The organism is Cytobacillus oceanisediminis (genome assembly GCF_004366035.1).
GTDB classification, from domain to species: Bacteria; Bacillota; Bacilli; order Bacillales; family Cytobacillaceae; genus Cytobacillus; species Cytobacillus oceanisediminis_C.
In genome coordinates this window covers 1-57,095 of the sequence record NZ_SOEE01000006.1, presented here as the reverse complement: position 1 = coordinate 57,095, position 57,095 = coordinate 1, and the positions used below count along the sequence as shown (strand labels likewise).

Annotated in this window: 61 protein-coding genes and 3 pseudogenes (1 of these 64 running past the window's edge); 21 read left to right on the top strand and 43 right to left on the bottom strand. The window is 41.1% G+C overall.

Annotation, left to right across the window (positions count from 1 at the left end):
• A protein-coding gene (locus tag DFO72_RS15840) for a response regulator transcription factor (RefSeq protein WP_113882922.1) crosses the window boundary here: on the bottom strand, positions 1-358 show its 5' portion. Its footprint begins 332 nt before the window's first position; the window shows 358 of its 690 coding nt (coding positions 1-358); the start codon lies at positions 356-358; the stop codon falls past the left edge of the window.
• Positions 359-431: 73 nt separating this feature from the next.
• Positions 432-899 (bottom strand): hypothetical protein, encoded by a 468-nt coding sequence (locus tag DFO72_RS15835; protein WP_113882921.1) that lies wholly within the window; start codon positions 897-899, stop codon positions 432-434.
• A 188-nt stretch (positions 900-1,087) separates the two neighbouring features.
• Between DFO72_RS15835 and DFO72_RS30415 the strand changes: the two genes are divergently transcribed.
• The 4 genes from DFO72_RS30415 to DFO72_RS15815 all read left to right on the top strand — a co-directional run bounded on the left by DFO72_RS30415 (position 1,088) and on the right by DFO72_RS15815 (position 5,014).
• The gene (locus DFO72_RS30415) at positions 1,088-1,246 is read left to right on the top strand and encodes a Spo0E family sporulation regulatory protein-aspartic acid phosphatase (protein ID WP_113882920.1); all 159 of its coding nucleotides are present in this window, start codon (positions 1,088-1,090) and stop codon (positions 1,244-1,246) included.
• Positions 1,247-1,367: 121 nt separating this feature from the next.
• On the top strand, positions 1,368-1,820 hold the full coding sequence (locus DFO72_RS15825) for a hypothetical protein (protein WP_113882919.1): 453 nt from the start codon (positions 1,368-1,370) through the stop codon (positions 1,818-1,820).
• Positions 1,821-2,315: 495 nt separating this feature from the next.
• Positions 2,316-3,062, top strand: a complete 747-nt coding sequence (locus DFO72_RS15820) for an ABC transporter ATP-binding protein (RefSeq protein WP_113882918.1) — start codon at positions 2,316-2,318, stop codon at positions 3,060-3,062.
• Positions 3,059-5,014, top strand: a complete 1,956-nt coding sequence (locus tag DFO72_RS15815; protein WP_208326892.1) for an ABC transporter permease — start codon at positions 3,059-3,061, stop codon at positions 5,012-5,014. The genes DFO72_RS15820 and DFO72_RS15815 overlap by 4 nt, the downstream gene beginning before the upstream one ends.
• Positions 5,015-5,020: 6 nt before the next feature.
• On the opposite strand, the gene DFO72_RS15810 is transcribed toward DFO72_RS15815, so the two are convergent.
• The 12 genes from DFO72_RS15810 to DFO72_RS15755 all read right to left on the bottom strand — a co-directional run bounded on the left by DFO72_RS15810 (position 5,021) and on the right by DFO72_RS15755 (position 14,046).
• Positions 5,021-6,016, bottom strand: a complete 996-nt coding sequence (locus tag DFO72_RS15810; RefSeq protein ID WP_113882917.1) for a sensor histidine kinase — start codon at positions 6,014-6,016, stop codon at positions 5,021-5,023.
• Positions 6,013-6,687, bottom strand: coding sequence for a response regulator transcription factor (locus DFO72_RS15805; RefSeq protein ID WP_113882916.1), 675 nt, complete (start codon positions 6,685-6,687; stop codon positions 6,013-6,015). Before DFO72_RS15805 ends, DFO72_RS15810 begins: the two co-directional genes overlap by 4 nt.
• Before the next feature lie 129 nt (positions 6,688-6,816).
• Positions 6,817-7,344 carry a hypothetical protein gene (locus DFO72_RS15800; protein WP_113882915.1) on the bottom strand — a complete coding sequence of 176 codons (528 nt, stop codon included), beginning with the start codon at positions 7,342-7,344 and terminating at the stop codon, positions 6,817-6,819.
• 24 nt (positions 7,345-7,368) lie between these two features.
• Positions 7,369-7,701, bottom strand: coding sequence for a hypothetical protein (locus DFO72_RS15795; protein ID WP_113882914.1), 333 nt, complete (start codon positions 7,699-7,701; stop codon positions 7,369-7,371).
• Positions 7,702-7,776: 75 nt separating this feature from the next.
• The gene (locus tag DFO72_RS15790; RefSeq protein ID WP_113882913.1) at positions 7,777-8,262 is read right to left on the bottom strand and encodes a nitroreductase family protein; all 486 of its coding nucleotides are present in this window, start codon (positions 8,260-8,262) and stop codon (positions 7,777-7,779) included.
• Between the two features lie 51 nt (positions 8,263-8,313).
• Positions 8,314-9,567, bottom strand: a complete 1,254-nt coding sequence (locus DFO72_RS15785; protein ID WP_113882912.1) for a multidrug effflux MFS transporter — start codon at positions 9,565-9,567, stop codon at positions 8,314-8,316.
• A gap of 39 nt (positions 9,568-9,606) precedes the next feature.
• Positions 9,607-9,996, bottom strand: a complete 390-nt coding sequence (locus DFO72_RS15780; protein WP_113882911.1) for a hypothetical protein — start codon at positions 9,994-9,996, stop codon at positions 9,607-9,609.
• 129 nt (positions 9,997-10,125) lie between these two features.
• The gene (locus DFO72_RS15775; RefSeq protein WP_113882910.1) at positions 10,126-11,025 is read right to left on the bottom strand and encodes an EamA family transporter; all 900 of its coding nucleotides are present in this window, start codon (positions 11,023-11,025) and stop codon (positions 10,126-10,128) included.
• Positions 11,026-11,117: 92 nt separating this feature from the next.
• On the bottom strand, positions 11,118-11,810 hold the full coding sequence (locus DFO72_RS15770; protein WP_113882909.1) for a helix-turn-helix transcriptional regulator: 693 nt from the start codon (positions 11,808-11,810) through the stop codon (positions 11,118-11,120).
• Between the two features lie 434 nt (positions 11,811-12,244).
• Positions 12,245-12,673 carry a DUF4181 domain-containing protein gene (locus DFO72_RS15765; RefSeq protein ID WP_113882908.1) on the bottom strand — a complete coding sequence of 143 codons (429 nt, stop codon included), beginning with the start codon at positions 12,671-12,673 and terminating at the stop codon, positions 12,245-12,247.
• Between the two features lie 310 nt (positions 12,674-12,983).
• Positions 12,984-13,481 (bottom strand): methylated-DNA--[protein]-cysteine S-methyltransferase, encoded by a 498-nt coding sequence (locus tag DFO72_RS15760; RefSeq protein WP_113882907.1) that lies wholly within the window; start codon positions 13,479-13,481, stop codon positions 12,984-12,986.
• Positions 13,471-14,046: a bifunctional transcriptional activator/DNA repair enzyme AdaA gene (locus DFO72_RS15755; RefSeq protein WP_113882906.1), complete on the bottom strand. Its 576-nt coding sequence runs from the start codon at positions 14,044-14,046 to the stop codon at positions 13,471-13,473. The genes DFO72_RS15760 and DFO72_RS15755 overlap by 11 nt, the downstream gene beginning before the upstream one ends.
• A gap of 119 nt (positions 14,047-14,165) precedes the next feature.
• Between DFO72_RS15755 and DFO72_RS15750 the strand changes: the two genes are divergently transcribed.
• Positions 14,166-15,086: a DNA-3-methyladenine glycosylase 2 gene (locus DFO72_RS15750; RefSeq protein ID WP_113882905.1), complete on the top strand. Its 921-nt coding sequence runs from the start codon at positions 14,166-14,168 to the stop codon at positions 15,084-15,086.
• A gap of 499 nt (positions 15,087-15,585) precedes the next feature.
• Here the strand turns inward: DFO72_RS15750 and DFO72_RS15740 are convergent, their stop codons facing one another.
• Complete coding sequence (locus tag DFO72_RS15740; RefSeq protein ID WP_113882904.1) at positions 15,586-16,194, bottom strand: YitT family protein; 609 nt, start codon at positions 16,192-16,194, stop codon at positions 15,586-15,588.
• Positions 16,195-16,272: 78 nt separating this feature from the next.
• Between DFO72_RS15740 and DFO72_RS15735 the strand changes: the two genes are divergently transcribed.
• A complete protein-coding gene (locus DFO72_RS15735) occupies positions 16,273-16,782 on the top strand; it encodes a GNAT family N-acetyltransferase (RefSeq protein WP_113882903.1) in 510 nt (169 codons plus the stop codon).
• Positions 16,783-16,874: 92 nt separating this feature from the next.
• Here DFO72_RS15735 and DFO72_RS15730 read toward each other — a convergent pair whose 3' ends face one another.
• Positions 16,875-18,758 carry a Xaa-Pro dipeptidyl-peptidase gene (locus DFO72_RS15730; RefSeq protein WP_113882902.1) on the bottom strand — a complete coding sequence of 628 codons (1,884 nt, stop codon included), beginning with the start codon at positions 18,756-18,758 and terminating at the stop codon, positions 16,875-16,877.
• A gap of 270 nt (positions 18,759-19,028) precedes the next feature.
• On the bottom strand, positions 19,029-20,291 hold the full coding sequence (locus DFO72_RS15725; protein WP_181782318.1) for a YeeE/YedE family protein: 1,263 nt from the start codon (positions 20,289-20,291) through the stop codon (positions 19,029-19,031).
• 169 nt (positions 20,292-20,460) lie between these two features.
• Between DFO72_RS15725 and DFO72_RS15720 the strand changes: the two genes are divergently transcribed.
• Complete coding sequence (locus DFO72_RS15720; RefSeq protein WP_113882900.1) at positions 20,461-21,891, top strand: polysaccharide deacetylase family protein; 1,431 nt, start codon at positions 20,461-20,463, stop codon at positions 21,889-21,891.
• Here DFO72_RS15720 and DFO72_RS15715 read toward each other — a convergent pair whose 3' ends face one another.
• On the bottom strand, positions 21,892-22,410 hold the full coding sequence (locus DFO72_RS15715) for a GNAT family N-acetyltransferase (RefSeq protein WP_113883223.1): 519 nt from the start codon (positions 22,408-22,410) through the stop codon (positions 21,892-21,894). It abuts the gene before it with no gap.
• 441 nt (positions 22,411-22,851) lie between these two features.
• On the opposite strand from DFO72_RS15715, the gene DFO72_RS15710 reads away from it, so the two are divergent.
• Genes DFO72_RS15710 through DFO72_RS15700 form a run of 3 tightly spaced genes read left to right on the top strand, consistent with a single transcriptional unit; the run spans position 22,852 to position 26,324 of the window.
• Entirely contained in the window at positions 22,852-24,186 is a 1,335-nt protein-coding gene (locus DFO72_RS15710) for a spore germination protein (protein ID WP_113882899.1), read from the top strand.
• On the top strand, positions 24,176-25,255 hold the full coding sequence (locus tag DFO72_RS15705) for a GerAB/ArcD/ProY family transporter (protein ID WP_113882898.1): 1,080 nt from the start codon (positions 24,176-24,178) through the stop codon (positions 25,253-25,255). Before DFO72_RS15710 ends, DFO72_RS15705 begins: the two co-directional genes overlap by 11 nt.
• Positions 25,242-26,324: a Ger(x)C family spore germination protein gene (locus tag DFO72_RS15700; protein ID WP_113882897.1), complete on the top strand. Its 1,083-nt coding sequence runs from the start codon at positions 25,242-25,244 to the stop codon at positions 26,322-26,324. The genes DFO72_RS15705 and DFO72_RS15700 overlap by 14 nt, the downstream gene beginning before the upstream one ends.
• Before the next feature lie 399 nt (positions 26,325-26,723).
• Here the strand turns inward: DFO72_RS15700 and DFO72_RS15695 are convergent, their stop codons facing one another.
• Positions 26,724-27,164, bottom strand: a complete 441-nt coding sequence (locus DFO72_RS15695; RefSeq protein WP_113882896.1) for a GNAT family N-acetyltransferase — start codon at positions 27,162-27,164, stop codon at positions 26,724-26,726.
• Positions 27,165-27,460: 296 nt separating this feature from the next.
• Here DFO72_RS15695 and DFO72_RS15690 point away from each other — a divergent pair, with 296 nt between their 5' ends.
• Positions 27,461-29,428: a M6 family metalloprotease domain-containing protein gene (locus DFO72_RS15690; RefSeq protein ID WP_113882895.1), complete on the top strand. Its 1,968-nt coding sequence runs from the start codon at positions 27,461-27,463 to the stop codon at positions 29,426-29,428.
• Between the two features lie 75 nt (positions 29,429-29,503).
• Here DFO72_RS15690 and DFO72_RS15685 read toward each other — a convergent pair whose 3' ends face one another.
• The 8 genes from DFO72_RS15685 to DFO72_RS15650 all read right to left on the bottom strand — a co-directional run bounded on the left by DFO72_RS15685 (position 29,504) and on the right by DFO72_RS15650 (position 34,314).
• Positions 29,504-30,004, bottom strand: a complete 501-nt coding sequence (locus DFO72_RS15685) for a hypothetical protein (RefSeq protein ID WP_113882894.1) — start codon at positions 30,002-30,004, stop codon at positions 29,504-29,506.
• On the bottom strand, positions 30,001-30,627 hold the full coding sequence (locus DFO72_RS15680) for a DUF5957 family protein (RefSeq protein ID WP_113882893.1): 627 nt from the start codon (positions 30,625-30,627) through the stop codon (positions 30,001-30,003). The genes DFO72_RS15685 and DFO72_RS15680 overlap by 4 nt, the downstream gene beginning before the upstream one ends.
• Positions 30,628-31,002: 375 nt before the next feature.
• Positions 31,003-31,692, bottom strand: coding sequence for a response regulator transcription factor (locus DFO72_RS15675; protein WP_113882892.1), 690 nt, complete (start codon positions 31,690-31,692; stop codon positions 31,003-31,005).
• The gene (locus DFO72_RS15670) at positions 31,677-32,783 is read right to left on the bottom strand and encodes a sensor histidine kinase (RefSeq protein WP_113882891.1); all 1,107 of its coding nucleotides are present in this window, start codon (positions 32,781-32,783) and stop codon (positions 31,677-31,679) included. The genes DFO72_RS15675 and DFO72_RS15670 overlap by 16 nt, the downstream gene beginning before the upstream one ends.
• A 373-nt stretch (positions 32,784-33,156) precedes the next feature.
• A complete protein-coding gene (locus tag DFO72_RS15665; protein WP_113882890.1) occupies positions 33,157-33,357 on the bottom strand; it encodes a hypothetical protein in 201 nt (66 codons plus the stop codon).
• On the bottom strand, positions 33,354-33,554 hold the full coding sequence (locus DFO72_RS15660) for a hypothetical protein (protein WP_113882889.1): 201 nt from the start codon (positions 33,552-33,554) through the stop codon (positions 33,354-33,356). Before DFO72_RS15660 ends, DFO72_RS15665 begins: the two co-directional genes overlap by 4 nt.
• A gap of 297 nt (positions 33,555-33,851) precedes the next feature.
• Complete coding sequence (locus tag DFO72_RS15655; RefSeq protein ID WP_243856181.1) at positions 33,852-34,010, bottom strand: hypothetical protein; 159 nt, start codon at positions 34,008-34,010, stop codon at positions 33,852-33,854.
• An 82-nt stretch (positions 34,011-34,092) separates the two neighbouring features.
• Positions 34,093-34,314 carry a hypothetical protein gene (locus DFO72_RS15650; RefSeq protein ID WP_113882888.1) on the bottom strand — a complete coding sequence of 74 codons (222 nt, stop codon included), beginning with the start codon at positions 34,312-34,314 and terminating at the stop codon, positions 34,093-34,095.
• Positions 34,315-34,595: 281 nt separating this feature from the next.
• Between DFO72_RS15650 and DFO72_RS15645 the strand changes: the two genes are divergently transcribed.
• The 5 genes from DFO72_RS15645 to DFO72_RS15625 all read left to right on the top strand — a co-directional run bounded on the left by DFO72_RS15645 (position 34,596) and on the right by DFO72_RS15625 (position 40,851).
• Positions 34,596-34,781: a hypothetical protein gene (locus DFO72_RS15645; RefSeq protein ID WP_113883222.1), complete on the top strand. Its 186-nt coding sequence runs from the start codon at positions 34,596-34,598 to the stop codon at positions 34,779-34,781.
• A 24-nt stretch (positions 34,782-34,805) separates the two neighbouring features.
• Positions 34,806-35,456: a pyridoxamine 5'-phosphate oxidase family protein gene (locus tag DFO72_RS15640; protein WP_395858182.1), complete on the top strand. Its 651-nt coding sequence runs from the start codon at positions 34,806-34,808 to the stop codon at positions 35,454-35,456.
• Positions 35,457-35,618: 162 nt separating this feature from the next.
• Entirely contained in the window at positions 35,619-37,181 is a 1,563-nt protein-coding gene (locus DFO72_RS15635) for a histidine kinase N-terminal 7TM domain-containing diguanylate cyclase (protein WP_113882886.1), read from the top strand.
• Positions 37,178-38,035 (top strand): MBL fold metallo-hydrolase, encoded by an 858-nt coding sequence (locus DFO72_RS15630; RefSeq protein ID WP_113882885.1) that lies wholly within the window; start codon positions 37,178-37,180, stop codon positions 38,033-38,035. Before DFO72_RS15635 ends, DFO72_RS15630 begins: the two co-directional genes overlap by 4 nt.
• A gap of 311 nt (positions 38,036-38,346) precedes the next feature.
• A complete protein-coding gene (locus tag DFO72_RS15625) occupies positions 38,347-40,851 on the top strand; it encodes a cyanophycinase (RefSeq protein ID WP_113883221.1) in 2,505 nt (834 codons plus the stop codon).
• Between the two features lie 162 nt (positions 40,852-41,013).
• Here the strand turns inward: DFO72_RS15625 and DFO72_RS15620 are convergent, their stop codons facing one another.
• The 4 genes from DFO72_RS15620 to DFO72_RS15610 form a co-directional block, all read right to left on the bottom strand.
• Positions 41,014-41,364, bottom strand: a complete 351-nt coding sequence (locus DFO72_RS15620) for a YciI family protein (protein ID WP_113882884.1) — start codon at positions 41,362-41,364, stop codon at positions 41,014-41,016.
• 521 nt (positions 41,365-41,885) lie between these two features.
• Positions 41,886-42,050 carry a hypothetical protein gene (locus DFO72_RS29515; RefSeq protein WP_166672499.1) on the bottom strand — a complete coding sequence of 55 codons (165 nt, stop codon included), beginning with the start codon at positions 42,048-42,050 and terminating at the stop codon, positions 41,886-41,888.
• Between the two features lie 159 nt (positions 42,051-42,209).
• Positions 42,210-42,869 carry an NAD(P)H-binding protein gene (locus tag DFO72_RS15615; protein WP_113882883.1) on the bottom strand — a complete coding sequence of 220 codons (660 nt, stop codon included), beginning with the start codon at positions 42,867-42,869 and terminating at the stop codon, positions 42,210-42,212.
• 55 nt (positions 42,870-42,924) lie between these two features.
• Positions 42,925-43,116: a hypothetical protein gene (locus tag DFO72_RS15610; protein WP_113882882.1), complete on the bottom strand. Its 192-nt coding sequence runs from the start codon at positions 43,114-43,116 to the stop codon at positions 42,925-42,927.
• A gap of 207 nt (positions 43,117-43,323) precedes the next feature.
• Between DFO72_RS15610 and DFO72_RS15605 the strand changes: the two genes are divergently transcribed.
• A complete protein-coding gene (locus DFO72_RS15605; RefSeq protein ID WP_113882881.1) occupies positions 43,324-43,812 on the top strand; it encodes a pyridoxamine 5'-phosphate oxidase family protein in 489 nt (162 codons plus the stop codon).
• Between the two features lie 156 nt (positions 43,813-43,968).
• On the opposite strand, the pseudogene DFO72_RS30725 reads toward DFO72_RS15605, so the two are convergent.
• The 3 genes and pseudogenes from DFO72_RS30725 to plsY all read right to left on the bottom strand — a co-directional run.
• Positions 43,969-44,189: pseudogene (locus DFO72_RS30725) on the bottom strand (VOC family protein); the annotation flags it as partial.
• A gap of 183 nt (positions 44,190-44,372) precedes the next feature.
• Complete coding sequence (locus DFO72_RS15595) at positions 44,373-44,852, bottom strand: DinB family protein (RefSeq protein ID WP_113882880.1); 480 nt, start codon at positions 44,850-44,852, stop codon at positions 44,373-44,375.
• 106 nt (positions 44,853-44,958) lie between these two features.
• Positions 44,959-45,534, bottom strand: coding sequence for a glycerol-3-phosphate 1-O-acyltransferase PlsY (gene plsY / locus DFO72_RS15590; protein WP_113882879.1), 576 nt, complete (start codon positions 45,532-45,534; stop codon positions 44,959-44,961).
• 329 nt (positions 45,535-45,863) lie between these two features.
• Here plsY and DFO72_RS15585 point away from each other — a divergent pair, with 329 nt between their 5' ends.
• Positions 45,864-46,922: a Ger(x)C family spore germination protein gene (locus DFO72_RS15585; protein ID WP_113882878.1), complete on the top strand. Its 1,059-nt coding sequence runs from the start codon at positions 45,864-45,866 to the stop codon at positions 46,920-46,922.
• A 189-nt stretch (positions 46,923-47,111) separates the two neighbouring features.
• On the opposite strand, the gene DFO72_RS29510 is transcribed toward DFO72_RS15585, so the two are convergent.
• The 3 genes and pseudogenes from DFO72_RS29510 to DFO72_RS15575 form a co-directional block, all read right to left on the bottom strand.
• A complete protein-coding gene (locus DFO72_RS29510; RefSeq protein WP_166672500.1) occupies positions 47,112-47,258 on the bottom strand; it encodes a hypothetical protein in 147 nt (48 codons plus the stop codon).
• Between the two features lie 284 nt (positions 47,259-47,542).
• The gene (locus DFO72_RS15580) at positions 47,543-47,977 is read right to left on the bottom strand and encodes an NUDIX hydrolase (protein ID WP_113882877.1); all 435 of its coding nucleotides are present in this window, start codon (positions 47,975-47,977) and stop codon (positions 47,543-47,545) included.
• A 347-nt stretch (positions 47,978-48,324) separates the two neighbouring features.
• Positions 48,325-48,702: pseudogene (locus DFO72_RS15575) on the bottom strand (DinB family protein); the annotation flags it as partial.
• A 47-nt stretch (positions 48,703-48,749) separates the two neighbouring features.
• On the opposite strand from DFO72_RS15575, the gene DFO72_RS15570 reads away from it, so the two are divergent.
• Positions 48,750-48,947, top strand: a complete 198-nt coding sequence (locus DFO72_RS15570) for an isochorismatase family protein (protein ID WP_243856180.1) — start codon at positions 48,750-48,752, stop codon at positions 48,945-48,947.
• Between the two features lie 108 nt (positions 48,948-49,055).
• Here DFO72_RS15570 and DFO72_RS15565 read toward each other — a convergent pair whose 3' ends face one another.
• The 5 genes and pseudogenes from DFO72_RS15565 to DFO72_RS15540 form a co-directional block, all read right to left on the bottom strand.
• Positions 49,056-49,583: an AAA family ATPase gene (locus DFO72_RS15565; RefSeq protein ID WP_113883220.1), complete on the bottom strand. Its 528-nt coding sequence runs from the start codon at positions 49,581-49,583 to the stop codon at positions 49,056-49,058.
• A gap of 353 nt (positions 49,584-49,936) precedes the next feature.
• On the bottom strand, positions 49,937-50,452 hold the full coding sequence (locus tag DFO72_RS15560) for a DinB family protein (RefSeq protein ID WP_113882876.1): 516 nt from the start codon (positions 50,450-50,452) through the stop codon (positions 49,937-49,939).
• 1,110 nt (positions 50,453-51,562) lie between these two features.
• A pseudogene (locus DFO72_RS15550) lies at positions 51,563-52,071 on the bottom strand (HAD-IIIA family hydrolase).
• Positions 52,072-52,256: 185 nt separating this feature from the next.
• Complete coding sequence (locus tag DFO72_RS15545; protein WP_113882875.1) at positions 52,257-52,988, bottom strand: class I SAM-dependent methyltransferase; 732 nt, start codon at positions 52,986-52,988, stop codon at positions 52,257-52,259.
• A 404-nt stretch (positions 52,989-53,392) separates the two neighbouring features.
• Positions 53,393-54,268: an RCC1 domain-containing protein gene (locus DFO72_RS15540; RefSeq protein ID WP_113882874.1), complete on the bottom strand. Its 876-nt coding sequence runs from the start codon at positions 54,266-54,268 to the stop codon at positions 53,393-53,395.
• 215 nt (positions 54,269-54,483) lie between these two features.
• On the opposite strand from DFO72_RS15540, the gene DFO72_RS15535 reads away from it, so the two are divergent.
• Together DFO72_RS15535 and DFO72_RS15530 are read left to right on the top strand one after the other, a co-directional pair.
• Positions 54,484-54,888 carry an RrF2 family transcriptional regulator gene (locus DFO72_RS15535; protein ID WP_113882873.1) on the top strand — a complete coding sequence of 135 codons (405 nt, stop codon included), beginning with the start codon at positions 54,484-54,486 and terminating at the stop codon, positions 54,886-54,888.
• Positions 54,889-54,964: 76 nt separating this feature from the next.
• Positions 54,965-55,870: an NAD(P)/FAD-dependent oxidoreductase gene (locus DFO72_RS15530; RefSeq protein ID WP_113883219.1), complete on the top strand. Its 906-nt coding sequence runs from the start codon at positions 54,965-54,967 to the stop codon at positions 55,868-55,870.
• 201 nt (positions 55,871-56,071) lie between these two features.
• Here DFO72_RS15530 and DFO72_RS15525 read toward each other — a convergent pair whose 3' ends face one another.
• Positions 56,072-56,845, bottom strand: a complete 774-nt coding sequence (locus tag DFO72_RS15525; RefSeq protein ID WP_113882872.1) for a PAS domain S-box protein — start codon at positions 56,843-56,845, stop codon at positions 56,072-56,074.
• Positions 56,846-57,095 lie beyond the last annotated feature (250 nt).

The following is a 57,095-nucleotide window of genomic DNA, read 5'->3' as shown; positions in this document are numbered from 1 at the left end:
AGGCCCTGCGAAGCTGGCTGCGGATTTTCGCCATCACAATTTCCGGATGAAACGGCTTGGTGATGAAATCATCGCCGCCATTCTCAAGCGCCATCACCTGGTCCATCTCCCCTACCCGTGCGGAAATGAAAATAACCGGACAAATCGACTCCTTCCGGATTTGCCTGCACCAGTAATAGCCATCAAAGCTCGGAAGATTAATATCCAGGAGCACAAGATCCGGTTTATGCTTATGAAACTCCCCCATCACATCATCGAACTGTTCCGCAGCCGCAGCATCATAGCCATACTTCACTAAGTGTGACTGCAGGTGCTCCGCGATTTTCGGATCATCCTCAATAATGAATATTTTCTGCATCCTCTCACTCCTTGTCTTAGAAAATTATGCCATAAGGAGAACGGGAAAAAAAGAGCTGCTTCTGCAGCCCTTTTTAGATACAAGCTTTCTTTTCTAATACACTAATCCATTTGTAATACCCTATTAGTATGGTTAATAAAATCGGATTAACAATGGCAGAGTGCCATATACTCCACCATCCATAATGAAAGAAACCAAAGGGATGAGGCAGCATGGCAGCAGCTTCATAGCTGAGCAGGAAGAGCTCCCAAATAATAAAGTAACGTACCTTTTTCTTGAAAGAGCTATTAAAAGGATACCAATTGATAAACATCAAATTTACTGGCGGGATTAAGATTGTGTAAGCAGGAAATGCTATCCAATCTATTCCTTGTGTAAAGTACCAGTATCCTTTGTATTTCAAATCGATAAAAATATCAAAAAATAATTGGAATGCTATAGTAAAAACCCAAATATGGACAATTTTATTGGCTGAGATCCCCTTAATGGTCTTATATAATATTAAATTAAACACAACAACTGAGGAAATTTGTAAGATCATTTTCTACTCCGGAAAGCTTTTTAGATATTATTTGCATTGAGCAGGGGTTCAATCCTTCGAAAACACTCTTTGCCTATTATTCATAATTTTTTTGTCAGTTAGAGACAAGTTTTGTCGAAATTATTCAATACGTTTCCTTTATTTGCAATAATAGTTCCTGGACTTTTATTATTTAAAGGAGCAAACTAATGTGTCATTTCTGCCGTGAACTTAGAAAAAAAATCCACTTTACTAGAAAAACACTTATTGAAACTGGAATAAAGAAAGGATTAGAGCATCCTGAGACCATAAAAAATAGTCAGATATTGGATGGACTTATCTTTATGTTCCAGTCCAAGTGTAAATAGGAACAATATCATAGAGACATACTTTTAATAGAATCTAACTTCACCGCCAAATAAGCAGATAAATTTCTAAAAGAGGGCAAGATAGATAAGAAATAAATCTATAAAAACCCGGAGAATATGAATGGTCTATATCTTTACAATTACAACGCTTGCTATCAACTCCATATTGCTTTTCATTATTCCGTTAAAATTAACCCGGCAGGAGCTTTACACAACCTGGCTGGCTGTCACTTTAAATGTGCTTCTTGCAGATTTAATTGTTGGCCATGTTTTAGACCTATACGACTTAATGGATCCAGGTCCCCAGCCATTTGATTTGTTTATTGAAATCACCTTGCCGGCAACATTCGGAATCCTATATGTAAACTTCATGCCTAAACCCAGGAAGAAATTTTTGCCTTACCTTTTGTTTTGGGTCAGTTTTTCTGTATGTTACGAAGTCTTATCCAGTTACTTTGGCTACATAGTATATAAGGGCTGGCATGTATGGTGGTCAGCCCTCTATTATATTGGAGCCTGCCTTTATATGCGTTGGCATTTTCGTTTTTTAAGGAAAGAAAGGAATCAGCAATAAAAAGGAAAAGGACAAGCGAAGAAACAATATCTCAAAAAATGCATATACAACTCAATGCAAAAACAAGCAGTTCACACACTCAATGTGAACTGCTTGTTTTTCTTAATTTTAGGCTGTTTCGCAAGGTGTGTTACATTTTGTATATTATATGCTGAGCTGATTGCAGCGGAAGGTGGGAGATCCTCGAAAATGCTATCGCATTTTTTCCGAAGAAGCTTATTCAACGTCCTGCGGAAGTAGCGGGACAGGTGAGACCCCGCTTTCCGCGGAGCGTCGAGGAAACTCCGCTGAAAGCGAACAGCCTGGAGCGGAAATCAACGGACAACATTGATAGGCGAAAAATACCATTTTGTAAGAAAAGATCCTTATTTTATAATGGACACGTTTATCCGATTCTTCCCTCAATATGACAAAAGTGTCACTTTACATTCTGTTACATCGATGGTTCACAGGAGAAATAGCCGGTATAGTATGGCAGTGAAGGAGGTCGAAACCATGACCAAAATGATACAAACAAAAAACCTATCGAAATCTTATGGAAAAACACAGGTCTTAAAAAATATTGATTTGACTGTTGAACGCGGGGAATTCACTGCCATTATGGGTCCCTCCGGCTCTGGAAAAACGACGTTAATGAATACCCTATCAACCATTGATTCCTTTAGCGGGGGAAATGTTTGGATTGAGGGAAATTCCCTTTTAGATATGAAAAAGAAAGCCCTGCGGGAGTTCCGCCAAAAAAGAATGGGATTTATTTTTCAAGACTATAATTTACTGGATACCTTAACGGTGAAGGAGAATATCCTCCTCCCGCTCTCGCTGCAAAAAACACCTGTTGCAGAAATGGAAAAGCGATTAGCGAAATTAATTGATGCCCTAAATATTGAAACAATTTTACATCAATATCCTTCTGAAATTTCCGGCGGTCAGAAACAGCGCACGGCTGCCGCGCGGGCGATTATTACCAGCCCCGCAATTGTATTTGCTGATGAACCAACGGGTGCACTCGATTCCCGATCTGCTACCCAGCTGCTGGAACAAATTCAATTACTCAATGTAACATTCAAGACAACCGTTCTGATGATTACTCATGATCCGTATGCAGCCAGCTACTGCCAGCGCGTAGTTTTCCTTCGTGACGGAAAAATCGTCAATGAGATGTTTAAAGGCGAGCAGACTGAAAAGGAATTCTTTGACCGTATCCTGACGATCCAAAGTGCTATAGGAAGTGACCGGCGATGAACTTATTAGATTTATCATGGAGGAACATGAAGCGGAACTTCCGTTTGTATACCATTTATTTCATTTCCATGTTTGTCGGGGTTGTCATTTACTTTACCTTTTCTGGTTTAATGTTTAACAAAGATGTAGTCGCAGCCATTCAAAATAAAGAAAACTACAAAATGGTGATTTCCCTTGCTTCGGTGATTGTCTTTTTGTTTATTGTCTTCTTTATTTTGTACGCGAACTCCTTTTTCATGAAGCAGCGAAAAAAAGAATTCGGCATGTATTTACTTTACGGAATGAAGGAAAGACAAGTTGCTGCAATGGTCTTCTTTGAAACATTATTCTTGAGCGCCATTTCGGTTTTCAGCGGTATCTTAATCGGCGGATTGCTATCTAAGTTTTTCGGTGCGGTATTAATGAACTTAATGCGCTACAATGAGGATATTTCTTTTGCTTTTCCATTAGAAGCGATTGTATCAACAGTTCTGTTATTTGCCTTATTAATCATCATCATTACAATTCAAAGTTATTTTAACGTCCGGCGTGTCCAGTTAGTGGAATTATTTCATGCAAATGAAAAGATGGATAAACCGTTTACTTTTTCTTTTGGCCTGGCGTTATTGTCTATTATATTGATTGCCGGGTCTTACTATATGATTACCATAGGAGATACGGACATCTGGAAAGATCATTTCAAAGAAACATTAGCAGCTGTAACAGTGGCTCTGATTGCCGGTACGTATTTATTTTTCCGCCAATTTTCCGGCTGGATATTACAAGAGCTGAGTCAAAGAAAAAACTATTTTATTGGCAGTAAGATGTTATGGATATCCTCTCTCCGTTTTTCTATTCGAGGAAATACAGTCAATTTTACATTCAATTCACTGATTAGTGCGATTGTCATCTTTACAGTCGGATTTATTGCTGTGGATTACGCTGTTAAAGGTGAGGTTGTGAAAAAAGAATTTCCAAACCATATTGCCTTTTCGTCCCAGGATGATGAAACTCAAAGACAAATTGAACAGCTGATGAATGACTCACATCCAATCATTGATCATGAAACAATTACGGGCATACAAACAGAAAAAATCCAGAATAGAAACGCATTTTTTAGCCATCCCGAATATTACACCGAAGAGTTTTACCTTTTTCCGGAGTCCCAATTAAATGCAATTGTTGATTTGCGCAAAGCTGGTGAAAAAGCAGATTTAGAAGGTGAAGAGGCAATTGTATTAACAAGAGGAATTGATGAACCGGAAAAATATAAAAGTTCGCAGCCTCAAATGACCGTTTTGGAAGACAATACATTTCGGATAGTCGAAAAAATACGATATCCGCTGTTAAGCATCCCAACAAGTCCTGGCGGCAATACAAAGCCCCAGCCTTCTGTACTCATTATTTCAGACGAAGCATTTGAGAGCTTAAAGGAACTTCGCACCCTTTCTTCATTTGAAATTTATCAAATCGAAGATCCCAAAACATCAAATGATGTATCTCGAGAAATATACGACCTCGTTATGAAAACAGAAGGAGCCTATTATTCGGCCTATATTGATATGTATTCCGTTGATACAGAGTCGTCTTCTTTAATCTTGTTCTCGGTTGCCTTTTTTGCCGTTATTGCATTGTTTGCTTTAGGGAGTGTCATTTACTTTAAACAACTGCGAGAAGCTACAGAAGAGCGGGAACACTACGCCATTTTACGAAAAATCGGTGTTGACGGCAAAGAAATGAAAAAGATTATCCGAAAACAATTGCTGTTCGTATTTTTGCCGCCGCTCCTGCTGGGGCTGCTGCACAGCTGGTTCCTTTTATATTACACAGTCATCCTGGTCATAAAAGATTTGCCTTCTTTAACGACCATTATTTTTTCGGTCATGGGATTATATGTGTTAACGTATCTAATTTTTTACGTTTCCTCCGTATCTATTTACTACAGAATTGTCAGCGAAAAAAACACACGATGAGTTACTCTACTCATCGTGTGTTTTTTGCATTATTAAAAACGGATCGCTATCAAGCGGGAAGCGAACGATAAATAGGGTGTACTCTCTCACATTCGACGTACAGCTAATGTAATGCCCTAACTTGTTGCTTAACTGCTGGGCTAAATATAAACCCATTCCGGTCGACTTCGAATACAATCGCCCTGTTTCTCCGGTAAAACCGCGATTAAATACTCTCGGAAGATCTTTCTGGCTGATGCCAATCCCATTATCCCGAATCAAGAGCTGTTTTTCTTGTGGGGTTTCCGATATGGAAATGGTGATCTCTCCGCCGGATTCTGTATATTTCAAACTGTTTGTCAGAAGCTGATTGACGATGAACCGGAGCCATTTAGGATCACTTTGGACCTCCAGCATATCTGCCTGAATGTGAATGCGGATATTTTTTGAAATAAAGGTTTTTGAGTGGGACTTTACAATATCCTTAAGAATCTTGATAATATCACATTTCTGGATATCGTAATCTTGATTAAAGCTGTCTAGTTTAGCGTAATAGAGTGCTTGATCAACATAATTTTCAATTTTTGTGATTTCTTCTCTTAAACTGCCGGCGTCCATATCGGTTTGCTGCAGCAGGCGAAGAACGGCAATTGGTGTTTTTATTTCATGGAACCAGGAGACGATAAAATCGTAATGATCCTTCTGCCTGTCCTGAATCCGATTCATTTCACGGATATGTTCACGCTTCAGCTCATCGATGTGTGTTTTAGCGAATTCTCCTTCCAGAGACAGGCTATCATAACCCTCCCCTTCCAATTGCCGGATCACACGCAGATTTTGCTGGTACCGGTATAATAAAAACCCGATTAACACAATTGAAGATAAGGCGAATGCATAAAGGAATGTCCCCCATGCCAGGCTGCCATTGATATCAGTAAAAAATATCGCTGCAGAAATCAGGAAACTGATCAGATAGAGGACTATATAGGGTTTTTCATAAGATAGAAAGCTAAGGAAGTTCATTCAATTAAATACCCTAACCCTTTCCGAGTGACAATGAAGTCCTCTAGTCCAATTGCTGCAATTTTCCTTCGCATCCGATTCACATTCACAGTAAGGGTATTATCATCGACAAACTGTTCCTCATTCCATAGTGCCTGCATTAAGTCATCCCTCGAGACGATTTTCCCGATATTCCGCATCATCAATTGCAAAAGGATGAATTCATTCCGGCTTAGCTCATTGCTTTGTCCATTAAATTCAATCGTCGAATTGGTTACATTTAATTTCAGGCCGCGATGGATAAAACGGATATTCTCCTCTCCCTGATATGTATACTTCCGGCGGATAAGCGCACTGATTTTCGCGAGAAGGATATCCAAATCAAAGGGCTTCTGGATAAAATCATCCCCGCCCATATTAATGGCCATTATTATATCCATATTCTGATTTCTGGAGGAAAGGAAAATGATCGGCACTTTTGAAACAGAGCGTATTTGCTGGCACCAGTAGTATCCATCAAAAACGGGAAGATTGATATCTAATAAAATCAGGTGTGGACTTGTCTGCTCGAATTCCGTCAGCACCTGTTCAAATTGGGTCACCTCCACCACATCATATTGCCATTTTTTTAGCGTATCAGCGACAATCCGTCTTATTTTTTCATCGTCTTCAATCATCATGATTCTATACATAAATATCCCTCTTTACTGGAATAATGGTCTCGTCATTCTTTATGGCACAAATTTCTTAAGTCTTTCGGGCTATGGCTGTCACTATTATTCTATATAGAATATCTGAAATTGAAATGATCCATTTACACATTATTGATTGAGCTCATCAATTGTCTTAAGAATTCTCGAATACACATCACGAATAGATTCATCAGTCAATTCGTCATTATACAACCCATACCCCCAACGATGAAATGTGTCATTTTTTTTCGATTTAAGAACTCCCACAGCATAGCTTTTACCAGCTTCCCATTTCCATGAATCATTATATTCTATGTCATTAACAGTAAACGGGATATGACTGCTGGCTGATATAAAAAAGAATGGAATGGACGAATCTGTATATGTATCTGCATATTTGGCTTCAGCAGCTTTAGGAAGATTGTTTTCCGTCATTATAACTGCATCATAAGAGCTCAATTGCTCATTTGTAAGTTCATCAAAAGAAATTTCATTAAACTTCACTTGCTCTGCATTCACATCTGGCGGGTCTCCAACGACCGCAATCCTTAATGCCCTTCCATCATATGGCTCGAAGTCAGGGGTTTGAGTACAAGCTGTTAGTAACATGGGTAGAATTAGCAATATATAAGAAATCTCTCTCGTCATTCTTGTCATACTCATCACCTCTGCCTAGATAATCTAAACAATTGCGCCAATTATCCCCACAATCATTAAGGCCAGGCCCTTTATAACCTGTCTCTGTCTGAAAGCGGCCATACATCCTGAAACAAAGCCGATGAACACTAAGCCTGCACCTATATGCTGAATGATTTTGATTTCTGAAATGCTGCCGGTAATAAAGACTTGAAAACCAATGCAGCCGCCTCCAAAAATCAGGAGAAATGAAGGGTTTTTCAACTCTTCTTTAGCATCCTGCTGTTCCTTTTTGTCCATTTTTTTATAAGTTTTTATAAAAAGGAAAATCGGAATCTCCCATATTAAAATGATGATAATTGCCTGAAAGATCATCATAATCTATTACTTCAAAATCATACCATATTCTAACAAAAGAGCGCCATCCATTGGATAGGCGCCCTATAAAAATACTTATGATAAATGCTTTATTTTCCTTTCAATCGGTGTACGCTCCTTCGCTTCAGGTACCTCCTCAGGAAAGCCTACCCCTAAAATACCAACTACATCGCAGTCATCCGGGACATTTAAAGCAGTTCTTGCTGCAGCTGAAACCCCCAGGGAAGACCAGAATGTCCCCACTCCTGATTCCCATGCCATCAGCATAAAGTTCTGGATAAAACATGATACTGCAGCCATGTTCTCATTTCGTTCCAGGTCGGTTGCTCCATGCTTGGATAGGATGGCCAGCACGACTGGTGCCTGGCAGAAATCGGTTTTGTGATTCAGCTTAGCCCTTGTTTCCGGACCAACAAATAATACTTCCCATGGCTCCGTCATTTTATGGTTGGGTGCCATGGTTGCAGCCTCCAGCCAGGATGTGATTAGACTGTGCTCTACTTTATCAGATTTGAATTTTTTTATGTTGCGGCGAGTCGTGATTATTTTCTGTATATCCACTGTTAATTTCCCCCTTCATTCATAACTCACTTTACTAGATTAATAGGTTATTTACATGGCAGCTTTCTCATTATCAATGGATTTCCCACTGGGCCGGGCTGCCAGGAACATATAGGACAATACAGCCCCGGTACTTGCACAAGCTATGACAATCCCCATCGATATGGCCGGGCTGTCTCCTAAGCCGACAAGGGGAGCCACACATCCCCCAAAGATTAAGGATAGTACCCCCAGTAATGCGGAGGCACTCCCTGCAGACTTGCCCTGATTTTGCATGGCAAGCGAGAAGCCTGAAGTACTCACCATCCCAATACTTGAAACAACAAAGAATAACGGTGTCAGAATAGCGTACAAGCCTGCATCTAAAAGAAGCATTATTAACAGAGTAATAGCCCCAATGAAAGAGATGCATATGCCAGCCGTAAATAGCTTCCTTTCACTGATCCTCCCCGCCAGTCTTCCCGTGATTTGACTGAAAATGATGATTCCAAGACCGTTGATGGCAAATATCAGACTAAACATCTGCGGGGAGGCCCCATAAATGTTCTGTAGGACGAAGGGTGAGCCGGATATATACGCAAACATGGCAGCAAACACCAGGCCTTGCGACAATGCATACCCTATGAAACTTCGATCCAATAAGAGCTGCTGAAATGTCGTTAATGTGTTTTTTATGCCGCCCAGTGAACGGGAATCATCTGGCAGCGTTTCTGGCAGACCGAATAGTACGACAAGAAACATCACCAAGCCGATTACACTCAAAACGATAAACACTCCCTGCCAGGGAGCAATCCGCAATAGCTGGCCGCCAAGTATTGGAGCAAGTATGGGGGCCACGCCATTCACTAAAGCGAGCAGAGAGAAAAATTTGGTCAGCTCAGTGCCTGAGTATAGATCCCGGACAATAGCACGGGAGATGACAATCCCGGCTGCCCCGGCCAGGCCCTGAATAAACCTCAGCACAATCAAACCCCAGATGGAATGACTAAAGGCGCACAAGAGAGAAACGGCAAAATAAATTAATAACCCGATAAGAAGAGGCTTCCGGCGTCCGCGGACATCACTGAGCGGGCCTGCAAGCAGCTGGCCTAAGGATAGGCCGAGCAGGAAAAACGTTAAACTTAGCTGGACCAGTGACGGATTCGTATGCAGATCATTTGCGATATCAGGCAGAGCCGGCAAATACATGTCGATGGATAACGGGGCAAACGCGGCTAAAGTACCAAGCACGATCGCCATCCATAATCGCCTTGACTTGGAAGGTGCACCTGGTGCATTTCTAATACTTTCTAAAGAATCATTCATCGATTTTCCTGCCTTTTCTATGAATTTTGAACTTTAAGCTCAAAGGTTATGGATAAGAATCCGTATGGCTTCTGAAACATCCACCTTTTTTTCCTGGCAGAAATGATTCAGCTTTTTGAACATTTCTTCATCCAGCCTGACATGGATGGAATGCTTAAGTTTTTGGCCTTCAGGCTTCTTTGGCCGCCCCCTGCCAATTTTCCGCTGCCCTGTTTCATCCCTCCAAACGGCTATAGTCACATACCCGTCTTTTTCCAGCCATTTCTGAAGATCATTTTCCTTCCAAATGCGCGCAGCATCCTTTTCATGTTTTTTCAGATATTCTGCAAGATCCTCACCTTCCAGGCCCTTCTTTTTCGCTTTATGAATCATCTTGTTTTTAAGAAACTCTTCATATTGTTCGAATGATGTAAAGGTTTGTTCTTTCATAAACCCTCCGGATTATTTTTTGTTCTACAAAAAATAATAAAGAATTTCAATTCACAATGCAATCTTTTTTGTTCTACAAAAAAAGAAAGCCTGATTTCTTCGAGAGAAATTAGGCTTTCTATATGAATATCAATGTTTCTGAACCACCCCAGGCTCAAGATCTCTTTCAGAACTTTTTGAAGACCCTATTAATACGCCAATTCCAAGCAGTAAGAGAAGGATCCCTAACCAAGAGGTCATGTTTAACGATTCATCCAATACGAAAACCCCTAATAGTGCGGCTGTTAAAGGCTCCGCCAGCGCAAGTGTGACAGCCGTTGAAGAGGAAACATGGACAAGCCCTTTTGAAAAAAGGAAATAGGCAATTCCCGTAGCCAGAATCCCCAGGTGCAGGCTGACAGTCAAACCCCGAACACTCCCAAGCCAGGACATATCAAAAATAAATAAGAATGGAGATAGAAAGATGGCGCTTAAGGTGAAAACAACGGCCACTACTGACAAGGATGAATAGTTTTCAACCAGGTCCCTGCTGACAAGCGTATAGCCTGCAAATGTTAAACCAGCCCCCAATGCCATTAATAGGCCAATCGGGTCCATATGAACCGAATTTTTGTTCATGAAAAGCAAAACACAGCCCAAAATGGACAGGAAGGTAGAACACCACCAAATGGCAGTCGGTCGTTTTTTCAAATAAAGCCATTCAAGAAAACCCGATAAGATCGGCGCACTCCCGATCGCTGTCACGGTCCCAATGGCCACCCCTGTAAGAGTGACCGCTGAAAAGAACAATGGCTGGTAAAGCGCCATACAAATTGAGGCCATCAGGGTGTTCTTAATAGGCCAATTTTTCAGGTCCAGCTTCCCCGCCAGCAGAACCATGCATAATAAAAATAAGCCGCCTGCCGCCAGACGGGCAGCCCCGATGGCAATCGGGTGTGCGTTTTCCGGCGCAAATGCCTGTGTGGTACCCGTGGTCCCCCAGAGCACTCCGGCAAGCAATATATAAAACGGAGCTATTTTCACACTCATGTTCTCACCTCAATAAAAAAAGATAAAAGGAATCATTAAACTTATCTTAGAAAATTCCCTCAGAATTTTCTTTACCTAGTTTAATATCCCTTTTATCCATTCTTAAGGATCCTGTACTTTTGTGGTGCTACCCCTTCACAGCGGTTGAACCACCGGGTAAAAGAGGAAGAATTTTCAAAGCCTAATTCTCCGCTGATCACCGACATCGACCAGGAGGTTGACTTTAATAAATGCTTCGCCTCTTTCAAACGAAGATCAGATATGTAGGCTTTTGGGCTTCTCCCGGTTTTCTTCTTAAACCATGCGGAATAATAGGCTGGATGGTAATGTTCGATTTGCGCTAAAGTCTCTAATCGGATGGACTCCTTAAAATGCCTATGAATATAATCAATCGACGGGGGCTTGGCGATTTGCAGTTTACTGGCCACATACCTGGTCAAATCTGCCAGAGAAGATGCATTTCCCTGATTCTCCGCCTCTTCCAGCAGCAAATAACGGATCGAAGACCATTGCTGATCCAGTTGAATGTACATACTGCTAGACTCTTCCGGCAAATAGGCCGTCGGGATATCCAGGACCAAAAATTCATTCCTGTCCATCGACCGATAGTTATGATCAACCCCCTGCGGAAGGAAAAAACAATACTCGGGGTCAAGCTTAATCTCCTGCCATTTCGTCTGGATATCCAGTGAGCCCTGCAATGGGAAAAGAAACTGGCCAAACTCATGCTGGTGCGAATGAAACTCTCTGGAATAGGATCTTTTTTCGCAGGTGATGCTTTGCATTTTACTCCCCCCCCCTGATCATGCTTTAGTTTATTATAATCCGAAACTATGAGGGATTAAAGATTGGATAACAGATCGGGAATAAAAAATCCGGATGGCCATTATTCACGATTAACCTGTGGGTATTTCATTTTATATATGTAATATTCTCGCTCTATGCCTTAAGCAATCTAATCATGGACCTATTATTCGCTTTTCCCTTGAGTGCACTGTTTCAAAAGATTGGCCATTATAAGTTAAAATCAAATTCGATAGGCTTATTTATTATGTATTATGCCTTTGCATTATTAAGTTACAGATTTCAAATGCTTTTCGAAAAAGAAGTTAAACACTAAAAAATAAAAGAACTGCCGGGAATTTTCCGGCAGCCATACAAAACCGGTACCGTAAAGCCACTTTGAGTGCCTAGCCGCCTGTTTGACAGCTAAATCAACCTATAGCATCCAGAAAAAATCAGTCTTAAGAACTGTCAATATCAATAGTAAAGTAAAAACCAGCTGGCAAAGGGTCACAACAAAAGCCTTGCGATTTTCGTCATATTTCCACTCCATAAAAGCTCGGGCCGTTTCGGTTGTAACGATTAAAACGATCAGCAGAAACCACGGTTCCAAAAACCATAGCCATTCCAGCGGGTCTCTCCCAAGGTTAATCCCGCCTCCGATCAAGAGGATAATTAAAAAGGAAATCCGAATGGTCCAATCCAATTTTTTATGCTTATCATTGACATGGTTATAAGAAAAAAATGTTCTCTTCTCCACTTTCAGCCATTTTCTTAAACCCATTTCGAAGAAATAGATTAATGTTACAACAATAGCTATTAAAAGAACTAACTTCGGCCAGGCCATTGGATCAACTACATACATCCTTTTCCCACCTCCGCCTTTGAAAACAGAAATAATGCGTTATCTAATCTGTTCTACGGATTGCGGGAGGAAAAGGTTCCCTTTGCCTTTTTTATTGACTGCTTTTTTTCAGGTTGTCTCTGGAGACTGGAAATATAATCGGAATGCCTAGTTCGGGCTCAAGACCTCGGATTCCTACTTACCTGTCCGAATCAGCCCCCACTTCGGACTCGGGCACTCTGTTTTCTCCTTATCCTGTTTCGCATCATGTTGTATATTAAATTCCGAACGACTGAACACGAATTAATAAAAGCCGAAGAGGACCTTCTCTTCAGCCTTGTTTCTCCAATTCAAGCAGAGTCTGCTTCATTTCTATGCCCCCGCGATAGCCGGTTATCGCACCATTTTTACCGATGACACGGTGACATGGGACCGCGATTAACAGCGGATTGGCACCGATTGCTTTCCCTGCTGCCCGGACTGCCTGCGGCCTGTTTATTTTCTCTGCGATGTCCGAATAGGAGACAGTATTACCGTAAGGAATCTGAGCTAATGCCTCCCAGACTTCCTCTTGAAACGGAGTGCCTTTCACATCCAGGTCCATTGAAAAAACTTGTCTTTTCCCAAGAAGAAATTCCTGTAATTCCACCATGTATGGCTGCAGTGCTGCTTTATTTTCCACAAGCACTGCAGCTGGTATATATTTTTTCAGCGACCTTTCAAAATCCTCAAACTCCGGGTCAGAGCCTATATAGCAGATACCTTTTTCTGTTTTAGCCAGATACAGGTTCCATTCATCTTCCTGCAGGTTCGCCCATTCAATGTTCATTATTCCGCTCCTCCCTTGTTTTGTTTCTATATGCTGCAGGTGTTGTGCCAAGCTTCTTTTTGAATAAAGAGATAAAATAAGGGGTGCTGGGGAATCCTGCTGACACACCAACATCGGCTATCGATTGCTCCCCGGACTCCAGCATATCAACGGCTTTTTCGAGCCGGATAGCCTGAATATACTCTGTGGGCGACTTCCCAGTGACCCGTTTGAACACCCGCTGCAAATGATAGGGACTTCCATGAAACAGGTCTCCCAATTGATGCAGTGTAATCGGGTCATTATAATGCTTATCGATCCACCCGGTTATTTGTTTTACCCATTCTTCTGCAGGCAGGCTGAGGCCTTCCGGTTTGCATCGCTTGCACGGCCTGAAATTTTCCGCCAGTGCTTGAGCGGCATTTTGAAAAATAGCGACATTACCGATATTCGGGATTCTCGACCGGCACGATGGCCTGCAGAATATCCCTGTCGTTTTAACGCCATAAAGAAAGAGATCATCATAGGTTTTGTCGCAATCCTTTATCGCGTTCCAATATTCTTCCGGAATCTGTTCATAAGTCACCTACGCTCACCTCTGATAAAAAGTATACACAAAAAATGTTCATCATCAGCGATTTCCTAAATATAAACGCAAGATAACGTAATCCTGAAGGATTACAATAAAGATAAGGAGGAATCTACATGAGCTCTCACTTTGTTAACTGGAAAGAGGATGAAAATGGCCTAGTCCTTTTCACTCCCCATGAATTCAGCTTTTCCGAAAACCTGCGATACTTATCAAGATCGGCAAATGAATGCCTTTATGAGATTTCCGGGGAGACAATTAGACGTGCCCTTTCCATCGGTAAGGTTAAGCTGCTTCTTGAAATAAGCGGGGAGTCAGATCAGTTCCTATCCGTCAGCATTCATAAGCCCGTCACGCATCAAATGAAAGCGGAAATTGCGGCATATGTTCACGATTGGTTCGACCTTGGAGCCAACCTGACCCCATTTTATGAGATGGCACAAACAGATCCCTTGCTGCAAAAGCCTGCAGAGCAATTTTTCGGGCTCAGAGTTATGGGAATTCCCGACTTATTCGAGGCTTTTGCGTGGGGAATCCTTGGGCAGCAGATTAACCTTACATATGCGTATACACTAAAGCGGCGCCTCGTTGAAAAATATGGGGAGTGGCTGGAATATGAAGGGATCAGATATTGGCTGTTTCCTGCAGCGGAAACGATTGCCGGGTTAACCATCGAAGATCTGGCCGACTTAAAAATGACCGTAAAAAAATGTGAATATCTAATAGACGTAGCCCGCTTAATTTCAAATGGCGAGCTTTCAAAAGAGGACTTGCTGAAAGAGGGAGATGTAAAAGCTGCAGAAAAAAAGCTAACAAAAATACGCGGCATCGGCCCCTGGACTGCCCATTATGTCCTCATGCGGTGCCTGCGCTTCCCGAACGCTTTTCCAATCGATGATGTCGGCCTGCATAATGCGATCAAAGTGATCACAGGCTCTGAAAGGAAACCGGCCAAAGCGGAAATTTTGAATTATTCGGCTGCATGGAAGAATTGGGAAGCTTATGCTACTTTTTATTTGTGGAGAGTATTATATTAAATTATTTGCACTGTGCCTTTACCGTAAAGCTGACGTGACGCGGAGTGACCGATATATTGAGATTTTGACCGATATAAAGAAGTTCTGACCGATATTCTGTGAAAGTGACCGATAAAATATATATTAGGCCGATTTCCTTGTGAAAGTGACCGATAAAATATTAATCAGGCCAATATCCTTAACATCGTGATCGATAGATCTCATAGAGGACAGGTCCCCCTGTCCTTTCTATGTCAGAAAAATATATATTGGTGTCATCACAAGAAACAAAGCCTGAAAAAAACACCCGCCGGCACAGCCGAGACCGCCCTCATCTGCCAGCTGTTCCCCTGCTTCATATGTATTCTCTCCTACATCCCAGCCATTACCTCTTCTTCATTATTCTTCTTCTCCTTATCTTCTTGCAGCTGAATCATAGTATCCCCACTTTCCTGTTATTAACCTGGAATAATAGTAAATTATTTTCCATAAAAAAGAAAAGGCCTGCACGGCCCTTTCTTTAGTAATGAATTTTATATTTCTCCGCAAGGATTTTTATATCAACCTTGTAAATAAGATCAATCATCCGCGTCCCGATCATCTGGCAGATCACCGCATAAACAATAACCTTCCAGTCCACGACCACCCCTGTAAGCAAAAGCAGACTGCCATTTATGTAAAATAACGTCCGTCCCGGCGCACTTCCCCTTGCTTTGGAAATAATTAACGCGAGGATATCCATGCCCCCTGAGGAAGCGCCCATCCTGAATAAAATACCGACCCCAACTCCAAAGACTGCTGCTCCAAGCAAAAGATCCAGGAGAACCGGATTCAGCGGTTCCGTTATGTATGGTGTCAGAAAATCGATCGTAACCGAAGTAACCGAAACACAAAACATCGTCCAAATCACACTGCTTTTCCCGAGCCATTTGGCCGCTGCAAGCAGCAGGCCCGCATTCAAAATCCACAAAGTCACCGAATAAGGCGTGTCCAACAGATAATTGAATAAAACCGCCAGACTTGCCGCACCGCCGGATGGAATAAAATGCGGAAACAAGAAAAAGGTCATCGCGATCCCCTGGATGCTGGCGGCCATTCCCAAAATCAAAGATTTATAGAGTACGTGCATAACAAAAACTCCTAACGTTTTTCCTTACTCTATCTTATAATATTTTCATAGAAGAGAAAACCGCACGAGGTGAACAGAATGACCATTCCTTTTAAAACAGACCGGCTCCTGCTCCGGACCATGCAGGCCGATGACCTGGATGCAGTCTATGAGATTTGGGGCTGCCCGGAGGTGATGAAATACTGCGGCGGGGCCAGTGCAAAAAGCAGAATCCAGCGCTCCATCGATTTTTACCGGAGGCTGCAGAATGAAAAAGGATACTCTGTTTATACTGTTCTGCTAAAAGAAACCCCCTCCATCATTGGGGTTTGCGGGTTTAATCCGGCAGAAAATGAACACGAAGTCGAGCTCCTCTATCATTTTAATCAGCATTACTGGGGAATGGGATATGCTGCTGAAGCTGCCGCAGCATGCGTGGCCGCTTTAAGGAAAAATAGCCCGAACCTCCGGAAAATAATCGCGGCTGTGGATCCAGCCAACCCTGCATCCGGAAAAGTGCTCAGAAAAATCGGCATGACCGCGGCTGGAATGAAGTGGTTTGACGATACACAGCAGGAAGAACTCTGTTATGAAATGGAACTTAAGTAAACAACTGGCCTTCTTTTTTTGCTGTAAAAAAGAAGCTATCCACAATAAAAAAACGAGTCTGCACTTGCTGCAGACCCGCCTCTTCTATTCTATTAAAATCCAACTGCCTTTTTTCCGCCCACAACAGGAAGGCTGATATAACTTTGCCCAAGCTTTACTTCAAACGTGGCCCCTGTTGCTGATGGAATGGTACGTCTTCGATCGCTTCCGGCGATGATGATGCCGATTCGGTGACCTTCCTTAAAAACATAGTCTTCAGGCAAAACATCCCATTCAAACTTATAGCTCTTGCCCTCTTTTAAAGGGTCATCCTTCTCAATCGTTTTCCAGTTCTGCGGATCAAACCATCCTCTTGTCACGACTTCATATGGTGCTGTGTGAGCAGTTTTTTCTGTTTCTTTGTAACATGCATCATCTGTTAAAGTACTTTCTCCCCAACAGCTTTCTGTATTCAGAGTTCGGACTCCCTCTCCAGGGCCTTCATGATGAATGCGGGTATCCGTTCCATAGTCGACAATGAGAACTGTCAAATTAGAGTCTTCTTTATTGACCTTTGCCCGAAGTGAAATTTCAGGTATGCCGCTCATACGGACATCTTCTTCAAGCTGAGGAGATAAAAATGCCAGACGGTCGCTTTTGACAGCCATTTCATTGGTGACCATCTGCTGCTCGGTTTGTGCTGGGTTATCTGTAAAGGATTGCTGAAAATTGCCCTTCACAGGTCCAGTTGTCAGCATGCCATTTGTCTGATTATTCTCGCCTGGCGCTAATCGTATTTTAACATTTGCCGCATTTTGATCCGGCCACGAGGATTGGGTTTCCCAATTATCCGCACCTCTTTCAATATCAACGGCAGGCTCGTCCATAATGCCATTCTCGATGTCCATCAGCCAGTAATCGAACCAGCGATGCAGTGTATCAACCCACTCTGCTCTGCGGAAGTCGAATGGATCGACATGGCCAGTCTGGGTGAGCCACAGTTTTCTCGGAACCTCTTCTTTGGATAGAGCTATCCACCAATCCGCAAGGTGATTCATTTTCACATTGAAATCATTTAATCCATGGACTGCAAACACACTTGCTTTTACATTTTTTACATCCTTAACGTAATTTCTTTCATCCCAGAACTCATTATAATCTCCTGATGGATCATCTGCTTCCTCGTTCAAACGATCAAACACCGGCCTGCAGGCATCTTTGCGGGAGCTGCTGGCAACTCTGCTGGCCAAACCTCCAGGCCCGTTGTTGTAATATGTAAGTCCCTCATAGCGGTAATAATTGTACCAGCTGCTAATGGCCCCAATGGGAACGATTGTTTTTAATCCCTCTACGCCTGTAGCCGCTACCCCATTGGCCAGCGTACCATCATAGGACTTTCCGATCATGCCGACATTCCCGGTAGTCCAGTCCGCTTTCACTTCATTATTATTTTTATCCCACGCTTTTGCTCTGCCATTCATCCAGTCAATCACAACCCGGATGCTTTCAATTTCTTCATATCCGCCTGTTGTCGGACAGCCATCCGAATTATTGGTCCCAACCATTTCAGGCAAAGCGACTGCATAACCTCTCGGTACAAAATAATTATCATAAAATAGAGGGAACTTCTCATTAATGCCATCCTTGTCCCGATCTTTCACTTCACTTTCATTTCCTCTTCCAAGGCTTTCATAATATGGACTCGCATCCATAATCACAGGAACCTTCAGGCCTTCTTCTGTTTCCTTCGGACGTATGATATCCACGGCAATCCTGTCTGCTTTTCCGTTTTCATCCGAATCAAGTGTGGATTCGACATACACTGTCTCACGAATTGCCTCTTCATATGAATAGATTGGCTGAGACCTTAACTCCTCGATTCTCTGTGCAGGTTTTTCTTTCGCAGCAGCATTTCCAGGAGTGTAGGCAAATGATGATAAAGTCATAGAAATGACAGCTAACACAGCTGCAGGCTTGAGAAGTTTATTTCTTTTCATATAATCCCTCCTCTACTATTTGCCACTCATTATATTTCGAGTTTAGAAATATTAATAGATTACTTTTTCCTAAAATTCAATATTTTTCAAAAATTGTTACTCAGTTACTAATAGTAGGAAAGTCTTGGAAATGTCAGGATTCCTTTCAACGGAACGGTAAAGAACTAGTCGAGGATTAGCTGGGGCACCTGGAGAGTAATCATTTTGACAGCAGAAACTGATTTTTTTGACAAAAAAACCTGGCACTCATCAAGTGTGCCAGGCTTTCCATTAACAAACCGAATCCGTAGATTTCGGGTTCTTTAATCCAAACAGCGGACGGATGAACAGCGCAACGCCAGTACCAAGCATGGCCATGATGGCCCATACCCAGCCGTGCAGGCTGAAAGATGCGATTCCCCCGAAGTAGGCACCGATGTTGCAGCCGAATGCAAGACGGGAACCATACCCCATCAGCAGTCCGCCGACAATCGCAGCACCTGCGACACCCGGCTTGATTTTGCCAGGCTTGAATGTTCCCTGTGATGCCGCTGAAATGAAGGCACCAAGAATGATGCCGAAGTTCATAACGCTTGTAGAATCAGCAAGCACTGTATTTTTCAATGCCGCTAAATTCGGCTCTGATGCAAAATAGCCCCATGAGGTTACGTCGATGCCCATTGCCATCAGCGTTTTTCCGCCCCATAATGCGAATGCGGATGTGATGCCCCAAGGCGTTCCGCGGACAGTCAGAGTCAGCGCATTCAGCAATGCTAGCACAATCGCTGCTGCGAACAATGGCCAGGATCCTCTCAGAATTTTTTTCCATCCGGCCGTTGTAGGCAGAGCTTTCATCATTGGCGCTTTACGCTTTTTCGCGATTTGCAGAGTTACCCAATAGATCAATGCAAATAAGGCAAGCTGCAGAACCAAAGCTCCGCCGTAGCCGAGTCCCGTAGATGTAGCAAGGGAGATTGGCGGCAATGCCGGTGTTTCTTCCATCCAGAATGAGAAATGGTATGCTCCGATCGTGGAACCAGCGATGAAAGAAATCAGTGTCAGGATCATAGAGGATTGTCCTCCGCCTACCGAATACAAAGTACCGGATGCACAGCCATTCCCAAGCTGCATCCCGATTCCAAAAATAAAGGAACCAAACAGGACGCTAACTCCTACAGGAGACACATATCCTTTAGGCTCGATTCCTGTAAAACTAAAGCCGGTGCTTAAAATAATCGCAAATAATGCTGAAGCAACTGCCAGCATCAGCATATGCGCCTGCAGGCCCTGCCCGTTTCCGACGCTTGCAAAGCGCCTGAATGCAGATGTGAAGCCGAAGCGGGCATGAAGCAAGGTCATGCCGAGTGCAATTCCAATAATAAATAGAACTCCCTGTGTCATGTTCGCTGCATTTATAATGGAAATGAATAAAATGATAGCTGCAAGAACGCCAGCTGCAACAAAAGGCTTTTGAATTGGATTTAAGTTTGAAACAACTGTTGTTGGTGCCAAAACCCAGGATTTACTTTTTACTTCTACTTGAGCCAACCTCATTCACTCCTTTTCTTATCTTTTTAGTCGGATTAAAGTGTAATTTTAAACTATATTTTTTTAAAAGTAAATGGTGAATTTTTCACAAGCCCGATGATTTTCCCTTTTTTACCTGATATAATTATATATTTGGAGAGTCATAATTTTATAGACAGGAAAGGAAAGGATATCATTGCTTAAGCGGTTAAAATGGCCATCGTGGGTATTATTCAGCATCTGCGTTATGGGCATCTATTATTTCATCAGCTCTGGAACTGACACCAGCCTGCAGGCTTTTTCCAGAACAGAAACCACTTCCCCGGCAGCTTTCCCCGGATTAAACCTTGAAACCCGGACAAAGGAAACAAAATCTTATACCCTAGCGATCAGTACTCCGATCACTGAAATTGAGAATTTGAACAAACCCATGAAAGAATGGATTCAGACTCAGGAAAAGGATTTCCTGGAACTTGTGAAGGCAAACAGACAGGTGCTGGACAGCGAAGAATTCCGTGCCCATCTTAATATCAAGGCGGAGCCGAAAAAAGTATCCGATACCATGTACACCCTGGTATTTGAAGCCTACCAGTACAGCGGCGGCGCAAATGGGCAGGCCGCGGTCAAAACGTTCACTATCGACCTTGCGAATCAGAAAATGGTACAGCTTGCAGATGTGATCCGTATGGATGAGAAGTCCCTGACGACTCTCAGGACATTGATAAAAAACCAAATCGGCGAGAAGGAAGAACTCCAGGACTATCTGTTTGATGACATGCTTGACGAAGCTCTGGAAAATCCGTCTGGCTGGAAATGGTCACTGAGCGGCACGAATTTCACCCTTTATTTTAACGAATATGAAATTGCGGCCGGTGCAGCCGGAGCGGTCAAAGTGAAAATTCCAATCGAACAAATTCGTCCCCTCTTAAAGGATGAAATCGCCCAGCACTTGAAGCTCCCTGACATTCAGCTTCCTGAACCGGAAGTAAAGGAACCAGAAGCTCCTCCGCTGGATCCAAACGGCAAGTATATTGCCCTTACCTTTGATGATGGGCCACACCCGAAAGTCACACCGCTTATTCTGGATATTTTAAAGAAGCATAACGCAAAGGCTACCTTTTATATGCTTGGCAGCCAGGCGCAATTCTATCCTGCCCTCGCAAGCCAAGTGGCTGAAGAAGGCCATGAAATCGGAAATCACAGTGACAGCCATGCAGACCTTTCATCCCTCGGCGAAAAAGAGATCCGCAAAGAAATGGAGGAAGCCAGCGCCAAAATCAAAGAAGCAAGCGGCCAGCTTCCAGCAACCGTCCGCCCGCCTTATGGGGCAATGAATGAAGATGTGAAAAAAATTGCCGGAATGGCCCATACACCGCTTATTCTATGGTCGGTCGATTCATTGGACTGGAAAACACTCAATGCCTCGGCTATTCAAAAAATCGTGAAGGCCAATGCTGTGCCAGGCTCCATCGTCTTGATGCATGATATCCATAAGCCAACTGCTGAAGCACTTCCAGACCTGCTGACCTACCTTGAAAAAGAAGGCTACGAATTCATTACCGTCTCCCAGCTACTATCCCTGCAGGAGCAGGAAGTGACCGGTACGTTTTTTGGAAAACGGCAATAATCATTCAACAAGACGCTCAGGATATTCCTGGGCGTTTAGTTTTTGTCGTTCCCTGCTAGAAGATGCGACAGTATCCTGTTCATATAACTTAATGGAATCCCCGCTCGCCCCGTATACCTCTCCACTATGTGTCCAGCCGTATTTTTCATAATACCCTTGCAAATCCGTCTGTAGATGGAGTTTCTTAAATCCAAGCTTTGCCGCTTCTTCAATAGCATGATCAAGCAGCCGGGCGCCAATCTTCTTCCCTCTGCTGTTGGGATCAACGTACAGACATGCCAGCCACGGATGCAAATCCTGCCGGCTATTGAGGTCATTGCGGATTAACGCATACGTGCCTATGATTTCCTCATTCTCTATCCCTACATAAAACCTTGGGATGCCGTCCCCCGATTTCCCTGAATGGATCATGCAATCCTGATAAAAGCGGAAGTTTTGCTCATTCCCCCACTGTTCCCAGAAAAATTGAACTGCGCTATTAAATAAATGCAGATGTTCATGAACTGCGATAATATTCATTTGTCTTTCCCCCCGCATTAATTATTCCTCTTTAGTTTTGATAATTCCTTTTTTGGCGGCGGAACTCTCTTCGAAGAAACCCCGAGGGGGATTAAGGCTGTTTGTTTGCAGCAGGCTGATTTGAGGGGGCTATGTGGTTTGATTAGTACCATTCACGGATGTTTGCCAATGTAAAAGAAACTATACTGCTTGATTAGTGCCGTTCATGAACGATTTTTTGATAAAGGGTGCTCTTGTGCTCGATTCGTGTCCTCCCAAACGGTTTCCCTATACAAAGGGTACGATCCATCAAACTCTCAATCTTCAGTAAACCGCAAATCGCCCCCTGTTATCCATAACATAAGGTCCCTCGTTAAAACGCCAAATAAAGTTTATAGGGATAAAATTTTCCAGCAAGCGCAAAGTAATAATATTTATGTCTTTATAAAGGGGTAACCCGCAATGGATCGATTTATTAATGAAATAAAAGCAGAGCTTGGGAACAATGGCGATTTCCATCTTCAAAGGGACTATCTTGCGGATGCTGCCGTGATGCTGCTGGGATTTAATACACTCATTGATTTTATCAAAACAAGAACGGTGCTTCACAAGCATGCGGAGAGCATCCTTTTGCAGAATCAGCCTTCTGAGGATTTATGGGGGGCCATAGGGGAATTGATGGAAGGGGATGTCCTGAAAGCCATTTCATCCATTTATGAAGGCAAACTGATTATCCATTTTGAAAACACCTCACGGTTTATCATTATGGAGCCTGTACCCGCTATGCTCGATCGTTCGATTGATTCACCCACAAATGAAAATGTTATTCAAGGAGCATTGGATTCCTTTACAGAAGGAATCGATATTAATATCGGCATCGTCCGAAAACTGGTGAACTCGGACGAAATCAGAATCGACTCTTTTTCAGCCGGCCGCAGCCGCAAAAACAAACTATCCTTGCTGTATATAGACGGCCAAGCAGATATAGAACTGGTTAACAGCATTCGTAATCATATCGAAAAAAATATTCAAATGGAAGCCTATAATCTGCAGGGGCTGGCCAAAATGCTGGGGTTTCCGTCTTGGAACGCTATTTCAAAGTTTAATACAACCGAGCTGCCCCATCATGCGGTCCAGAATCTGAGAAAAGGAAAAGTCATTCTGTTCGTGGATCGCTTGCCTTTTGCGCTCATTCTTCCAAGTCTGTTCTGGGATATGTTTGCTGCTGAAAATGACCGGAATTTCCCCCTGCCCATCATGTTGGCCATCCGGCTAATCAGAATCATCGGCATTTTAATTACACTAATAACACCCGGGCTGTATGTGGCTCTGGTTTCCGTAAACCCTGAAGTCCTGCAAATCCAACTAGCTTTATCAGTTGCCCAAAGCCGTGAAGGGGTTCCCTATCCGGCTTTGGCGGAAATCATTTTCATGCTTCTTATTCTGGAATTAATCCTGGAAGCCAGTGTAAGACTGCCAAAATCCATTGGCCCCACCATTACAATGGTCGGAGGAATTATCCTGGGGCAGGCTGCCGTGGAAGCGAAATTAGTCAGCAATCTGCTGATCATCATTCTTGCCGCCACAACCATTGCCAACTCAACCATCGTCGGGTTTCAGAATTCTGTGTCCATTCGGCTGTTCAAATATGCCATTGTGATTCTGGGGGCGATATTTGGCATCCTGGGGCTGGTTGCCGGTTTGGTTTTCCTTAGCGCTTACCTGGCAAGCCTCAATACCTATGGCAAGTCCTATCTCTACTTAAATGTAAAGGGGAATGAAAACAATGGCGGATAAAAGTTTGCATGTCATGCTGATGTATGTCATCAGTCATTTGGGTCTTATTTTTTTTATGTATCCGGGCAATGTGATTTCAAGTACAGAGCAGGGCCATTGGCTTCCTGTTCTGTTAGGAGTGGTCATTCACTTCATTTTTATTAATATTTATATGAAGGGACTAAGCTATTTTCCGAAAAAAGACATCATTCGCATCTATGCGGGAATCGGAAAAGGGACAGCTATCCTTTTTATTGCCCCGGTTTTCTTATATTTCAGTATGATTTTATTGATAACGCTCCGGGCTTATGCCGAAATCATTACCATCGTCTTTTTATCAAAGACCCCTTTATGGGCCATCATGCTTTTATTGATATCCATTTCGACCTATATAGCAGCCAAAGGAGTCGAAACCATTTTTCGCACCGGACTTCTTCTATCCCTTTTATTTCTTCCCATCATTATCTTTATTTTCTTCACTTCTTTTCAAAACGTGGATTGGAGGTACGTGGTTCCTTTAGATGCAGATCTCGGATTCATTATAAAACGAACTTATTTGGAAAGCTTTTTTGCTTTCTCCGGAGGCTTTCTGTTTCTCGGCTTTGTTCAGCCTTATTTCTCCTATGACAGAAAATATATATTATGGGCCGCCGCCTTCCTTATTCCCTTTTTCCTTTTTTCAGTCTATATTCCGGTTCTGACTTTTGGTCAGGCCACATCAGCCACAACCTTCCTTCCATATGTTGTGGCCGTGGACGCCATCAATATTAATTGGCTGATGTTCGACAGGGTCACAATGTTCTTTCTGCTGAGCCTCATCTCCTTTATCATGCTTTACCTTGCCCTTGTGTCCTGGAAAGCAATCCGAATCTTAAGTCATTACCTTCCTTCCATTAAACCGGTCAAATTATTGCTCGCGCTGGCCGCTGCAGTCTATATTGCCTGCTTTTTTATTCCGGACTGGAAAGATGTCGAGAAATTATTTTGGTGGAATACGTTTCTCAGGTTCTATATTTTGATAGCCATTCCATTTTCACTCTTTTTCTTTGGACGCTGCATGAAAAGGAAGGGTATTGATGAATCCATATAATCTAAAATCTAAAGCCCCTATTACCGTCTGTCTGCTTTTGACAGTGATGATTTTAACTGGATGCTGGGACATTAGGGATATCAATCATCGGACACTTCCTGTTGTCCTTGGCATTTCCACCATTGAAGACGATCAATACAAGGTTTTTCTAAAAATTCCTGAGCCTGTGGAAGGGTCTATGGAAGTAAAGATAGTATCCGCTACAGGGGAGACCATTTCCCACGCGGTCGATGTCATCAGCCGAAACATGGAGACCAGCGTTGACCTGCTTCATGTAAAAGTAATCATGATTGAGCGGAAAACAGCGGAGGAAGGCATGAAAGACATCATCGCCGGTTTCATGAGATCACGGGAAGTTTCCTCAAAAGCACTCGTCACGATTTGTGACCAGAATATGGATGAGTTTTTTTCCAAACTATCAGAATCAAAGAATCTTAAAGGAACCAACATGTTCGATTATTTCGAAAAAAACGCAGGCTGGAACCCGGAAATTGCCCTTACAAGAATATGGGAAGTTTACCGCAGCATCCATTCCTATACACGCGATGTGGCCATCCCCCTGATTGTTACGGGAGATACGACAACTTACGAACAAGTAGGCTCTGCCGTAATTAAAAATGGTAAGATGGTGGAGCAGATCAGCAATGACGAAACCCTGCTATTCAATGCCTTTAACGATGAAAGCACCCATGGACAAATTGAAGTTCTGAATCACGCAAGTGTCATGATCATCGGCAACTCCATGAACCACCATACTGACTTGACTGATAAACAGCCAGTATTGCAGAGCCGAATAAATCTAAAGGTTGTCGTCCTCGAGACAAGGGGCAAAACATCAAGTGATATGATCAAAAAAGAATTGAGCCATCTCCTGTCAAGTCGATTCAGCAGCATGTTAGCCAATCTCCAGGAAAGCGAAGCAGATATTCTGGGCTTAGGACAATTGTATCGTACTAAAATCGACCGGAACGAGCTAAAAAACTGGCGGTCCGTTTACTATCCAAATTTGAAATCTGATATCCAATTTCAGATAGACATTCAAAATGAAGGGTATTTAAGAACAACCTGATGGGACAGTATACCTGGCCTTTTTCTGGTCAGGGGGGGATTAAGCATGATTATTAAGACCGCTTAATGTCGGTTGGCTAATTTAAGGGAACCATTCGGTTTATTTAGTGCCGTTCGTTGTCAGTTTTCTATTTAAGGAGAACTATTCAGCTCGATTAGTGCCGCTCATAATCAATTTCTCATTGAAAAGAAACGATTTCACTCAATTAATGCCATTTAAGAACAATTGCTCGTTGCGAAGGATAGCATTCCATCCGATGCGTGATGTTCACAAACAAATTCCCAGCAAGCACAAAGGGAACAATCCCCCACATTCGATTACCCATTAAAAAGACGGGATGAATAGAAATTATCAAACTTTCGTGAACAAACAAATAAAGGCTGCCCATTTTCGGCAGCCTCAGTTATGTAATCGTTTCTCCAGTACTATCTTATGCAATCCTTTTACATCCGTATAAGTTTCAATCACATCAAATCCATGCTTAATATTTAAAATCAGCATGCTTCGCCATATATTCATTGTCTTCGTCCTAACCACTTTATATCCCGTTTCTTTTAGGTATTCATGCTGCTTTTCCATCAGCATGGAAGCAACACCGTTTTTCCTGTAATCAGGGGCCACTCCGCCCAGCCAGCTATAAAACGTAACCTCATCAATGGCATACCCCATTTTATACCCGATCATCTTTTCTCCATCCACAGCCGCCAGTACCAGCAATTGGGGTTTGCTTTTCATTTTGCTCACCAAACCTTCAGAATCACCGAATATGTTTTTATGAAGTTCTATGATTCCACTTAATATGCCAGCATCTGGCATCGTGCAAAGGATTGTTAATTTCATCTTGTCCCTCCAGTTTTTATCAAAGACTATACTATTCCTTCAACCAAATTGTCATCAATCCTTCTTTCCTATGTAAAACTTCTAAATTCTTCCCCGCCATTTTTAGGTTAGCAACTCTATTAATTAAAGGATACCACTGCACGCATCGGGATATTTTCGACAAATGTCGGGAGATGACAGGTATCATTATTAGGACTTCTATATCATTTTGAATATTTTAAATATTTTATATTTTTAATAACGAAATAAAATTGTATAATTTACCAGAATACTAGAATTAAGGGAGGCGAAATAAGTTGAAGCAATTGAAAAAGTCTTTTATCTTGATGGTTACATTTCTTTTACTGACAGTCTCTTCTGCAGCATATGCAGAAAAGCCAGGTCTCGAAGATTTCCCGGATCCTGCAGATGCGCAGTCATGGGAGCTTCCTGAAAATATGGCCTGGGAAGATTACCGGCCCGTTCCGGGAATTGACTGGCGCACGGCTGATATTGAGCCTGAAAGAGTATTAAGGGGAGCACTTGTTATTGTCGATTTCCCTGACCGGGAGTTTATTTTAAGTCAGCCTGAAGGTTCTGAAGTGGCAGGCAACCCCATTGGCACCGGAAATATTCCACGGGATGAAATCGGCCAGTTTTGGGTGGATTTCCTGAACAAGCCCCAGCCACTTAATCATTATCGGACGATTAATGAATATTGGAGAGAAAATTCATATGGCAAATGGGCTGTGGAACTGGATTCATTTGGAACTTATCGGATGGATCATAATGAATTCCAATACGGACTAAACGAGTTTGGACAGCAAGCAAATATGCCAAAAGAGTACGAGGCAAAAAGCTTAAGAACTGAAGCTATGGAAAAAGCAAAAGCTGATATGGCAGCTTCAGGCAAGGATTATGATTTCACCTTCATCCTGCATGCCGGATATGATGAGTCAGGTGTCTGGCAGGAGTTTGGGGAAATGATGTTCCAGACACCTGAAGATGTAGCAAAGGAATTTGGCCCGCCTTTTGAAGGGTTCCCCAATTCCGCCAATACACGCTATGTTCCTTGGACTTCCTGGCTTGCTGCGAAAAGCATCTGGTCAAGTGCCAGCCGTGGGGTTTCGATCCAAGGCGAAAATGATGGAATGGGCACCTTCGCTCATGAATTTGGCCATATTATGAACTTAGGGGATAACTATAACAATCCATATGGAAAGCCTGTTTCCCGCTCTTATTCCGGACCTTGGGAATTAATGAGCCGCGGAAGCTTTAATGGGCCTGCAGGGCCGCATACACGCTGGATGGTACTCCCTACTCTAGGCGGGTCAGCGCCGTCCCATCATATGCTCCGGAACAAAATCAAGCAAGGCTTCTTATCTGAAGACCAGTATCTGAACATCAGCCGGGAAGAATTGTCAGAATCCGGGCCTGTGTTTGCAGATATCCTTGCACGTGCCGTGCCAGCCGGGGAAAAATTTGGCCGTAATGCACTTAATGGCATTAACATCAGCATGGAGGATCTGACTCCGAAAAACTCGCTTGAGGACGACTGGCGTGCTGATATGCAGCGCGGGGAAAAATGGTATAACAACTATACTGTTGAAGTTGTTGACCGAGTAGGATTCGACTCTTTCACTCCAGATTCCGGCGTTCTTCTTGCAAAGACAAAAAATACTGAAGCAGCACCAAACATTTGGGTCATCGACTCACATGCCGAAGACATTAACCAGGTTGACTTTAAACGTCCTGACGGAACAGAAGCCATGTATTCCAAAGGTGATTATAGGCAGCTTTCCGATTCCCTCTTTAAGGCAGGTACTGCTGATGGTGTTGTCAGCGAATATAAGGACGAGCATAATCGGCTTCACTTTTACATTTTAAATAAAAAGCTCGATGATCAAGGGGCACTCTCCTATCGAGTCGCTGTACGACATATGGATGACTCCGGCTTGTTTACAAGAGGAGTTGCTGCAGAAAACAGCAAAGTCCAATTTGCCGCTCCTGGCAGGGTTGCAGCCTATTACTTTAAGGTAACCAATACGGGCAATGCAGCGGAACTTATCCGCCTCGATGCAAATACCGAAGCTGGATGGGAGCTTATGCTCGAGCATAATGTCATTGAGGTGCAAGCCGGCGAAACCGTGGAAGTTCCAGTTTACGTGAAAATTCCAAAAAACAAGCCTGTTCCAACAAACCTTACATTTACTAGTACATCTGAAACAGATCCCGCCAAAAAAGATACTATTACACGCCGGGTTGGTCCAGGGGCAGGGAAATAATCTATACCCAGACACTCATTGCCTTCTCCAGATTACATTAGAAGGGACAGGCCCCGCCTGTCCCTTTTCATTTGCCTACTCACTATGACGCAATCTGCACTGATAAAATTTTAAAAATCCTGCAAACACCATGATTGCCCCGAACGTGTTGCATGCAACCCTTATCCAATTGATCATCAGAAATTCACGCGCTGTCTGTTTCAGAAATTCCACTGAATGGACACTCTGCCCCTCAATAAACATAATTTCGTTCCTCGGCCATTCAAACACAATGGATATGACACCAAGCAGAATCATGACAAGGATACTTCCCAGAACCCAGTTTCGGGCAGATTTCATTTTCCAGACCAGGAGCAGCGCCCCACCCCCAGCGACCCAGCTCGCAAACCCGAGCGGCGGGAAAAAGGTATGGGGACTTGCGGCCTCCATAAAATTCATCGATACATCAAACGATTCCGGGATTTTATGAAAGATATTCGGATAAACCATGAACACCTCCAAGACAAAGGCACCCAGCATAATGAAAGTGATCCATAAATACGCAGCCATAAAGAAAAATGTCAGTTTTTGTTTCATTCCTTTTCCTCCTCCATTTTGCGTCTCTTTTTTAACTGCCAAGCCGGCAGAAGCACTGCGGAGCATGCAGCCAGATAGAACGGCAGAAATTTAATGCCCATTGGTTTATCGAATAAAGTCTGGCCAAGAATCCCGATTAAATTGGACAAAATGACACCTGCCGTTAATCCGCCGGCTGCCCCTGCCAATGCCCAAATCAGCATCCCCTTGTTCTTTTCTTTTGAGCGGCCTGCCTCCCGTGGCCCCTTCAAGACCTTCCGAACCGCTGCCGTGCCTGCCCCTAGCAGTAATACCCCCGCAATCGGATGAAAAGCACCCAGCCAGCCGATTCTCCAGCCCATGTTTGCGGTGAAGTACATGGCAAACAGCAGCAGGAAAATGACCATGATCTCCTTATAGATCAACTTGAAAAATCTTCCTGCCAGTGCAGTTATGATCATCAGCACTGGAATGGCATAGCCAAACATATGCACAAAGAGTTTATGGGCGGCCCACTTGGACGGATCTTCAAAGATTGACAAGCCCGCCAGTAGAAATTGCACCAGCAGGCAGCCCAGATACATTGCGCCCAGACCTATATAAATATTTTCAGCCAAGGTCCTCCTTGGCAGGTTCTCCTTCATTTCGTTCCCTCCCAGCTCTTTCTCCTGAATGTTAAACTTCATGATGCGTTCATGGCGACCATTTCAGCCCTGTTCTTGAATTTTGGGCTTCATGGTGCTTTCATGGCATTTTCGGTCTTCTCCTCGAAATTTCGACTTCATGAAGCATTCATGCCGACCTGATTCGGCTCTCCTCGATTTTTGGGCTTCATGAAGCATTCATGCTGACCATTTTCGGCCTTCTCCTCGAATTTTCGGAGTCATGATGCGCTCAAGCGACCAGATTTCCTTTACAAAACCTATTCTAAGCAGGGATTCTAACATCACTCTTATCAATTTCTTACAAAAATATTAAATCCGGGAATAAAAAAAGAACGCATAGAAATCTATACGCTCTTACCGTTTAAATCGATAGCCCACACCCCAAACTGTTTCAATATAATCAGGTTCGGATGGGTCATTTTCAATTTTCTCCCTCAGTCTTCTGATATGAACCGTAACGGTTGTCACATCCCCATAGAAATCAAATCCCCACACCTGCTCCAGCAGATGCTCTTTGCTGAAAACCTGGTTCGGTGAAGAAGCCATAAATAGAAGCAGGTCAAACTCTTTGGCCGTAAGCAATTTTTCCTGGCTGTTCACAATAACTTTTCGGGTCACCGGCTGAATCTGCAAACCCCTGATCCTCATGTCTTCTTTTTTGTTTTGTCCGCAGGAAACCAGCCGATCAAACCTTGCTATATAGGCCTTCACCCTGGCAATTAATTGATTGGGATTAAAGGGCTTTGCGATATAATCGTCTGCGCCGCGGCCCAATCCCCGAATCATATCAATATCCTCATTTTTGGCCGTTACCATAATAATAGGGATCTCTGATATCTCCCGGATTTGCCTGCAGACTTCATACCCGTCCATATCCGGAAGCATCAGATCCAATAGAACCAGCCGGTAAGAGTTCTCCTTTAATCGCTCCAGCCCTTCCTGCCCTGTTGCAGCAATATCGGCTTCATAATGATTCAGTTCGAGGTAATCCTGTTCCAGTTCGGCAATATTGAGCTCGTCTTCTATAATTAAAATTCTTTCCAATCATTACCCCCCTTTTTTAACGTGAAACATATACTCAGTCCCTGTCCGATGCCTCCTCTTGCCCAAATGGCCCCCCCATGGCCTTCAATGATCTTTTTCACGATCGCCAGCCCCAGCCCGGTCCCTCCTGTAGCAGAGTTTCGGGATACATCTGTACGGTAAAAACGGTCAAATAGATAGGGCAGCTCGTCCTTTGAAACACCTGCTCCATTATCCTGAATTTCAACTATGACTTCCGCCGCTTTTGACGACAGCCTGATCATTAATTCTTTATTTTCCTCATTCATGTATTTCAAGCTGTTTTGAACAATATTGGCAACGACGCGATTCAATTTCCCCCTGTCCGCATGCACCCGATAGGATTGATTCGGCTGACACTCAAGGCTTAGAGTGACATTTTGGCCCGCAAGATTAAAACGCAGCTCCTCCAAATAATGATCAAAATAGGACACTAAATCCAGCTCCCTCATATCATAAGGCACATTGGGCACGTCAAGCTTGGAATATAATAAAAGCTCAGAGATTAAGGATTCCATTTCATCTGATGTTTTTTCAATCGTGTAAATGTATCGCTCCATTTTCTCTGGTGTATTGGCCACACCATCTGATATTCCTCTGATATAACCTTTAATGCTCGTTAACGGCGTTTTTAAATCATGGGAGATACTCGCAATCAATTCCTTCTGATTTTTTTCATATTGCTTTTGTATGTCAGCAGCTTCCTTCAATCTCCCGCGCATGATTTCAAATGCAATCGCCAATTCGTTCAGCTCATCCTTTCCCCCGAAAACCTCTATTTTTGTATCCAAATTTCCTCTGCTGATATCGTTAGCAGCACTTTTTAGCTTTAGGAGCGGCTTAATAATGCTTTTGGAAACAAGGAATGTTAATAGCCCGTTTGTTAAGACCAGCACCCCAACTAACAAATAAATCCGAATCGACCGAAAAAAATTAAGATCCCCCTGATCCACCTCGCCTTTCACAGGATAAAATAATAGATATCCAATAATCATTTCCAGTACTAAAAATAAGACAACAGGGAGCAGAACCATCCCTATATTCGATAAAAGCAAACGTCTTTTTATGGACACTCTGTCACCCCAATTTTTATAATAATGGACGTATCGATCCCAGCCAGGCACTCTTTATTCTTTACATCATAGTCCGGGAATAATAAGTGTAACCAAAGGTTCTAACCAAATCATTATGTAGTTATTACATTTTTCTTAACAAAAAGCTGATATAAAAGATTGATGATTTAGCTTTTACAAGCTTTCTCTGTTTACCACTTTTTCTATCCGAATGCGCAAAGTGCATCAGCACGGAAAAATAGCGGTGTTTTCGAGGAATAGGTATTAAAACTCAAGTTTAAGTTAAAAGCACAATACAGCCTAACTAAAAAATGCGTACAGATTTCTTTCTGTACACAGCCATTCGTAAAGCCATTTTTCATTAAATCACCTGCTACCTATTCTTCTCTTCCATTTTCAAAAGGAGATGATCGATTGTTTCCTCCACACGCTTCAGTCTGTCGTTTCTTCTCTTGAAAATAAAAAATAAAATGACAATAATCGCTGGAATCGTCAGTAAAAAGGCAAAAGCCAACAGCTGAAATAAAATATCGCCAGCATTAAATCCGGCTTGAGATAAGATTAAAAAATTCATGAAGATTCCCCTTTCTGGGATGGCATTGTTAAATTATATAAATGCCTGAGGGATACCACGAGAGCAAAAACAGCCAGAACATTAGTCACGGAAAAGAATTCTATACCCATTATCATGTTTCTAATCATCAATAATATGGCTATTACAGAGATGATGATGGCCGAGTAAAAATCAAACCTGCTGCTGTTTTCTTTCAAAACTATTCCCCCTTTTATGATAGTTTACGATTTTACTGAAGGGAAAGTTTCATGGACAGTTCTAAAAGTGCCCGGCAAGCCCCAAAATCTTATCTAGCAAAACTACTATTTGAGGTTCGGGGACTCTATTTGCAGAACTAAGACTTTAATTTCAGGTTCAACCTATCAATTTACAGGTTTCCCCATCCTATATGCAAAAACAGTCGATCTATTTACATGCTGCCCCTTCCTATTCGCAAACCCTTCCCAAAAAGAGACCCGGATCCTCTTAAGGAATCCGGGTCTCACCAAACCTATTTATTTATCTTTCTTCCCATTCCCTTTCCCAGGCTTTGCCGGGCCATCTGGGGTTTCATGATTCTGGGGTGGCTGCTCGCCTTTTTTCAGCTTATACAGTTCGACTGTTTTGGTCGTTTTATTTCCTGCCAGGTCCTCCGCTTCGAAAGGTAAAGACATTTAAGCCTTCTTTTATTGAGAGTTTAATGTTATTGAATTCTTTCTTCCATTTCAATATCCGGTTTCGTTTTTACGGTCCTTGTCAGCTTTCAAAGGCATACAATATAATCTCCATCCCGCTATGTGTCTTGCGCCAATCATAAACGACCAGTACGCTCTTATCTGTCCTGTTTTCCACTTGAGCCTTAAATCTGTTTTTAACCTCTTCGATAATGATTCTCTTATCCTCATACTTTCCTGAGTTTACTTGTCTTCGATCATCATAAACAATTGCATAGTCTAATAATTTGTTAGAAATATTCATCTGCTTCCCCCTTCCAAAAATGGATATTTATGTTAAAATGTAGTTTGCAGCCTTTCTTTATTCTTTAAACTATCCAGAATCTCATGATTTAACTTGATAATATATTCCTGCTCTTTCTTCATTACGTGCTGCCTATAGGAAAGGAATACGAAAAAACATACGCACAGGATCATGAATAACAGCCAAAATAAATCCGCAAAAAAGTCCATTTCCAGCCCTCCAGTAAAAGATATGGCTATTTTAACACACAGGATTTTATAGAATTGAAGGCGGTGAAAGTTTTGAATAAATCACAGCGATTTTTATTAACCCTATTAGCCATCATTTTGAGTTTTGCTCTATTTGTGTTTGGAATACTATTTGCTGAAAAAGTGCCTTTCCTGACTGTGTTGGGGATATTGGGGCTTAGCGGGGTTTATTATTTTGTTTTCCATATTGTCAACAGATCATCCAAGACAGAACACTAAAGATACCTATTCCAATAGAAAAAGGTGAAACTTATGAGGTCAAAATATTTAGATATTATAACTACCAAAGAAGATTTTGCGTCTTTTCGGGAAGAAATCGGCCAGCCCAGTGTGCGTGCCGCAAGCAAAGTCATTACTTTCATCGATGAGCATTGCATTGACTTTATTTCCAAATCTCCTTTTTTAACTTTGTCCACTTCAGATTCTGACGGCAGTTGTGATGTTTCTCCGAGGGGGGATACTCCCGGATTTGTGACGGTTCTTGACGAGCAGCATCTTTTTATTCCGGAACGGCCGGGCAATAAAAGAATGGATTCCGCTCATAATATCATAGCAAACCCCAATATTGGACTCCTTTTTCTCATACCTGGGCTTGGAGAAACACTAAGAATTAATGGCAAAGCCTATATTTGCCGTGATCCTGAGCTCTTAGAGAAAAGCAAGGTAAAAGACCGAGTTCCCTTATTTGGGATTTTAGTAGAAGCAGAGGAATGCTTTATCCATTGTGCGAAAGCTTTGATCCGATCGGAATTATGGAACAGGGAGTCATGGCTTGCGAAAGAAGCCCTTCCCTCTGCCCATGCAATGCTGGCTGCTCATGCAAAATTGCCGAATGATACTTCCGAACAAGCGGCGAAGGACCTCCAGGATAGTTATAAAAATAGGTTGTATTAAGTCAGCCTCCAGAAAAGAGCGGCTGTCCTGGCACCCTGCGATGCTGCAGCAATGAAATGACCTTTCCTGAAACGCAATGACCCCCATAACTAATAAAGCTAGTGTTATAGAAAAAGGAATTATATAATAGGAGAAAATATTTACATTTTGGAGATAACTTATATGGGGCACGAATTATGGATGTACATCCTCATTCTCACTTTTTCAGGGGCACTCAGCTTATCGCTTTGTTTCTTTGCACACTTTAAACTAAGGAATGCACCGGGAGCAGGACCTTATAAGATCTTAACACTGCTGTCCGCGATCTTTACTTTTTCCTATGCATTCGAACTGTCGAGCTCCACTTTACAAGAAATACAATTCTGGCTGGGCATTGAATATTTGTTCATGCCATTCATTCCTCCTTTCACCTTATTGATGTGTCTGGAATATGCCGGACACAAGCTGGGCAGGCGCCTGTATTTTTCCCTGTTCATCATCCCGATTTTGACCATCTTTATGCATCATACCAATAAGCTCCATCATTTCTACTACTCAGCAGTCAGGCTGAGAAAGGGTACGCCATTTCCCGTGTTGGATCTGGAATATGGATTCTGGTTTTACGTGCATGCCATTTTTCTGTTCATGTGCCTGATGTTCAGCATTATTATCCTGCTTCTGCGCTTAAGAAGATCCTTCTGGCGATTCCGGATGCAAATCCTTTTGATGACCGCAGGACTCTTTGTTCCGATTGTCGCCAATCATTATTATCTGAATGATCTGAGCCCCTACGGCATTGATTTAGGCCCTGTATCCATGAGTATTTCCTTCATTCTGCATGGCATAGCGCTCTTCTCATTCCAGATGTTCAATCTCGCCCCAATAGCAAGGGACACGGTGTTTGAAAGCATGAAGGAAGGGGTCATCGTTCTCAATCAGAACGGAGCAATCGTGGATTATAACCAGGCGATGCTGCCTGTTATGCCTGACTTGAAGCAATCTGCCATCGGCAAGCATATTCATGATGTTCTGCATGGAAACAGCACGCTTAGAAAAGTGATTTGTTCTGGAAAGAATGGTGATTATGTGTGGGAAAAAGAGGGGGAACAGGTCCACTTTCAAGTACAATTTTCACCAGTCTATTCCCTAAACAAAGACCCAATTGGACGAATCATCTCTTTGGCTGATGTAACTGAAAAAGTAAATATGCAGAAAACCCTTAAACGTTTGGCCAGCATTGACAGTTTAACCCAGATTTATAATCGGGCCTATTTTTTAAGTGAGATGGAAAGCTCCCTGAGCACCCTATCTCCAGGTGCGGATGTTTCACTTATTATGTTTGATATTGACCACTTTAAACATGTCAATGATACATATGGCCACGAAGCTGGCGATCTCGTGCTGATCCATATTGCAGGCCTCGTGAAAAACAGTCTTCGAAAAAGGGATATCATCGGGAGATATGGCGGAGAGGAATTCATGATTTATTTGCCTGGCACGCCTGCACAAGAAGCACACCTGCTGATCGAAGAGATCCGCCTGGGCATTGCCGGGAGCCCAATCGTTGTGGATGATAACATAATTTCCATCACCTCAAGCTTCGGCCTATCACATACGAAAGTCTCAGCGGATAATCTGGATACTCCAGCCAAAATCCTATTGAAGAACGCCGACCTCGCACTTTATGATGCAAAAAGGAATGGCAGAAACAATGTCCAGCGTTATGGTGAAATACTCCAAGTATGACCCTAATATCGGGAAGGGAGCTGATTGTTTTGTTTGCTAAGAAGAAGGCATCCACGGGAGTGAAAAACGGTGTTTCCTACCTGAATGGCCAAATTAAGTTTCAGGGTGTTTCATTAAATGTCTACAGCTATTTAACGGATGGAGTCTTAATTGACACGGGCGCTCAGTCCTTACATACATTTTTCCAACCATTTATGGATGAAGGCGATTTTGACCAGGTCATGATCACCCATTTTCATGAAGACCATACAGGCTGCGCGGCATATGCTGAAAAAACGAAGAAACTGCCTATCTTTTTAAACAAAAAATCGATCCGTTCCTGTGCCAAAAGGGCCGATTATCCTTTATACAGGCAGCTTTTTTGGGGAAGAAGAAAGCCATTCCAGGCCCAGGCCATACCTGACTCGTTTTCATCCCGAAAAGCGCAGTGGGATGTCATCGATACCCCCGGCCACGCTTTCGATCATAAATCCTTCTTAAACAGGGAAAACGGCCAGTTGTTTACTGGCGATTTATTCGTCAGCGAAAAGACCAAGGTCGTTTTAGCGGAAGAAAGCATTCCGGAAATTATCCGATCGCTTGAACGTGTTCTCACTTACGACTTTGAAGATGTATTCTGCAGCCATGCAGGCTATGTAGAAGATGGACGTGCAGCACTCCAGCGAAAGCGGGATTATTTGCTATCCATCCAGGATGATGTATTCGCTCTGCACAAAGAAGGGAATTCAGCCGAAGCGATCCGTCAAAAGCTTTTTCCAAAAAAATATCCGATCGTCAAATTTTCAGGCGGCGAATGGGATTCACGGCATATTGTCACATCGATATTAAATGAATGCCAAATGTTAAATCGGTAAACTGGGGATTATTCCCCGGCTCCTCTTTTTCCTCCACTGCTTGTTCATTAAAATCTGCTTTTAGCAAAACACCTTCCGCTGCAGATCCCTCTTCGTTTCCAATTAAAACAGGATCTATTTATTATGTGCGGAGATCCTGTAAATTCACTGCAGAAAACTGGTTCTATCCCTAAATGGCTACGCCAATAACAACCATTTACCACCCAATAAGATGGCTTCTCTTTAAAGTTTACTGATTTTTCAGAGTCTTCACTTTGGCACAATACTTGCATCTGCAAAGGGAGACATAGAAAATGAAAGGAGTCAGGCTTATGAAAAAATGGATTGTTTTCACCCTCCTGCTGCTGCTTTTCGGCAGTACAGGAACCTCAGAAATCCACGCAAAGAAGAACTCAGAAGATATTAAGGGGAATCTCGTGATTGCCGGAGGTGCTCTCGGCAGCACGAACCGGGATGTTTATCAGAAATTCATCGATTTAGCCGGCGGGACTGAACAGGCTAAGATCGGGATCATCCCTGCTGCATCGGGTTCACTAAAATCCTCCTATGCCTTTAAAAAGGACTTGCTGTCCTATGGAGTGAAGGAGTCATCGGTAGAAATCCTTCCTGTCTCTTCACACGACTTCAGTGGAACAGAGGAAGATGAAAGCAACTGGAAGAAGAACAGCGAAAGCAGGGAGCTCGCTGGGAAAATTGAAGGAATGACAGGGATTTGGTTTGTCGGCGGGGATCAGCTCAAAATAACTGATGCTCTTCTAAAAAAAAATGGCAAAAACTCAAAAACACTAGATGCGATTTGGAAGATTTATAGAGATGGTGCCGTCTTGGGCGGAACCATCGCAGGGGCCGCTATTATGAGCGATGTGATGATCACCGGCGGAGACAGTCTTGGCGGCTTTAACCAGGAATTCACCAATAAAGAACGATCTAACTCGGCCGGGGAATATGCTCCTGTTAATATTGAAAAAGGGCTGGGATTTTTCCAATGGGGAATCGTAGACCAACATTTTGACGAGCGTGCAAGACTTGGCCGATTAGCAGCCACAGCGATCAAGTCCAAGCCCCGTGATCTTGCTTATGGTGTTGATGAAAACACCGCCATGATCGTCAATAATCAGATGCAAACAATAGAAGTTACTGGAAGAAGCGGAGTGGCAGTCTTAGATGTCACAGCGGCCAAAAGAATAGGAAAGCGAATAAAGAATGTTGACATCAGTTACATGTCTGCTGGCGACAAGCTTCATGCCAAAACTAGGGAATTCACATTCAAAAATGATAAAGCAGAAACGAAAGGCTACGAGTATTATAACTTCAAGCCGCTGCCGGCCACAGGAGTCCTTTCCTCTTATGGATCGCTGAAACATTTCCTTTCTTATTCACTGGTTGACAATGCAAGCACGAATAAGGCAGAAAGCTATTTATACAATTCAGCCGGAGAAGGATTTAAGCTTATTTTCGAAAAAGGAGAAGATACAAACGGGTATTGGGGCTATGAAGATGGCCAGAAAGACTCCTATTCCCTCTTACATGTAAAAATGAGTGTGGAGCCTGTTACTGTCTCTTTTGAGAAAAGTCCAGAACTATTTAAGAAATCCTATCAGAACTCCAGCTTCACTGCAGAGGAAGAAGGAGTTGAAGCAGTTAATAAGGGCAGCCTTGTGATCGCAGGCGGCGCACTTGGTAGCAGTAATCAGGAAGTTTATGAAGCGTTCATATCCAGAGCAGGCGAAAGTCCTAAAATCGGAATCGTCCCTGCTGCCAGTTCCAGTTTGAAATCTTCCTACGCCTTCAAGTCAGATCTTGAACATTATGGGGTGCCTGCAGATAACATTGATATTCTGAAAATCGCCAGCCGCGATTTCAAAGGAACACCAGAAGATGAATCTCTCTGGAAAAATAACAAGAATGATCCGGAGCTGGCAGATCAGATAAAGAACTATGACGCCATCTGGTTTGTCGGCGGAGACCAGACAAATATTACAGCTGCTCTTCTGAATGGAGACGGATCAAGATCATTAGTACTTCAAAGCATCTGGGATATTTATCATGATGGAGCTGTTTTGGGAGGAACCAGTGCGGGTGCAGCCATTATGAGTGATGTCATGCTCGCAGGCGGCGGAAGCTATGACACGCTTGCATCAGGATTCACCGATACTTATGACAGTATGACCCAGCAGGAAGGCGGTCCGGGCTACCTGGAAAAAGGATTGGGCTTCTTCCCTCATGGCATCATTGATCAGCATTTTGATAAGAAGGCGAGACTTGGGCGCCTGATTGCCACGGCAGCCGCACATGGAAAACAGGATGAGTTTTCATACGGAATTGATGAGGACACTGCCCTGGTGCTGGACAATGTCACTGGTAAGATAACAGCTGTCGGGAGAGGCGGAGTTTCCGTCATCGATCTATCTCAGGCTGAAAAACAAAAAGACGCGCCATCCCTATATAAAAACATTCGCCTTTCCTGGATGAAGTCAGGAGATGTGCTGGATCTTGAAACGAAGGTATTCACCATTAGAGAAGACAAACTTTCCACAAAAGACTATGAGTATTATGACTTTCAGGCGGCTCCCCATTCAGGTGTACTGTCGCCGCATGGAAGCCTGGGAAACTTCATTTCCTATAGTTTAGCCGATAATAGTGCTGAGGATGAGGTGAAAAGTTACAGCTTTTCTGAAGGAAAAGGATTTGAATTGACTTTCCGCAAAGGTGCCCAAACAAAAGGATTCTGGGGATACAAGGACGGCAGCAAAGATGATTATTCCTTCGTTGGGGTTGAATTGAACATAGAACCCGTAACCGTAAAAATCCGGTAACGGCCGGAACACATATCCGGAATAAAGAAGACTCGTCGGGTACGAGTCTTTTTTGCCCCCTTTATATGTATCCGTTAGTTTTTATTACAACTTGTCCGAGAAGCCTATTCAGCTTCTCTTCTAAGTTTCCAGCGAATCCGGTCCCCCAGGCAGCTCTAGCTCCTAGAATACTTGACGCAATTCAATTTGGCCTTCCCCATGTCCTTGTGGGTCCGGCATCCGCATGGCCCACTCGATGGCTTCTTCCCTCGAATTCACATCAATCAAGATGAACCCGGCAGCCAGTTCTTTCGATTCGGTAAATGGGCCTTCCGTAACCACAGGCTTTTCCCCTGGTCTCTTATAAGAAATGCGAATCCCATTTGAACTTGGATGAAGTCCTTTAGCCATAACCCTTACGCCCGCCTGAACTAATTCTTCATTATACTTCGTCATGGCATACATGAGTTCCTGGCTTGGGAGCATTCCAGCTTCCGAATTCTTTGAGGCTTTGACAATCATCATAAACAGCATAACTATTTCCTCCTTTTTTAGTTGCAAATCCCTGATTAACCTATTTATCAACGAACCGGCACCTTCGAAAATCTGCATCTAAAAATGTTCAATTGATAGTGATGGTAAGGACTGTCAAAGTGTCTAAAGCTATAACGGAACTGCCGGCATCCTTAAGTTATTTAATACTTAGATTCGCTGATGAACAGCAAAATCCTTCTTGATCAGACCTGCTTGTCAGCTGTTGAAGAGTAGCATGCCCTCCCCCCTCACCTGTTGAGCATATTTTTGGGATAGTGCATCATTCAGATATCTGAAATATTAAAAATTTATATGATGATATTTTTATAATTTGCTACATTCGAAATGTACTAAACGAAAAAAAGGAAGGAATGAAAAATAATGAAATTTAAAGTTGAAACAATTCAAGACTATCATGTTGCTTATTTACGACGAATCGGTCGATATGGCTCTGCCAATACGGAAGTAATGGAGAGGTTAAAAATAAACCGTAACAAACCCTTGTATTCTTTTTATATCCATTATTCATATTCTTTTTCGAAACCTGTGGCTTTCTCGACTAATCTATCCTTTTCCCTTCGAAGCTCCTCAGCCGCATTTGAATTATTTACACCGTCCATGATATCTAAAAAGCAATAATCAATAGAACGGCAAAAGCATATATTCTGTAGTTTTTTATTAATCAAATTCCTCCTAACCCAGCTACCTTACAGCCATACCGCACCACAACTAAACCTCCAAATATCCCCTATATTTTATCAACCATCCCCTGTCCATTTTATAAAAAATAACTTTGACCTTGTTAGCCAAAGTTATTAGTATCTTACTCTATGATGTACATGTTATTAATCGATATTATTCAGCCCTGCACATTCCCAAATGGCTTTGCCTTCTAGCGTAGAAAGCCCGTTATCTTTAGTTTTAGCGGAATTGATCATGGCAGCCGCCAATATTTCTGTCGGCAGAGGCTTTTGAGTACGAAGTATTCCAAATTTATTAAAAAACTGTACAGCTTTCAATCCGGCAACTTCCATTGTTCTATCACTATTTTTTCGAATCAATACAGGCGGCTTGAAGATTGATAGCTTTGGAAACCCTAAAGCTTTTACCGCTTCTTCTAACTGTCCCTTCATTCTTGGATAAAAAAAGAGAGAATTAGGCGAAGATCCCCCTGAAGATACCAATACATAAGTGCTCACATTGTTTTCTCTTGCAGCTTCCGCAACCTGATATTGATAATCGTAATCAATTTTCCATTGAGCTTCTTTACTTCCCGCAGCTTTAAGGGTAGTTCCCAAACAAGAAAACAAAACATCGCCCTTCACCAAATGCTTCCAATGTTCTGGGTTGTCAAAGTCAATCACATGCACCTTTAATTTTTCATTCTGGATATGAAGATCACGCCTGACAAAAATATCAACCTGATGAAAAGAATCATCCTCCAGCAATAAATCCAGCAAGTCCTTGCCGGTTGCTCCCGTTGCCCCTATTAATAATGCGTGCATTTTTTTCTCCTTATATTTTATATAGTCTATTTGAAATTATATACCAGGTCACTCTTTATTTGTCATTGTCCAAATCTCGCTCCAGAAATGAGTCCCTTTCCTTTTTAATACCATACTTGGTTTCGATGAATTGACCAGCCACAGACTTGTTAATGCCATCCCTGACTGCTGCAGAAATGACTATATACAGAATAAATAATCCAGCAATCCAAAGAATGATAGAAAATAAGAATGAACCAAAAACCATTTATACCTCCTCCAAACTTTTAAGCCATTCACTTTCAATTCTCTTCTATTCCTCTAAATACTTATGTAATGCTAATTATTTGACTTCCTTGTTCAATTACCCTGCCTCACTGTTCAAAAAGATAAAAAGCTGCCTTGTTAGACAATCTGAATAAAAGCTGGTATTAAGGGTAAAATACCTCTATAAAACTTTAACGAGGTGATGAAAATGTCTAACATGATGAATCAAGAAGAAATAGAAACATTAAGAGAGTTAATCAAAGACATAGACACAGCCATGCTAACCACGGTAACGGAGGAAGGGCTTGTTTCCCGTCCAATGAAAACACAGGAAGTAGAGTTTGATGGTGACTTATGGTTTTTCACTAAAAAAGAGACTAATAAATATGATGAAATTTTACATGACCAGGATGTTAATGTGGCTTATGCAGGTAAATCCTATGTTTCCGTCCGTGGAAAAGCGGAAATAGTTGAGGACTTAGATAAGAAAAAGGAATTGTGGAGCAAAGCATATGAGGAAATTATGCAATCTTCTTATGATGATCCAAACGTTGTCTTGATAAAGATAAAAGCAGAAGCAGTCGAATATTGGGAAACCGGTAACTTTACGAAGAAAATAGCCTTTCTCTTTAAACGCATGTCAGGGCAAAGTACCAAATCGACAGATGTGAATGAAACGGTTGAATTGAATAAATAACAGCAAAAATGGATTGCCTAATTATAGGGCAATCCACTTTATTTGTTGACTATGCTGATCATTTGTTTCTATATGAATCTCTGTTTTTTTAACTGGTTTTAATTTAGTACTTTAAAATACTCCGAGAAATGCTCTTGAATAAAATTATCCGTGACATTACGGTACTGCGAGTTCAACTGTTATCCTATCAGGATCTTCAAAATAAACCGCGTAATGAATAGATCCTCCTGAAAATAGATGTTTATTTTTGTAAAGGATAGTTACCCTTTAGATTCCAATATTTTTGTTACCTCTTCAACATGAAGGCGTGATTCAGCGTGAAATGCTAAATGATTTAGCCCTACTCGGCATTTATGATATGGAATATCCAGAAACCGTTATGATGAAGCAATCCTTTCGACAAAACTATTCCTCCTAATGAGCCAATAGCAGCTATTCTCACAAAACAGCTCCCTTGTTGGCAGCTGCTCAGTTACTTTATTTCCGCTTCTTTTCCTAAGTTCCCTTGTTCAGCTAACCTGCCGGGATTTACTATTGATACCCCCGAAACCCTATTAATCCTACTTGTTTTTCCAACTCTTTTGCAGTTTCCGGATGTAAATGATTTGTCCTATATGGTAGGCATTATGTGTAGATAGATTCCCGAGTATTGCCCACCACTCTGCAGCTTCAGGGAAACCTTCAATTTCACTTTCTAGTTTTTCTTGGGAAAGCAGATCTTGCCACTGCAAGAGCACCTCTACTAGCTGCTCTTTCAAGTCAGTAAACTTTGCATTTTCCGGGATTACAAAGCTTTCATTATTATTACCTAGGGGTGGTACAGCATTAACATGAGATTTATGATACCTCTTTTGCCAGGTTTCATTCCAATAAAGAAGATGCTGCACAATTTCAGCGATGCTATTGCTTTCCTCATTCGGCTTCCAAAACGCATCTTCCTCTGATAAGTTTGCAACTGATTCTGAAAACGGAATATACCAGCTAGGATCATTTGCATTTGCTGACAATTGATCGGCCAAAACATCAATTGCATAAGACATATTCGCCACGCTCCCTGTAATTATATTTATATTACTAATCAGTAATCATTAAATCCATTATTCTCCTTTTTTAGTTTATACCACCTTGTGATTTTTTTGTATTTCATTACCATAGCTTGTTTTCAGTACCACTTATCAATCTTTTGATATTTTGTCTATGCAAAATTATCACTAATACACTTATAAAGAATGAAAGAGCAATAATGACTTTTTCTTCAAATATAAGGCTGTAAATAAATATGGCTATTCCAGCTAGCATGGAACTTAATGAAACATACTTGGATAATATCAAAGTAAATAGAAATACAACAAAACCAGTCAAGGTACCTAAGGGTGTCAAAAATAATAAGACACCGGTTGCTGTCGCAACAGCTTTCCCGCCTTTAAACCCTGCAAAAACAGGAAAAACGTGTCCCAATATGGCTAGTAAACCACAGATAATAGGGCTAACCGCAGAATTAAGGATTTGGGGAAGTAAACAAGCAAATGTACCTTTTAATAAATCAGCAATGGCAACAATTAGTCCCGCTTTCTTTCCAAGAACCCTATAAACATTGGTAGCACCAAGGTTCCCGCTGCCATAACCTCGAATATCGGTTTTATAGAAAAGTTTACCGATAACCAAGGCAAATGAAATAGAACCAATCACATAACTTAAAAATAGAGATGAAATATGGAGCATAGTATACCTTTCTTACTTCAATTATTTATATTGATATTCAATTTAGGAAACTAATTTTCCTTCCTGCATCGTTCAACTATCCTGCCCTTCTATTTATAGAGAATTCATCCCCCTAATGCATCTGCTTTCGCCTTAATAACTAAAACTTCCTTAATTCAGGAATTCCCTTATTACGAATATTCTCCCATATAAAGATTAATACTAATTGTGTACTCATTTTTATCATGACATGGTTTTGTTTATGCCAATAGCAATTGGCATAGCGGCTTTAATTATGTGAAATGTAATTCACAGCTGTCATAATTGCCAATAGTAAAGGTGAAATTGAAATGAAAAAAGTTTTACTAATATGCCTGTCCTTGCTGCTTTCAGGCTGTGTTGATAAAGAAATCATTGATGATATAAATATTGAAGTAGGAGTCGGCTACGATTTAGCAGAGGATGAGAAGGATAAGTATAGAGGAACTGCATTATTCCAGGAATTCCAGCCTGATCAAAGTGTAATTAACAGGACAATTTCCGGGAATGGAAAGCTTAGGCAGGACGTACGTCTGGATATTTCTAAGCAAACATCAGAACCAGTAGTCACAGGTGGATTAAAGCTGGTTATATTCGGACCTGAAACTTCCAAAAAAGGGGTTTTTGACTTAATAGATTCTTTTCAGAGAGATGCAAGTATGGGGGCACGCGTATTTGTTGCAACAGCAGAGGGAAAAACAGAAGAATTGTTAAAAGGTGAGTATGGAACCATGGGAAACGGCACCTATATCTATAATCTTATTCAACATAATATGGAACATCGCGATATTCCCATAACCAATTTGCATATTTTTTCGCATGATTACTATCTGGATGGTAAGGATCCCTTCCTGCCCCGGCTAAAGAAAGCCGGAAATGATAAGGTCAAGATAGTTGGAGTTAGTCTTTTCCAAAATGATAAAGAAGTGGCCATCCTCCCTGTAAAGGACCTGTTCTATTTTAAATTGCTGGTAGATAAGTATAGCGAAGGAAACTTTGATGTTAAGTTAAAAAAGGGAGAACGAGCTGCTATAAAGAGTATAAAATCAAAAAATAAAATCAAAATGACTGATAATCACGCTGCCATAACCCTTAACCTCGAAGGAGTTATTCGTGAGTTTACGGGAGATCTTTTAACCCCACAGATTGTTGGAGAGATTGAAAAGAACCTGGAGAAAAAAATTGAAAAGGAATGCTTAAGATTATTAATACAATTTCAGGATATCGGAATAGACCCTGTTGGCCTGGGTCAAAAGAAAAAAAACCGGAATCGGAACTTTGACTTTAAAAAGTGGGAAGACGATTACAAAATGTTAGGCTTTGATGTTAATTGCAATGTAGTGATAGAAGAAACAGGCGTTCTTGAATAAGAGCGGGTATAATAGTATTCCCAGCTTATTAGGAATGGTTTGGCAGAAGAGAAAGAATAAAATTGAAAAATTCAGATCCATTCCTTCTGCCTCTTCCTATTACTCCCAATAATACTTTTCATGAAAGTAGGCGCTTTCTTTATTTCAGAAATGCGTCTGATTGCTGAAGATCAGCAGCCTGTCTTTGTATTAGGAATTAGGAGAAGAGTCTTCCGCTCTAGAATCAGAACTTCCATTTTTCAGAATTTCATTGATTTCGCCAACATCGCCTTTGGTATTTATTATTTCAAATATCTGATTCAATCCTTCGGCAGTTTCCTGATCTTTGTCTTTCATCCGAATCCCTCCTTATAAAATTATTCATAATAGGTTTTCCAACTTTCCCTCTTATATCCAGAGCGAACACTGTTTTTGCATAATCAGTCTAAAAATCCTTCTTCAACAAACCTGCCTCGTTTGTTCAACAAAAAGAATGCCGCCTATTGGCGGAAAATATTGAGTACTACAATCTCTAATTAAATAATCGACTTGAAAAAAATACGGTCTACTTTTACTCGGATAAAACTGGAGCTTCTATCTTTATGGATTGTTAGGCGATTACCTTTTTATAAAAATGAGAATTATGACAAATGAATTGGAATCAGCGTCTCTGCTTTTCTGATACTTTCTTTTAAATAAATAGGTGATTTTGGGTGGTTTAAAATTTCTTCTGAAGTTAACCAAAACACTCCATCTACCTCATTAGAACTTATAGGAAACGCCTCACCAGATTCATATTCGCAAAGAAAAATAACATCCACTACATTTTGACCGGAATCTGTTACGAAAGAAGTGCTAGATACATACGTTAAGCTATCTTTTACTTTTATACCGACTTCCTCTAAAATTTCACGTTTTACAGTTCTTCCCAATATATTTGAAGAATTTCCTTCTATATCCACCTTACCTCCAACAAGGGAAAGCAGACCTCCAGCGTGTTCCTCTTTTTTACTTCTTTCAATAATTAGCCACTTGTCATTTTTCCTTATAGCACCTTCAACATTTACAATAAACATTTTAAGCCCCCAATTCTTTTTGATTTTATTCCTTCAAATTTTACTCATTTTCCTTCCAGTTACTTTCTTTAAACTACCAGTCATTCTCTAAACAGAGAGCCTTACAAAAAAAGAATGTCTGGTTATAGACACCAAAAACAACGACTCCCACAAAACAAGCTGCCCTGGCGGCAGCTGCTCTTAGATACCAAATAAAGTTACTTTACATCTATTTCCTCGTCTTTTCTAAAAAATCCTTGCTAACATGCTCGGATCTTGAATGAAAATAATTGGCTTAATTGCTGACACTTTAGAGCGGTATATTTTTTTACTATTGATACTTCCGAATCCCCATTTAATCCTCTTACTTATTTTTTCCAATTCATTTGCAGTTTCCGGACGTAAATGATTTGTCCTATATGGTAGGCATTATGCGTGGATAGATTCCCAAGTATTGCCCACCACTCTGCAGCTTCAGGGAAGCCCTCAATTTCACTTTCTAGTTTTTCTTGGGAGAGCAGGTCTTGCCACTGCAAGAGCACCTCTAATAGCTGTTCTTTCAAGTCAGTAAACTTTGCATTTTCCGGAATGATAGAGCTGTCATTATTATTACCTAGGGGTGGAACAGCATCAACGTGAGATTTATGTAACCTCTTTTGCCAGGTTTCATTCCAATAAAGAAGATGCTGCACAATCTCAGCGATGCTGTTGCTTTCCTCATTGGGTTTCCAAAACGCATCTTCCTCGTCAGTAAACTGTTCACCCCTACTTGTATAAACATGTTCCAGGCTGGTTGAGACAACGATCTAGAGCTGCTGTGGATCTAGGCTTTGAGACTACACTGATTGAAGATGCATGTGCGAAAAGAGACTTATCTTATCAAGATAAGGTCGTGCCAGCTGAACAGGTTCATTATGCGTTTGTCAGCGCACTTAACGGTATGTATGCCAATGTAATTTCGAACAAGGATTTCCTGCAAAAGAAAAATTAATTAAATAGAAAAGGGAGTTTGTTTAAAAAGAAATTTCCTTTTTTGCTGTTGTTTATAAAGTACGAACCTCCCCATTATTTGAATATATTTTTTACCTATTTGATAGCTCTAATTTTCAATCACAATTTCCCCTTCACCATTTGGTATTTCAAAACCATTAAGGTAAGAAGTTAAGATTTCTTCTGAAATAGGGAACGCGTTTGCATCAAATCGTTTGTTGCGTAACTTAAGTCTTTCACGTAAATCATAAGGTTGAACTTTTAAATAAACAAGTTTCCATTTACCCCCAGAATCCTCAATAAGTTTTTTATATTGGTACCTTCTTGCACGATCCCAAAAACTGAAGTCGATTACCACCTGTTGTTTATCGTGTATTAACTTTATTAAACGATTGAGTAAATTTTTTTCTGCATCTTTCTTGTATTCTTCAATTTTTTCAATTGGGTAATCAATCCCATAACGACCATTAACAGCCCATATTTCTTCATCAATAGAAAGACGTACAAAACCTTCCTTTTCTAACTTTTTTGAGAAAGTAGTTTTTCCAGAACCAGCCACACCACACATCATCACCACTAAAGGGGTTAAATTATTGCGTTCACGATAGATCAATTCAAAATTAAATTTTTCAAACACCTTTATATCCCTCCATTCAATTAGGAATTCCTTCCTTGTCATGAGTTAATCCTCAATCGACTTTATGGTAGATGCCCCTTCCTCTATTTAATTAATCGTATCGGGAATCAGTAGGATTATTTTTTAATCGTTCTCTTTTATCTTCAGGCGTTTCAGTTATTATTCACCCTAAAAACCTATATACAATAATTCCTATAGTGAATATTCTATATTTTATCGTCTATACCTTTTAAAGCTAACCTGCCTCTATAGTTAAATAATAAAAAGCTGCCTAGTTTGGCAGCTGGATCTAAAATCGGTTATTTTGGTCTTTGTATAATGATTAAATCTACTTTCAATAGTGGCTCTAGAATTTAATCAAATAAAGTTTGTCTTGGTTCAGTCATGCCAAATTGTGTCCATTCTTCTTTTGAGGGACCATAAATCCCTGGTACACTAAGTCCTGCTTGCCTCATTAGTATAGTCATTTGTCCCCGGTGATGAGTTTGATGTTGGTTTAAAAATAATAACAGACTTCCCTTTGTCATTTTCATGCCAAAGAAATCAATTTTTTCCAACAGGGTCTCATCAGTCCAATGAGTTTCCAAAGCCTCAACCAGGTTATTTGAAGCATCAGTATAGCTTTCAGCAATGAAATTCGCTGAAGATGGAACAGACCAGTCTTCGCTAGGAGCTGTAAACCTTAAACCTGCCTGTGAACTAATCACTTTAATAGCAGTGACCGTATGCCACGCAATACGCCCTAAAGACCATTGATCTGGTGTAACTTCCTGCTTTAATGATTCATCTGTGAGATTCTTCAGAACCTTGCTTGTAGCCCCAGCCTCAAATTCCCAGGATTTAAAAAAATCGCTTAAGCTATGATACATTTTCAGACTCCTCTCAATTTATGTTCATATTAACATTCTCCCTCTTAATTAAATTACCTCCTCTTTTTTTCATTAAGGCTGCACCTCAGAAATTTGGGGATTTTCGATCATCAACTGCCATGTGTTTTTAATTAACTTAAAAAGTAAAGTACATAATTTTTATACCTACTAATCAAACTAAGAAAAAAAGTGGTGAATTCAAATGGCTAATTCAAGAACTAACCGACTGCTAATTGGAAGTACAATCTTATCTAGTGCTCTTAGTATCACAATTATTGCTTTAACAATATATCACCATGTGAAAATTCAAGAGAAAATCGATGAACTTAAGAAGGCTTAGGAAACTAAGCCTTCTTTAACTACTTGCTCCATTAGTTGAATAAGAAAATGAGCAGCCGCAGAACCTTTTTTCCAGCAGCAATCATAGTTTAATCAAGAGAAATAACGACAAAAAGGGCGGGGACGAAGGAAAATGGTAGTTAATCCAGAAGGATAACGACGAAAAGGACGAGGGGCAAAGGAAAATGGTAGTTAATCCAGAGGCATAACGTCGAAAAAGACGAGGATCCAAGGAAAATGGTAGTTAATCCAAAGGCATAACGTCGAAAGGGACGAGGATCCAAGGAAAATGGTAGTTAATTCAGAGGAATAACGTCGAAAAGGACGGGGGTCAAAGGAAAATATCATTTACTTAATAAGAATTTGTAATATAGAAATTCATTAGTTCTGTTTCTTTAATAACTTAGATAGGAAGATTAATTGAGGAAATGGCTCTAACATTAAATTGTGATCTATGTCTGTTTTTAGAATAGACATTCTGTCTAGTTTAATAGTCATTTAAAGTAATGGCATCATTACAAACAAGATCTATATTTGCTGGAGTAAGCAGCAATAGCCCATTTGTTTCGGAGATTAAGTTATCTCCTTCTTTTGTGGGACCAACCTGAAATATAAATAACCCTTTATACAAAACAAAGGCACCCCATTTCTTACAATCTTTTAAAATAACTATTTTTTGTCTCTCCTTGCGCCTTCGAGGCTTTTGAGATTCTGATTATTTAGGATTACAAAAAAGCTGCCGATGGAAGCAGGAATATTTCTCTTAGACACTTAGTTTATGAATGGGCGGTTTGCCATTAACCATTTAACAGCTTCGTTGAAATTTTCCGCAGCAAAATCGGGCTTTATTTCTGCCCAACGGCCAATATACTCTTTGTTTTTGTACTTCTCAAAGGACTTTTCCCCACCGCCATTCTTTACTAATATTTTTTACAGTTATCTGTAGCTAGCATGTCAGTCCATCCATCTATCCCCAATAACTGCACAATTCCTTAAATCCAAATTATTTTCTTTGGCCGCCTTTTTCAGCATTCCTGAAGAGGGCTTCCTGCATTGACATCCTTCATTATGTTTGTGGGGACATAGGTAAACCTGATCAAAGCCAAAGTCTCGAAGTTCTTTTTCAAAGCTGAAAAAAGTTGCTTTCCCTATAGATAGTCCAGGTTGATTAGTGAAAGAACAAATTAAATTCCCCGATTTTTTCAATTGCAGTATTGCCTCTGCGACATCGGAAAATAGTTAAAGTCTCCAGGATAAATATCACTGTCACTTCCACCGATAGTTCCATCCCTATCTTAAAAACTGCTTGTAAAAACATAAAATAATTCCCCCAATATAACCCTCATTTATAATAAAATATTCTGTATAATTACAGAAAACCCTGTATTTTGGAAATGACTAACCTTGCACCTTCTGTTGAATAAGAAAAACGTCCCTGCATTTGCGCAGGAACGTTTAAACAAAATTACTTTTCTGCTGAGATTATTAAGAACATAGGTCTCCGGAGTTCATCTTTCATTTCAGGAATACTGATTAACATTTCCTCAGAGGGAATTGGTTCCTTAATTGTCCTTATATTAAAGCCAGCATTAATTAAGGCATTGATATAAGTTGAAAATGTGCGATGGTATTTTATAACGTTTTCAGTTAGAAATGTTGTTTCACGTAATCCTTCCAATTGGTAATTGTCAACTGCCCAATGCAAACGATTCCCTTTGTCATCATGATACCAATCTTGTTCGTTCCGAGAAGTGAAGATTGGATGTTCAACTGAAAAGACAAAAGAACCTCCAGGCTTTAAGCAATGATAGACCTTCTTACAAGTTGCTTCAAAGGACTTAATATAATGAAAAGCCAATGAGCTGATGACAACATCAAATGGAGAGTCTGTAAAATCAATGTCTTCAATTGGCATTTTAATGTATGAAATGAAGGAATCCTGAGTCATTTCACGAGCTTGTTCAAGCATTTTTTCAGATATATCTATTCCAATAACAGATCTTGCTTGCTGTTCACGAGCATAACGGCAGTGCCAGCCGAAGCCGCATCCCAAATCTAGTACACTTTTATTTTGGAGTTCGGGTAAAAGTTCTTTTAATACATGCCATTCTCCTGCAGCTTCAAGTCCTTCGACTGAACGTGCCATTTTTTTATATGCAGAAAAGAAATTCATATCATTATACTTGTTTTGCTTCATTTTATACAACTCCTAAAATATTTGTTAGCCTCCTAAAATTAATACAACATCTAATTCAGGAGGCTATCTATCTCCTTCTAACCATTTCTTTCACCTCATTAAAAATCTAATATAACACATTGCTTATTAAACAAACCTGCCCTGTTTTTTCAATAAGAATTTCAATAAAAAAGGGGTTAGTTTAAGTTAAAAATCCTCAACACTTTTGTCCTTGAGCATATAAAAAAGAGCGTTCTTACTAAAGAAAAGCACCCGATTACTGAAAATCGTTATTGAACAAAAGCGCACGGTTGTAAAAAATCTTAAACTTACCCACCCGGTAGCTGAAGAAGGAATTTTTCCTATTATAATTAATTCTTTTATGGATATATTGGCTGCAGGAAATGTATCCTTTAACCCGAAAACTAATTGTTGGGAAGCTGGATGCCAATCCAGTGGCTTACATCGCATTGGCCATATTCATTATCGCCCACAGCAACCACCGTACCGTCTGATTTAAGGCCGATGGTATGCGAACAACCCGCCGAAATCGCTACAATATCGACCCAATCACTTACATTACATTGGCCATAATCATTCCATCCCGCAGCAACCACAGTACCGTTTGATTTAAGACCAACTGTATGATTACTACCCGCCGAAATCGCTACAATCCCCCGCCAGCGGCTTACATCGCATTGGCCTAACTTATTTTTACCCACAGCAACCGCCGTACCATCCGATTTTAGTCCAACAGTATGAAGATACCCCGCCTTAACCGCCACAATATCGACCCAATCTCTTACATTGCATTGGCTAAACCGATTATTCCCCACTGCCGAAACCGTGCCGCCCAATTTAAGACCGATTGTATGCCAGTCACCCGCCGCGATTGCCACAATATCATCCCAGTCGTTCACATTGCATTCACCATCATTATTTCGGCCCACTGCAACCACCGCACCATCCGATTTAAGGCCAATAGTTCGTCGCCAACCTGTAGCAACCGCTACAATATCGCCCCAGTGGTCTATATCACATTGTCCATAATTATTCCAACCCACAGCCTCCACAGTACTGTTAGATTTAAGACCGATTGTATGAGCATTACCAGTGTTCGTTGCCATATGAACATTACCCGCCGCGATCGCCACAATATCGTGCCAGCCGCTTACATCACATTGGCCATATTTATTATCACCCACAGCCTCCACAGTACCGTCAGATTTAATAGCAACAGTATGACGACGCCCCGCCGCTATGGTATCTTGAGACCACCGCTTTATTCGATGAAATATCATCCATGTTTTACCTCCTTTATAACAAGAGCTAATTTTATTTTAGTATCATTTTCGCTACTTAAACAAACCTGCCCCTGTTTATTGCATAAGAAAAGGCTGCATTTTAGCAGCCAGACCTTTAAGCAAAGCACCCTTTTGTTGACTAAACTTAGTATTTGACATTAAAAACTTAAGTCGATATTATAGATATATTAAATCTACAATAGGAGTAATATATGAAGTTAACAAAAGCAACGAACTATGCTCTCCACACCATGTTATTTTTAGCTGCTAATCCGCCTGATGAGCATATTGGTGTGGCAAAATTAGCTGAACGCCAAGAAGTTTCAACCACATATTTATCTAAAATACTAACAAAGTTAGTAAAGGCGGGTATGGTTGAATCTGTCTCAGGTGCAAATGGTGGCTATAAATTAAAACCTGGCTGGGAAGAACTTTCATTACTTGATGTTATAAAATCTATTGAAGGTTTGATGCCTATTTTTGATTATTGCCTCAGTCATAATCCTGACTGTTTAATTCAGAAGGCGATCGAATCAGCCGAGGAAAAGTTTTTAGATGAATTGAATCAAACACGTATAGTTGACCTGGCTAACAAAATGAATGAGACATCTATATAAATCATGATGTCTTTTATTCAAATTATAGATATTAAAACTCTATAATATATATTATAGACAAGGAGGAAAATAAATGATGGATAAATATGATTGTATTGTAATTGGTGCAGGACCTGCCGGATTAAGTGCAACCTTAACTTTAGGGAGAGCGCGCAGAAAGGTTGCCCTATTTGATAATGGAACAAATCGAAATCGTGTAACTCATGAGTCACATGGTTTTTTAACAAGAGATGGAATTAAACCAAAAGAATTTAAAGATATAGCAGTTAAACAATTAGAATCGTATCCTTCTGTTTCTATTTCGAATGAGACAGTTATTAAGGTAATTAAAGATGTTCAAAGGGATTTATTTTTAGTCAATACATCGAACAATAAATCTTATATAACAGAAAAAATACTGTTAGCTACCGGTATACAAGAAGAATTTCCCTTATTACAGATTAGACAATATTATGGTAAAAGTTTATTCAGCTGTCCATATTGTGATGGCTGGGAGCTTAGAGACAAGCCGTTAGCTATAATTGCAGAAAATGATGAACACATTATTCATATGACTAAATTGGTTTTTAATTGGTCAAAGGATTTAATCGTTTTTACTAATGGTCATCAACTATCCAATAAAGTGCGAAATGATTTTGAAAGTAAAAAGATTAAGGTTTATACAGAAGTTATTAAAAACTTACACGGAGATAATGGTAACTTAGAAAGTATTGAATTAGAATCAGGTGAAAACATTCTAAGAAGTGGTGGCTTCGTAGTTCCAAGTTTTTATCGCCCAAATAAATTTGCAGAACACTTAAATTGTCAAGTTGATGAAAACGGAGGGATAATCACAGACAGTGCTGGACGAACAACAGTAATTGGGATATATATTGCAGGTGAAACTGAAAAGGCAGGACCCTCTTCTTTGATGATTGCTGCAGCCGACGGCAATAAGGCTGCTTCAAGCATAAACATGGATATAACATTAGATAGATTTTAAAATGCAAGCTGATGAGTTATAAATGCAACTCATCAGTTTTTGTATTATTGGGTTTAATAACTTAAAAGCCTTACTACATTAAATGGCCCGATTGTTGAACACAAATTAAACACCACTCTTCCACAAACCTGCCCCGTTAGCTCAATAAGAACTTAAATAAAAAAGCCGCTAATCCTTCCTGGATTAACAAGCCCTCTATTTTTAGTAAGATGTATCTGTTTTACTATTTACCCCGAGAAAGTATAAGGCATCCTTAACATTAGAGAAAGTAATTATACTATTTAAATTAAGGCCAATTTTAACTGCCTCTACAGCTAATTGGGGCCTTACCCCAGTTAGAATGCATTTTACCCCAAGTAATTTTAGTACATTGTTAATTTTAAATAGGTAGTCAATAACTAAATTATCAATTTTATAAATTCCCGAGCAATCTATAATCAAACGGCTAACCCCTTGCTCTTGAACATTGACCGGTACTAATTCTAAGAGTTGTTCAGCTCTATTCTGATTTATTACGCCTAACAGTGGTAGAACAGCAATGCCTTCTAGAAGAGGGACAATTCTTGACGCTAGCTCATTTATTTGCATATTCATTTCATATTGTGCTTTATTTTGTTTTTTTCTCTCCGTGATGTCTTTTACGTAAGTTTGGATCGCTCTTGTGCCCTCTATTTTAATAGGGTGACAATATAACTCAACCTCAACTGGCGTTCCATCCATTCTATATATAGTTTCCTCTATAACCTCTGCGGGTTTACTATATGCCCCGGATATTCTCTTGGTTATTGATGGTTTAGAGGTGTCTTTAAATATATCTAAAGGACTGGCCCCTATTACTTGGTCCCTTGAAGCACGAAAAAATCTTTCTGCTGCTTCATTTATATATATTATCTTCAGCTGTGAATGCACAATTATTGGATCCAGTGCATATTCAATTACTTCTTTGTAATTAATGCCTTCAATATTCTCGTACATTTTCCCTCACTCCTTAAATTAAGGGTAGTTCATTTTATCGTTGTATACAAGGAGAATACTTTTTTATTCACATTCAGGTTTTTTATTTTTAAGCATATTGAACTAACCTGCCCTTTTTGTTGAACAAGAAGAAGACCACCGAATTTGGCAGCCGTATCTTAAATTAAACCAGCTAATAGGAGTCAAGAACTTCTTATTAAAAATATCTAATCCACCGTGTTATACTTTTGAAAGCAAGCCAAATAACCCT

Bases quoted from the DNA above. Each gene is read 5' to 3' on its own strand.
- DFO72_RS15780 (WP_113882911.1), bottom strand. From the start codon at position 9,996: ATGAAAGAACAAACCTTTACATCATTCGAACAATATGAAGAGTTTCTT.
- DFO72_RS15770 (WP_113882909.1), bottom strand. From the start codon at position 11,810: ATGCAAAGCATCACCTGCGAAAAAAGATCCTATTCCAGAGAGTTTCAT.
- DFO72_RS15700 (WP_113882897.1), top strand. From the start codon at position 25,242: ATGAATCCATATAATCTAAAATCTAAAGCCCCTATTACCGTCTGTCTG.
- DFO72_RS15825 (WP_113882919.1), top strand. From the start codon at position 1,368: ATGGTCTATATCTTTACAATTACAACGCTTGCTATCAACTCCATATTG.
- DFO72_RS15775 (WP_113882910.1), bottom strand. From the start codon at position 11,025: ATGAGTGTGAAAATAGCTCCGTTTTATATATTGCTTGCCGGAGTGCTC.
- DFO72_RS15655 (WP_243856181.1), bottom strand. From the start codon at position 34,010: ATGTCTTTACCTTTCGAAGCGGAGGACCTGGCAGGAAATAAAACGACC.
- DFO72_RS15785 (WP_113882912.1), bottom strand. From the start codon at position 9,567: ATGAATGATTCTTTAGAAAGTATTAGAAATGCACCAGGTGCACCTTCC.
- DFO72_RS15630 (WP_113882885.1), top strand. From the start codon at position 37,178: ATGACCCTAATATCGGGAAGGGAGCTGATTGTTTTGTTTGCTAAGAAG.
- DFO72_RS15580 (WP_113882877.1), bottom strand. From the start codon at position 47,977: ATGTTTATTGTAAATGTTGAAGGTGCTATAAGGAAAAATGACAAGTGG.
- DFO72_RS15725 (WP_181782318.1), bottom strand. From the start codon at position 20,291: ATGAGGTTGGCTCAAGTAGAAGTAAAAAGTAAATCCTGGGTTTTGGCA.
- DFO72_RS15585 (WP_113882878.1), top strand. From the start codon at position 45,864: ATGAAAAAAGTTTTACTAATATGCCTGTCCTTGCTGCTTTCAGGCTGT.
- DFO72_RS15705 (WP_113882898.1), top strand. From the start codon at position 24,176: ATGGCGGATAAAAGTTTGCATGTCATGCTGATGTATGTCATCAGTCAT.
- DFO72_RS15730 (WP_113882902.1), bottom strand. From the start codon at position 18,758: ATGAAAAGAAATAAACTTCTCAAGCCTGCAGCTGTGTTAGCTGTCATT.
- DFO72_RS15680 (WP_113882893.1), bottom strand. From the start codon at position 30,627: ATGAAGGAGAACCTGCCAAGGAGGACCTTGGCTGAAAATATTTATATA.
- DFO72_RS15710 (WP_113882899.1), top strand. From the start codon at position 22,852: ATGGATCGATTTATTAATGAAATAAAAGCAGAGCTTGGGAACAATGGC.
- DFO72_RS30415 (WP_113882920.1), top strand. From the start codon at position 1,088: ATGTGTCATTTCTGCCGTGAACTTAGAAAAAAAATCCACTTTACTAGA.
- DFO72_RS15615 (WP_113882883.1), bottom strand. From the start codon at position 42,869: ATGCACGCATTATTAATAGGGGCAACGGGAGCAACCGGCAAGGACTTG.
- DFO72_RS15620 (WP_113882884.1), bottom strand. From the start codon at position 41,364: ATGCTGTTTATGATGATTGTCAAAGCCTCAAAGAATTCGGAAGCTGGA.
- DFO72_RS15595 (WP_113882880.1), bottom strand. From the start codon at position 44,852: ATGTCTTATGCAATTGATGTTTTGGCCGATCAATTGTCAGCAAATGCA.
- DFO72_RS15525 (WP_113882872.1), bottom strand. From the start codon at position 56,845: ATGTACGAGAATATTGAAGGCATTAATTACAAAGAAGTAATTGAATAT.
- DFO72_RS15685 (WP_113882894.1), bottom strand. From the start codon at position 30,004: ATGAAACAAAAACTGACATTTTTCTTTATGGCTGCGTATTTATGGATC.
- DFO72_RS15610 (WP_113882882.1), bottom strand. From the start codon at position 43,116: ATGGTTTTTGGTTCATTCTTATTTTCTATCATTCTTTGGATTGCTGGA.
- DFO72_RS15665 (WP_113882890.1), bottom strand. From the start codon at position 33,357: ATGAATTTTTTAATCTTATCTCAAGCCGGATTTAATGCTGGCGATATT.
- DFO72_RS15810 (WP_113882917.1), bottom strand. From the start codon at position 6,016: ATGAACTTCCTTAGCTTTCTATCTTATGAAAAACCCTATATAGTCCTC.
- DFO72_RS15750 (WP_113882905.1), top strand. From the start codon at position 14,166: ATGAGCTCTCACTTTGTTAACTGGAAAGAGGATGAAAATGGCCTAGTC.
- DFO72_RS15715 (WP_113883223.1), bottom strand. From the start codon at position 22,410: ATGAATATTATCGCAGTTCATGAACATCTGCATTTATTTAATAGCGCA.
- DFO72_RS15795 (WP_113882914.1), bottom strand. From the start codon at position 7,701: ATGATGATCTTTCAGGCAATTATCATCATTTTAATATGGGAGATTCCG.
- DFO72_RS15760 (WP_113882907.1), bottom strand. From the start codon at position 13,481: ATGAACATTGAATGGGCGAACCTGCAGGAAGATGAATGGAACCTGTAT.
- DFO72_RS15650 (WP_113882888.1), bottom strand. From the start codon at position 34,314: ATGAATATTTCTAACAAATTATTAGACTATGCAATTGTTTATGATGAT.
- DFO72_RS15540 (WP_113882874.1), bottom strand. From the start codon at position 54,268: ATGATATTTCATCGAATAAAGCGGTGGTCTCAAGATACCATAGCGGCG.
- DFO72_RS15820 (WP_113882918.1), top strand. From the start codon at position 2,316: ATGACCAAAATGATACAAACAAAAAACCTATCGAAATCTTATGGAAAA.
- DFO72_RS15605 (WP_113882881.1), top strand. From the start codon at position 43,324: ATGTCTAACATGATGAATCAAGAAGAAATAGAAACATTAAGAGAGTTA.
- plsY (WP_113882879.1), bottom strand. From the start codon at position 45,534: ATGCTCCATATTTCATCTCTATTTTTAAGTTATGTGATTGGTTCTATT.
- DFO72_RS15815 (WP_208326892.1), top strand. From the start codon at position 3,059: ATGAACTTATTAGATTTATCATGGAGGAACATGAAGCGGAACTTCCGT.
- DFO72_RS15740 (WP_113882904.1), bottom strand. From the start codon at position 16,194: ATGCACGTACTCTATAAATCTTTGATTTTGGGAATGGCCGCCAGCATC.
- DFO72_RS15560 (WP_113882876.1), bottom strand. From the start codon at position 50,452: ATGTATCATAGCTTAAGCGATTTTTTTAAATCCTGGGAATTTGAGGCT.
- DFO72_RS15545 (WP_113882875.1), bottom strand. From the start codon at position 52,988: ATGAAGCAAAACAAGTATAATGATATGAATTTCTTTTCTGCATATAAA.
- DFO72_RS15530 (WP_113883219.1), top strand. From the start codon at position 54,965: ATGGATAAATATGATTGTATTGTAATTGGTGCAGGACCTGCCGGATTA.
- DFO72_RS15695 (WP_113882896.1), bottom strand. From the start codon at position 27,164: ATGAAATTAACAATCCTTTGCACGATGCCAGATGCTGGCATATTAAGT.
- DFO72_RS15800 (WP_113882915.1), bottom strand. From the start codon at position 7,344: ATGACAAGAATGACGAGAGAGATTTCTTATATATTGCTAATTCTACCC.
- DFO72_RS29510 (WP_166672500.1), bottom strand. From the start codon at position 47,258: ATGAAAGACAAAGATCAGGAAACTGCCGAAGGATTGAATCAGATATTT.
- DFO72_RS15625 (WP_113883221.1), top strand. From the start codon at position 38,347: ATGAAAAAATGGATTGTTTTCACCCTCCTGCTGCTGCTTTTCGGCAGT.
- DFO72_RS15805 (WP_113882916.1), bottom strand. From the start codon at position 6,687: ATGTATAGAATCATGATGATTGAAGACGATGAAAAAATAAGACGGATT.
- DFO72_RS15835 (WP_113882921.1), bottom strand. From the start codon at position 899: ATGATCTTACAAATTTCCTCAGTTGTTGTGTTTAATTTAATATTATAT.
- DFO72_RS15735 (WP_113882903.1), top strand. From the start codon at position 16,273: ATGACCATTCCTTTTAAAACAGACCGGCTCCTGCTCCGGACCATGCAG.
- DFO72_RS15635 (WP_113882886.1), top strand. From the start codon at position 35,619: ATGGGGCACGAATTATGGATGTACATCCTCATTCTCACTTTTTCAGGG.
- DFO72_RS15765 (WP_113882908.1), bottom strand. From the start codon at position 12,673: ATGTATGTAGTTGATCCAATGGCCTGGCCGAAGTTAGTTCTTTTAATA.
- DFO72_RS15535 (WP_113882873.1), top strand. From the start codon at position 54,484: ATGAAGTTAACAAAAGCAACGAACTATGCTCTCCACACCATGTTATTT.